This window comes from Janthinobacterium leeuwenhoeki (assembly GCF_051380795.1).
Lineage (GTDB): Bacteria > Pseudomonadota > Gammaproteobacteria > Burkholderiales > Burkholderiaceae_D > Janthinobacterium.
This window is the reverse complement of the sequence record NZ_JBNYXT010000017.1, coordinates 55,879-97,031: the sequence shown is the minus strand read 5'-3', so window position 1 is coordinate 97,031 and position 41,153 is coordinate 55,879. Positions and strand designations below refer to the sequence as shown.

The 41,153-nt window shown below is 62.3% G+C and carries 34 protein-coding genes and 1 riboswitch (1 of these 35 running past the window's edge); of the genes, 14 read left to right on the top strand and 20 right to left on the bottom strand.

Annotated features, from left to right (window positions below):
- Positions 1-283: 283 nt before the first annotated feature.
- The 5 genes from ACQ4WS_RS15175 to hppD all read right to left on the bottom strand — a co-directional run bounded on the left by ACQ4WS_RS15175 (position 284) and on the right by hppD (position 11,726).
- Positions 284-2,083, bottom strand: a complete 1,800-nt coding sequence (locus ACQ4WS_RS15175) for a M14 family metallopeptidase (protein ID WP_436477519.1) — start codon at positions 2,081-2,083, stop codon at positions 284-286.
- Positions 2,084-2,207: 124 nt separating this feature from the next.
- Entirely contained in the window at positions 2,208-4,931 is a 2,724-nt protein-coding gene (locus ACQ4WS_RS15170; protein ID WP_436477517.1) for a TonB-dependent receptor plug domain-containing protein, read from the bottom strand.
- Between the two features lie 162 nt (positions 4,932-5,093).
- Positions 5,094-6,593, bottom strand: coding sequence for a S41 family peptidase (locus ACQ4WS_RS15165; RefSeq protein WP_436477516.1), 1,500 nt, complete (start codon positions 6,591-6,593; stop codon positions 5,094-5,096).
- Between the two features lie 123 nt (positions 6,594-6,716).
- Positions 6,717-10,313, bottom strand: coding sequence for an indolepyruvate ferredoxin oxidoreductase family protein (locus ACQ4WS_RS15160; RefSeq protein ID WP_436477514.1), 3,597 nt, complete (start codon positions 10,311-10,313; stop codon positions 6,717-6,719).
- 285 nt (positions 10,314-10,598) lie between these two features.
- Positions 10,599-11,726 carry a 4-hydroxyphenylpyruvate dioxygenase gene (gene hppD / locus ACQ4WS_RS15155; protein ID WP_436477512.1) on the bottom strand — a complete coding sequence of 376 codons (1,128 nt, stop codon included), beginning with the start codon at positions 11,724-11,726 and terminating at the stop codon, positions 10,599-10,601.
- Between the two features lie 125 nt (positions 11,727-11,851).
- Between hppD and ACQ4WS_RS15150 the strand changes: the two genes are divergently transcribed.
- On the top strand, positions 11,852-12,376 hold the full coding sequence (locus ACQ4WS_RS15150; protein WP_034753092.1) for an Lrp/AsnC family transcriptional regulator: 525 nt from the start codon (positions 11,852-11,854) through the stop codon (positions 12,374-12,376).
- Here ACQ4WS_RS15150 and ACQ4WS_RS15145 read toward each other — a convergent pair whose 3' ends face one another.
- From ACQ4WS_RS15145 to ACQ4WS_RS15130, 4 genes are all read right to left on the bottom strand, one after another.
- Positions 12,377-13,078, bottom strand: a complete 702-nt coding sequence (locus ACQ4WS_RS15145; RefSeq protein WP_436477522.1) for a GNAT family N-acetyltransferase — start codon at positions 13,076-13,078, stop codon at positions 12,377-12,379.
- 102 nt (positions 13,079-13,180) lie between these two features.
- Positions 13,181-14,278: a tRNA nucleotidyltransferase/poly(A) polymerase-related protein gene (locus ACQ4WS_RS15140; protein WP_436477509.1), complete on the bottom strand. Its 1,098-nt coding sequence runs from the start codon at positions 14,276-14,278 to the stop codon at positions 13,181-13,183.
- Positions 14,279-14,290: 12 nt separating this feature from the next.
- Complete coding sequence (locus tag ACQ4WS_RS15135; protein ID WP_436477508.1) at positions 14,291-15,007, bottom strand: glutathione S-transferase family protein; 717 nt, start codon at positions 15,005-15,007, stop codon at positions 14,291-14,293.
- Between the two features lie 22 nt (positions 15,008-15,029).
- A complete protein-coding gene (locus tag ACQ4WS_RS15130) occupies positions 15,030-16,976 on the bottom strand; it encodes a lytic transglycosylase domain-containing protein (protein WP_436477506.1) in 1,947 nt (648 codons plus the stop codon).
- Positions 16,977-17,041: 65 nt separating this feature from the next.
- Here ACQ4WS_RS15130 and ACQ4WS_RS15125 point away from each other — a divergent pair, with 65 nt between their 5' ends.
- A complete protein-coding gene (locus tag ACQ4WS_RS15125) occupies positions 17,042-17,641 on the top strand; it encodes a 5-formyltetrahydrofolate cyclo-ligase (RefSeq protein ID WP_495542691.1) in 600 nt (199 codons plus the stop codon).
- Positions 17,642-17,655: 14 nt separating this feature from the next.
- On the opposite strand, the gene metF is transcribed toward ACQ4WS_RS15125, so the two are convergent.
- From metF to metK, 4 genes are all read right to left on the bottom strand, one after another.
- Complete coding sequence (metF, locus tag ACQ4WS_RS15120; protein ID WP_034783533.1) at positions 17,656-18,486, bottom strand: methylenetetrahydrofolate reductase [NAD(P)H]; 831 nt, start codon at positions 18,484-18,486, stop codon at positions 17,656-17,658.
- Positions 18,473-18,829, bottom strand: a complete 357-nt coding sequence (locus ACQ4WS_RS15115) for a phage holin family protein (protein WP_102123707.1) — start codon at positions 18,827-18,829, stop codon at positions 18,473-18,475. The genes metF and ACQ4WS_RS15115 overlap by 14 nt, the downstream gene beginning before the upstream one ends.
- A gap of 81 nt (positions 18,830-18,910) precedes the next feature.
- Entirely contained in the window at positions 18,911-20,335 is a 1,425-nt protein-coding gene (gene ahcY, locus ACQ4WS_RS15110) for an adenosylhomocysteinase (RefSeq protein ID WP_436477502.1), read from the bottom strand.
- A 24-nt stretch (positions 20,336-20,359) separates the two neighbouring features.
- Positions 20,360-20,428: riboswitch (S-adenosyl-L-homocysteine riboswitch) on the bottom strand.
- 132 nt (positions 20,429-20,560) lie between these two features.
- Complete coding sequence (metK, locus tag ACQ4WS_RS15105; protein ID WP_101483530.1) at positions 20,561-21,727, bottom strand: methionine adenosyltransferase; 1,167 nt, start codon at positions 21,725-21,727, stop codon at positions 20,561-20,563.
- 188 nt (positions 21,728-21,915) lie between these two features.
- Between metK and ACQ4WS_RS15100 the strand changes: the two genes are divergently transcribed.
- The 3 genes from ACQ4WS_RS15100 to dapF are packed head-to-tail and all read left to right on the top strand — an operon-like array spanning position 21,916 to position 24,532.
- Positions 21,916-22,785 carry a lysophospholipid acyltransferase family protein gene (locus tag ACQ4WS_RS15100; RefSeq protein WP_436477499.1) on the top strand — a complete coding sequence of 290 codons (870 nt, stop codon included), beginning with the start codon at positions 21,916-21,918 and terminating at the stop codon, positions 22,783-22,785.
- A complete protein-coding gene (locus ACQ4WS_RS15095) occupies positions 22,782-23,657 on the top strand; it encodes an LpxL/LpxP family acyltransferase (RefSeq protein WP_436477497.1) in 876 nt (291 codons plus the stop codon). Before ACQ4WS_RS15100 ends, ACQ4WS_RS15095 begins: the two co-directional genes overlap by 4 nt.
- A gap of 11 nt (positions 23,658-23,668) precedes the next feature.
- Entirely contained in the window at positions 23,669-24,532 is an 864-nt protein-coding gene (dapF, locus tag ACQ4WS_RS15090; RefSeq protein ID WP_436477495.1) for a diaminopimelate epimerase, read from the top strand.
- A 24-nt stretch (positions 24,533-24,556) separates the two neighbouring features.
- Here dapF and ACQ4WS_RS15085 read toward each other — a convergent pair whose 3' ends face one another.
- Complete coding sequence (locus ACQ4WS_RS15085; RefSeq protein ID WP_436477493.1) at positions 24,557-26,059, bottom strand: tetratricopeptide repeat protein; 1,503 nt, start codon at positions 26,057-26,059, stop codon at positions 24,557-24,559.
- A 415-nt stretch (positions 26,060-26,474) separates the two neighbouring features.
- Here ACQ4WS_RS15085 and ACQ4WS_RS15080 point away from each other — a divergent pair, with 415 nt between their 5' ends.
- The 8 genes from ACQ4WS_RS15080 (at position 26,475) to ACQ4WS_RS15045 (ending at position 33,850) form a co-directional block, all read left to right on the top strand.
- On the top strand, positions 26,475-27,500 hold the full coding sequence (locus ACQ4WS_RS15080; RefSeq protein ID WP_436477492.1) for a porin: 1,026 nt from the start codon (positions 26,475-26,477) through the stop codon (positions 27,498-27,500).
- A 178-nt stretch (positions 27,501-27,678) separates the two neighbouring features.
- Positions 27,679-28,356, top strand: a complete 678-nt coding sequence (locus tag ACQ4WS_RS15075; RefSeq protein WP_436477491.1) for a DUF484 family protein — start codon at positions 27,679-27,681, stop codon at positions 28,354-28,356.
- Positions 28,357-28,363: 7 nt separating this feature from the next.
- The gene (locus ACQ4WS_RS15070) at positions 28,364-29,311 is read left to right on the top strand and encodes a tyrosine recombinase XerC (protein ID WP_436477489.1); all 948 of its coding nucleotides are present in this window, start codon (positions 28,364-28,366) and stop codon (positions 29,309-29,311) included.
- 140 nt (positions 29,312-29,451) lie between these two features.
- Positions 29,452-30,546 carry a CobW family GTP-binding protein gene (locus tag ACQ4WS_RS15065; protein ID WP_436477487.1) on the top strand — a complete coding sequence of 365 codons (1,095 nt, stop codon included), beginning with the start codon at positions 29,452-29,454 and terminating at the stop codon, positions 30,544-30,546.
- Between the two features lie 481 nt (positions 30,547-31,027).
- The gene (dksA, locus tag ACQ4WS_RS15060) at positions 31,028-31,480 is read left to right on the top strand and encodes an RNA polymerase-binding protein DksA (RefSeq protein WP_034753066.1); all 453 of its coding nucleotides are present in this window, start codon (positions 31,028-31,030) and stop codon (positions 31,478-31,480) included.
- A gap of 223 nt (positions 31,481-31,703) precedes the next feature.
- Positions 31,704-32,240, top strand: coding sequence for an ATP-dependent protease subunit HslV (gene hslV / locus ACQ4WS_RS15055; protein WP_436477485.1), 537 nt, complete (start codon positions 31,704-31,706; stop codon positions 32,238-32,240).
- A 38-nt stretch (positions 32,241-32,278) separates the two neighbouring features.
- Positions 32,279-33,637, top strand: a complete 1,359-nt coding sequence (gene hslU / locus ACQ4WS_RS15050; RefSeq protein ID WP_436477483.1) for an ATP-dependent protease ATPase subunit HslU — start codon at positions 32,279-32,281, stop codon at positions 33,635-33,637.
- A gap of 18 nt (positions 33,638-33,655) precedes the next feature.
- Entirely contained in the window at positions 33,656-33,850 is a 195-nt protein-coding gene (locus tag ACQ4WS_RS15045; protein WP_034753063.1) for a hypothetical protein, read from the top strand.
- Between the two features lie 66 nt (positions 33,851-33,916).
- Here ACQ4WS_RS15045 and ACQ4WS_RS15040 read toward each other — a convergent pair whose 3' ends face one another.
- Positions 33,917-34,531, bottom strand: coding sequence for an outer membrane protein (locus ACQ4WS_RS15040; protein WP_436477480.1), 615 nt, complete (start codon positions 34,529-34,531; stop codon positions 33,917-33,919).
- 166 nt (positions 34,532-34,697) lie between these two features.
- On the opposite strand from ACQ4WS_RS15040, the gene ACQ4WS_RS15035 reads away from it, so the two are divergent.
- Positions 34,698-35,483 carry a helix-turn-helix domain-containing protein gene (locus ACQ4WS_RS15035; protein ID WP_223278964.1) on the top strand — a complete coding sequence of 262 codons (786 nt, stop codon included), beginning with the start codon at positions 34,698-34,700 and terminating at the stop codon, positions 35,481-35,483.
- On the opposite strand, the gene ACQ4WS_RS15030 is transcribed toward ACQ4WS_RS15035, so the two are convergent.
- The 5 genes in view from ACQ4WS_RS15030 to gspD are tightly spaced (at most 58 nt apart) and all read right to left on the bottom strand, a layout consistent with a single transcriptional unit that may run on beyond the window.
- The gene (locus tag ACQ4WS_RS15030; RefSeq protein WP_436477478.1) at positions 35,456-37,717 is read right to left on the bottom strand and encodes a patatin-like phospholipase family protein; all 2,262 of its coding nucleotides are present in this window, start codon (positions 37,715-37,717) and stop codon (positions 35,456-35,458) included. The genes ACQ4WS_RS15035 and ACQ4WS_RS15030 overlap by 28 nt on opposite strands.
- Before the next feature lie 58 nt (positions 37,718-37,775).
- Positions 37,776-38,333, bottom strand: coding sequence for a type II secretion system protein N (locus tag ACQ4WS_RS15025; RefSeq protein ID WP_436477476.1), 558 nt, complete (start codon positions 38,331-38,333; stop codon positions 37,776-37,778).
- Positions 38,334-38,352: 19 nt separating this feature from the next.
- Positions 38,353-39,573: a type II secretion system inner membrane protein GspF gene (gene gspF, locus ACQ4WS_RS15020; RefSeq protein WP_436477474.1), complete on the bottom strand. Its 1,221-nt coding sequence runs from the start codon at positions 39,571-39,573 to the stop codon at positions 38,353-38,355.
- Between the two features lie 10 nt (positions 39,574-39,583).
- Positions 39,584-41,005, bottom strand: coding sequence for a type II secretion system ATPase GspE (gene gspE, locus ACQ4WS_RS15015; protein ID WP_436477472.1), 1,422 nt, complete (start codon positions 41,003-41,005; stop codon positions 39,584-39,586).
- Between the two features lie 10 nt (positions 41,006-41,015).
- Positions 41,016-41,153, bottom strand: the final stretch of a protein-coding gene (gspD, locus tag ACQ4WS_RS15010; protein WP_436477470.1) for a type II secretion system secretin GspD. 2,091 nt of this gene lie beyond the right edge of the window; 138 of the gene's 2,229 nt are visible here — the last part of the coding sequence; its start codon lies off the right edge, out of view; the stop codon is at positions 41,016-41,018.

Genomic DNA, 41,153 nt, shown 5'->3' with positions numbered 1-41,153 from the left:
ACGGCGTCACGCTGTCGATCTCGGCCAGGAAGCGGTCGCGCCGCGTCAGTTTCTTCTTGGCGGCGTATTCAAGGTCGGAAAAGCTCTTTTGCATGATTGATGGCGAACAGTCAGGATGCCGTTATTGTCTCAGGTAGGTCCGCCGCAGGGAACGGTGTTTGATGAATAAATCAGTGGCTCCCTAGAGAATCACGGGGACGGCCAGACACTTTCCAGCTACCTTTGAGCTTGCGTTCCATCAAGGCCGGCAAAGTTCTGGCGCCGGGCGCGCTCGTATGGGGCGTCACAAATCCATGAAACTGACAGGCGCCACGTCGACGCGCATGACCGGATACAGATTCAGCCGCTCATCCCACGAGGCGTGGCGGCGGGCGAAAAACTCCAGGCGCGCGCGCGGATTCTTTGCAAACTCGGGCTCGTCGGCCAGCTTCTGCCGGAACTGCGCCGCCAGCGCCGGGTCGGCCGCCAACTGCGCGCGCGCCACATCCTCGGCCACATAGTCCTCCATGTATTCCTTGCGCTCGAACGCCGTGTTGAAGCTGCCCCAGGCCAGCAGCGAGTCAGGCGCGCGCGGCTCGAGCAGCGCCATCACCAGGCGCGCCTTCGGCTGGTTGACGGGCACGTACAGCACGCAGCTATCGACCAGGCGCACTTCCTTCTGCCATTCACCCTGTACCGCCACCGTCTGGCGTCCTTCGAACGACTGCGCGCCAAACTTCACCTGCGTGGCGCGGAAGATTTCCACATTCTGCCGGGAGAGGAAGCCGGTCATTTCATTGTAGGCGATGCCGTGCTGGCGCAACTTGGCACCCACCATCTTCGCCTGCGCGCATGGCACCAGGTAGCCGGCCTTCGGCGCGGTCACCTGCAGGTCAGGCACGATCTCGTCGCGCAGCGGCACGTTCCAGATTTGCGGCGTCTTGTCGTCATAGCGCGTCATCAGCGCGCCTGACACTTCGGACGGCGTGCGCGTATAGGCATAGCCGCGAAATGCGATCATGCGGCTTTTCTCAGTGGTTTTATACGTGAGCGGCAAGGTGCTGCCGGCCATCTGCGCGGCGCGCGCGTCCGCCTCGAGCGCCGTTTGCCGCCACTGCGCTCCATGCTGGGCCACTTGCGATAGCAGCGAGACGATGGTGTTGCGCGTGATGCGCACGCGGGTCGCGTAGTCCTTCCACGAGTGGGTTTCCACCAGTACGCCGAAACGGTTACGCAAGAGGAAATAGCCGTGCGAAAAGCGCGGGTTCGGCGTCGAATCGACAAAACCCGACTGCGGATTGTCTTCTTCGGCAAACGACATGTAGAACGGCTTCGGATCAGAACCCTGCTTTGCCAGGTCGGCCAGCACACCGTCGCGCAGCGCCGTTCCCGCCGCGCGCAAGGCCGCATCGCCCGCATGCACGGGTTCGACCTGGATCGAGATATCGGGTTCAAACTGCGCGCCGTCCGTCACGTGCAAGTCGACATACGCCAGCGGATCCCAGGCGTTCACCAGCGCCAGCATGTGCTGCATCTCGGGCGTATCGGCCTTCATGTATTCGCGGTTCAGATTGTAGTTTTGCGCCGTGCTGCGCCAGCCCATTTCCACGGGACCGCGCTGGTTCGGCCGGTTCCACTGGCCGAAGCGCTCATGGCCGTCGACATTGAAGACCGGCACGAACAGCAGCACCTGCTTGTCCAGCGCGCCAGGCGCTGCCTTGCCTTCCAAAACTTCGCGCAGGGCCAGGAAACCCGCATCCTTGCCGTCGATTTCCCCCGCATGGATGCCGCCCTGTACCAGCAGCACGGGTATCTTGCGCAGCTTGGCCACGTCCGGCGTCAGCGCGCCCGAGTTGGAAACGGCCAGCGCCAGCATGGGGCGGTTTTCCGGCGTGCGGCCAAATTCAAAGCAGCGCACCTGTTTCGGATGGTGGACCTCGAAGCGCCGGCACAAGGCTTCCACTTCCTCGTAGCGGCCCGTACTCTTGAAACCCGAGTACTCGGCCGCCGTCTTCAGGGAAAACAGCCGCATATCGCGCGCGGCATGCGCGTTGACGGCAAACAGGGAAAACACGGCAGCGGACAGCAGGGCATGGCGTAGCATCGGGCTAGCTCCATCAAGAGGGACAAGCGGGCAATTATAGAGGTGCAGTCCGGTAAAAACGCGTTGGCAAATAAAAAAGCCGGAACAGCGTCAGCTGCTCCGGCCTTGCTCTGGCAAGCGTGAACTACGAGCCAAAATGGTAGTTGAATTCGACCCATCCCTGGCGTCCCTGCGGGCTGTAGCTGCCCACCGGGTAGTACGGCCAGCCGCCGCTGTCGTCGCGCTTAATCTTGTCGAACACGTTGTTGACAATCAGCGACAAGGTGGCGCGGTCGTTGATACGGTACACGGTGCTGATGTTGGCCAGCGCCGTCGGCGTCAGGTAGCCCGTACCGGCGCCGTTCGGGATCTTGCCGTAGCGGCTGACCAGCAAGGTGTTCGACCAGTCGCCCGCGCTCCAGTTCACGCTCAGGTTCAGCTTATCGGGCCAATCCATGTTCGTCAGCGATTTCGTCTCGTCGATCTCTTCGTCGCCGACGAATTGCTGCGACTTCTTGCTCAGCACCTTGGCGTAGTTGGCCTTGAAGGCGAAACGGCCGTAGTCTGTCGTGCGCAGCAAATACTTCAGGCTCACGTCGATGCCGCTGCTGCTCTGCTTTGCCGCATTGATCGGATTGACGGTGATGGTCTTGATCTCGCCAGCGCGGTTCAGGGCATTGGCCGCGAAACGCTCGACGCGGCCCAGGGTATCGGCGCAGGTAGGCGAATTGATGTCGAGCTTGCCCAGGCGGCAATCGGCTTCGTCGCGCAGGATCTTGTCGGCACTGAGGTTCGTCACCAGGTCATCGATCTTGATGTTCCAGTAATCGACGGAGACGTCGAAATTGGAACTTGGCGACCAGACGGCGCCCACGCCGAAGGACTTGCCTTTTTCCGACTGCAGGTCGCGGCTGCCATTCTGCACGTAATCGGCGCCCGGCGACTTGCTGGCGAATTCGCACTTGTCGATGGCCTGGCCGGCCGCGTTGCAACGGTAATAATCGGTGGTACTCGAATAGTAGCCGGTACCGCGTGCCTTGTAGATGTAGTTCATGTCCGGCGCGCGGAAGCTGGTGGCATAGTTGGCGCGGAACAGCAGCTCCGGTGCCGGGCGCAGTTCCAGGCCACCGTTGTAGGTGAACTTGCCTTCATGGCGGCCGGCAAAGCTGTAGCGGTCGTAACGGCCGGCCAGGGTACCGGTCAGCTTTTCATGCAGCGGCAGATTCACTTCCGCCCCCAGCGCATAGCGGGTACGCGTGCCGGCCGTGATATCGGACCTGGTGGCGACGTTGAAGTAACCGTCGTTCAGGCGCGCATCGGGCACATTGCTGAAGCCCTGCTTGCCCACTTCGGCGATGGTGGCGATCTTCGCCGCGCCAGCGGGCAGCTGGAACAGGTCGCCATTCGTGGCCAGGCTCAGGGTATTCGTCCAGGCCTTGTCATCGCTATTGGCATTGCCCGTGATGCTGTCGAATTCGGCCGCCGTCACGCGGCGCGACAGGCGGGCCGGATCGGGTGCGTAAATCGGCACGCCGGCAGCGTCGGTGCCCAGTTTTGGTCCCAGGAAGAAGCTGTCGATATTGGCCAGCGCGCGCTGCGTGTGGCTTTCGCTCTTGTACACCGAGGCGTTGTAGTTCGCTTCATACTGCCAGGATGACGTGCCGGGAATGCGGCCCTTGGCGCCCAGCGAGATGGCCGTGGCCAGGTCGTCCCACTTGCGGTTGTAGCGCTCCACGCCGCCCATTTCCTCGGGCGATATATAACGCGTCCACGCTTCGTAGCGATTCGTATTCTGGTTGCGGAAATAGCTGCTGCCCGTCGACGACGACGTCCACGTTGGGCCGCGCGTGTTGTTCTCGGTCGAGTTCTTGCCAATCAGAAAGTCGGCGAACAGGGTCGTTTCCGCCGACAGCTCATAGTTGGCGCTACCGAACACGTTCTGGCTGCGGTTCTTGGTTTGCGTGGTCCAGTAAGTGGGGCCAACTTTCGGGCTGGCGCAATAGCTGCCGTTCTTCGCCTGGTACTTGACGACGCTGCCGCCGAACAAGTCGCCGAACTGATTGCAGGTATCGCCCAGGTCCACGTAGCTGCCGGAGGTGCCCGCTTTTACCACGCGGCGCGACGCGATATTCGTCGGCGTGCCCGAACGGGTAGCCATGAAGTCGCGCTGCAGGCTCGACAGTGGATCGCGCTGGCTCAGCTCCACGCTGAACAAGGTATGCAACTTGTCGAAATTGCCGCCGCCCGTCAGCTGCACGCGCTGGTTGCCGGCGCCGCCACGCGTGGTGCCGCCCGCCTTGACATTGATATCGAAACCTTCCGTCTGTTTTTTCAGGATGACGTTGACCACGCCGGCAATCGCGTCGGAACCATAGATAGCCGAAGCGCCGCCGTTGAGTATCTCGATGCGGTCGACAATGCTAGACGGGATATTCGCCAGGTTGGTGAAGTTGACCGTGCCTTCGTAGGCGACAGGGAAGTCGGCCAGGCGGCGGCCGTTCAGCAGGATCAAGGTGTGGTTCGGGCCCAGGCCGCGCAAGCTGATGGTATTGGCCGACGGCGTGAACGTATTGCCGAAGTCTTCGCCTTGCGTAAAGCCGCTGTTCTGTACCTGGTTGGTCAGCGCATCGAAGACGTTCTTGTACCCTTGCTTGGTGATTTCATCGCCGGTCAGGATGGTGACGGACGATGGTCCCTCCAGGCTGGCGCGGGGAATCCGCGAACCGGTGACCACGACGGCTGGCGGGGTGGCCGCCGGCTGCTGATCCGCTGCGGGCGCTTGCGTTTGCGCGTGCGCCTGCCACGCGGAACCACCCAGGATGGCCAGTACGGCGACGGTGAGCGGTGGTAACTTGAATTGTATAGGCATTTTGCGCTTCTCAAGGTTAGGGAGAAGGCGAAAGATATCAAAATGCCAGCAATTACAGAACGAATGGATTCATCTTTCTATATATCAAAATTGTTATATAGAAAGATTTATGAGCAGGAATCCGCCAGGCGTCGAGGCTGGATCATGGCAGAAACATGCGCCTTAACGACGCATGATGGCAATTTCCTTGTAAGACGGCCGCAACAGGCGCGTGGCCGTGTCGGCCGGACTCTCCATCGAACTCAACAGTCTGATGGCGCCCGTGGCTGGCGTGCAGCTGCCGCTGCTGCGGTAGCGCAGCGCCGCCGCCAGCATGCCTTCGGCCGCGTCGCCCAGCTGGTGCTGGTAATCGTCCGCCACGTCGCAAGTCGGCGCCATGCCATCGGCAAAGTCGCCAAAGCCCTTGGCGTTGACACCCTGGAACTGCACGGCGAAATACGTGGTGCCGCAATTCGGCGTGGGATAGAAACCGTAGGGCTTGCCGCACGTCGTGCCGCCGATCAGGTTGACCTGTACGTCCACGCCACGCAAGCCGTTGATGATGGCTTCGCTGGCCGAACAGGTATTGCCGGTCGTCAGCAAGGTCACCCGTTTGAGCCCCAGCGAGGGCAAGGGCGTGCCCTTGGCGAGGGGATTCGGGCCGCCGAAGCCCTGGCTTTGCGCATGGAACGGCACGGGCGCTTCCGGCCGCGTCTTGTCATTGGCCAGTACCTGCTCGAAGGTCTTGCCGGCAGTGACTTGCGGGCCGGCAATCATGTAAGCGAGTTCACTGGCGACATCCAAGTAACCGCCGCCGTTGTAGCGCACATCGAGCACCAGGTCGCTGATGCCGGCAGCCTGGAAGCGGCGCATGGTCTCGACCAGTTGGCGTTCGGCCACGTTGTTATGCGTATTGAAGGTCAGGTAGCCCACCTTGCCCGTGGGCGTGTCGATGATGCGCTCGTTTTGCACGGCGCTGGTGCTGACCTCCACCGCCGTCAGGCTCACGGAGAGGGGCGCCCCATTGCGGCTGAACGCCAGCGTGTGCGTGCCTTGCGCTGCCGGGAACAGGCCCGCGTTGATGATCTTCACGCTGGCTGTGTCCGCGGCATTGACGAAATCGACGCCATCGACGGTTTGCAGCACGTCGCCGCGCCGCAAGCCCGCCAGTGCCGCCGGCGAGCCTGGCTCGATGATCGAGATCACGGCCTTGCGCGGTGGCGCTTGCCGCGTCATGGCCAGCAGCATGCCGTAGCCCAGTTCCACGCCATTGAGGGAGGCTTCCCATTCGGCCGTCGAATACGTGAAATGGAACTGGTCCTTCGGTTTGCCGGACGCCGTCGTGGCCGTCGTTTTCAGCACATCAAAATACGCCTTGGCCGTGCTGAAGCGTTGCGGCAGGTAGGTGGTCGGCACTTCGCGGTACCACAGATACATTTCATCGATCCAGCTGCGCACCCACGTCTGTTCATCGAGCAAGGTGCCCGGTTTGTCGATGCTGCTGCCGCTGCGCGGCGCCTCGCAGCGGTTCGCCACCGTGGATGAAGCGACCAGCGCCGTGGGGCCCGTCGGCGTCACCGGTGGCACGACGGCCGTGCTGTCGCTGCTGCCTCCGCCTCCGCCGCAGGCACTCAACACAAATACGAGGGTAACAGCGAGGGAGTGAGGGCGCAGGGAAGGCATGACGAACTTTCCGAAAAGAAATTATCGAAAAATTATAATGTGTTTTGCAAACAGGCGTTGTTTTCTTTAACACAAAAAAATGGCGCCCGCAGGCGCCATTGTTACAGCGTAAATTTCACCTCATCACGCCACGGTGGCCGCCACGGGCGCAGCCACGACGGGCGGCAGCGGCATCGGCGCGTTGAAGGCGATCAGCAAACTGGCTTCCTTCTCTTTCGCCGCCTTCAAATGACGCTCCTTCACGTGGCCATAGCCGCGGATGTCTTCCGGGATGCTGGCAATGGCCACGGCTTGCGCCAGCTTGGCCGTCGTCAGTTTCGGCAGCAAACCGCCTACCGTCGCGCGGTATTCAAGAATCAGCGCACGCTCCATCTTGCGCTCGGCCGTATGGCCGAACACGTCGAAGGCCGTGCCGCGCAAGCCCTTGAATTTGGCCAGCACACCGAATGCCTTCTGCATCCACGGGCCGAATTCCTTTTTCACCAGGTGGCCCTGAGCATCTGTTTTCGCCATGATTGGCGGCGCCAGGTGGAACTTGAGCTTGATGTCGCCGTCAAACATGGCGGCGATCTTCGCCTGGAAGGCGCCGTCCGTGTACAGGCGCGCCACTTCGTACTCGTCCTTGTAAGCCATCAGCTTGTAGAAGTAACGGGCCACGGCTTCCGTCAGGCGCAAGTGCGGGCCATTCAGGGCGCTTTCGGCTGCGCGTACCTGTTTGATGAAGTCCAGGTACTGTTGTGCATACGCGCGGTCCTGGTAGGCCGTCAGCAAGGCCACGCGTTTTTCGATGATATCGTCGAGCGTGTCGATGCGCTTGAATTCCACCACCTTGGCTGGTGTCGTCATGCGCACCAGGCTGGCCGTATCGTGGGCGCCGGCGCGGCCCCAGTTGAAGGCGGCCTTGTTGAACGCCACCGAGACGTTGTTCAAGTCGATGGCCTTCATGATGGACGCTTCACTCAATGGCACTTTGCCCTTTTGCCAGGCATAGCCGAGCATGAACATATTCGTCGCGATGGAGTCGCCCATCAGCGCCGTGGCGATCTGGCCCGCGTCGATGAAGTCGACATGGTCGCTGCCGCAGGCCTTTTCAATTTCCATGCGCGCGGAAGCACCGGGGAATTGCCAGTCCGGGTTTTTCACGAAGGCGGCCGTCGACGAGCTGGTCGAGTTGATCATGGCCCAGCTGCGTCCTTCTCCCATGCGCGACAAAGCGTCGCGGCTGGCCGTGACGATCAAATCGCAGCCGATGACGAGATCGGCCGCACCGGTGCCGACGCGGGTCGAGTGGATATCTTCCTGGCGGTCCGCCAGGCGCACGTGCGACATCACGGGGCCGCCTTTTTGCGCCAGGCCGCTCATGTCCAACACGGAACAGCCCTTGCCTTCCACGTGGGCCGCCATGGCCAGGATCTGGCCGACAGTGACGACGCCCGTGCCGCCGATGCCGGTCACTAAAATGCCGAATGGTTCCGCCGTCGAGGGAATGCTTGGCGTCGGCAAGGCCGGTACGGCTGGCGCATCCTTGTCGGCGGCAGCTGCCTTCTTCGGCTTTTTCAGGCCGCCGCCTTCCACCGTCACGAAACTGGGGCAGAAACCCGTCGTGCACGAGAAATCCTTGTTGCAGGACGACTGGTTGATCTGGCGCTTGCGCCCCAGTTCCGTTTCCAGCGGTTCCACCGACAGGCAGTTCGATTGCACGGAACAGTCGCCGCAGCCTTCGCAGACGGCTTCGTTGATGACGGCGCGCTTGGCCGGGTCCGGGTATTCATTGCGTTTCCGGCGGCGGCGTTTTTCCGAGGCACAGGTCTGGTCGTAGATCATGGCCGACACGCCGGGCATGTCGCGCAGTTCGCGCTGCACGTCCATCAGTTCCGAACGGTGGCGCACGGTGACGCCTTCCGCCCAGGCGTAATCGTCCGGATACTTTTCCGGTTCGTCCGTGACGACGATGATGGGGCCGACGCCTTCGGCGGCGATCTGGCGCGAAATGATGGCCGGCGACAGGGGGCCGTCGAATTCCTGGCCGCCCGTCATGGCCACCGCATCGTTGAACAGAATCTTGTAGGTGATGTTCACCTTGGCCGAGACGGCGGCGCGGATGGCCAGGATGCCCGAGTGGAAATACGTGCCGTCACCGAGGTTGGTAAATACGTGCTTTTCATTCGTGAACGGCGCCTGCCCCACCCACGTGACGCCTTCGGCGCCCATATGGGTAAACGTCGACGTTTCGCGGTCCATCCACAGCACCATGTAGTGGCAGCCGATACCGGCCAGCGCGCGCGAGCCTTCCGGCACCTTGGTCGAGGTATTGTGCGGGCAGCCGGAGCAGAAGAACGGCGTGCGGTCCTTTTGCGGATCGGGTTTCACGCTGATCGCTTTCAGCACATTCTCTTTGGCTTCCAGGTAGGCGATGCGTTCTTTCACGCGCTGCTCGACGGGGTGGCCCGCGTAGTAGCGCGAAATGCGGCTGGCAATCGCGCGCGCGATCATGGCCGGGTTCAGCTCATACGTGGCCGGCAGCAGCCAGTCGCCATGACCGGTGCCCTTCTGGTTGCTCCATTCGCCCGTGTCGTCGAACTTGCCGACCACGCGCGGACGCTCGCCATCCTTCAGGTTGTACAGTTCTTCCTTTAGCGCGTATTCGAGAATCTGGCGCTTTTCTTCCACCACGAGGATCTCGTCGAGGCCCTTGGCGAATTCGTGCACACCGTCCGCTTCCAGCGGCCAGGTCATGCCGATCTTGTACAGGCGGATGCCGATGTCGGATGCCGTTTGCTCATCGATGCCCAGATCAGCCAGCGCCTGGCGCGTGTCCAGGTAGGATTTGCCGGCCGTGATGATGCCGATGCGCGCCTTCGGGCTGTCCCAGATGATTTTATTGAGCTTGTTGGCACGCGCATACGCCAGCGCCGCATACCATTTGTAGCTATTCATGCGAACTTCTTGTTCCAGCACCGTGTCGGGCCAGCGGATGTTCAAACCACCGGCCGGCATCTCGAAGTCGGTGGGCAGCACGATCTGCACGCGGTCCGGGTCGAAATCGACGGCGGCGCCCGACTCGATGATGTCGGTCACGCATTTCATCGACACCCACAGGCCCGTGTAGCGGCTCATGGCCCAGGCATGCAAGCCATAATCGATGTATTCCTGCACCGACGACGGGTACAGCACGGGGATGCCGCAAGCGTTCAGGATATGGTCGGACTGGTGCGCGGTGGACGAGGATTTGGCTGCATGGTCGTCGCCGGCCAGCACCAGCACGCCGCCATGCTTGGCGGAACCGGCGTTATTGGCGTGCTTGAAGACGTCGCCGCAGCGGTCGACGCCAGGGCCCTTGCCGTACCACATGCCGAACACGCCATCGTATTTCGCGTCTTCGAACAGATTCGTTTGCTGCGTGCCCCAGACGGCCGTGGCGGCCAGGTCTTCGTTCAGGCCCGGGTGGAATTTGACGTGGTGTTCATCGAGGTATTTCTTGGCCTTGATCGCCGTCATGTCGACAGACGTCACAGGCGAACCGCGGTAACCGGTAATGTAGCCGGCCGTATTCAGGCCAGCCTTCAGATCGCGCTCGCGCTGCAACATGGGCAGGCGGATCAGCGCTTGCGTGCCCGTCATGAAGGCGCGGCCACGCTCCAAGGTGTATTTGTCGTTCAGGGAAATTTCAGACGCGTGCGCGCCCGGCTCAAGACTCGAGCCCTTGATAGCTGCATTCATTACTTGTCTCCATTATTCTCTGTGCTACGCGTGCAAAGTCGGTTGAACTCACACGTACCGGTGGCGCTTTGTAAGCATGCCGGTGCGGAAAAATGACTTGTTTGTCGTAGACTACCACAGGAATGCGCACAGTTCTTTGCTGCGCTGCACTCCCGTGTTCTTACCCTTTTGTGGCTTTTTAGGCATGTCGGATTACGCTACGCTAATCCAACCTACCGGGCTGGGGCCAGTCATGTAGGTCGGCTTAGCCGGAACGGCGTAAGCCGACAAACAGCAGCCCCCAGCTTACGCAGCGCTTGTATCTTTCAGCACGCCGCGCTTGATCTGGTCCAGCTCGATCGATTCGAACAGGGCGCGGAAATTGCCTTCACCGAAGCCCTGGTCGCCCTTGCGCTGGATGATCTCGAAGAAGATCGGCCCGATCACTGTCTGCGTGAAAATTTGCAGCAACAGTTCGCGTTCCGTTTCCGTGCTGTGGCCATCGATCAGGATGCGCAGGCGGCGCAGTTCTTCCAGCTGCTCGCCATGGTTCGGCAGGCGGCGGTTGACCAGCTCATAGTAAGTTTCAATCGTATCCTGGAAATCGATACCCGTGTCGCGCATGCCTTGCACGGAAGAGTAGATATTGTCCGTGCCCAGCGCGATGTGCTGGATACCTTCGCCATGGTACTGGTCCAGGTATTCGGCGATCTGCGACTTGTCATCCGACGATTCATTGATCGGGATGCGGATCTTGCCGCAGGGCGAAGTCATGGCCTTCGATTTGAGGCCCGTCAGCTTGCCTTCGATGTCGAAATAGCGCACTTCGCGGAAGTTGAACAGGCTTTCATAGAAGCTGGCCCATTCCTTCATGCGGCCACGGTGCACATTGTGCGTCAGGTGGTCGATATACGTCAGGCCATGGCCAACCGGGTTGGCGACGGCGCCGGGAATGGCGACGAAGTCGACGTCATAGATGCTGATGTCGCCGATGCCGCCCGGTGCGGCCGCGTCCGGCTTGTCGGCGCCCTTGCCGCGCCAGCGGTCGACGAAGTACAGCAGCGAATCGCCCACGCCCTTGATGGCGGGAATATTCAGCTCCATCGGACCCGTTTTATTGTCGAAACCCCAGGCGCCCAGTTCCAGCGCGCGGCGGTAGACGAAGGCCGCGTCGTCGACGCGAATGGCGATGGCGCACACGGACGGGCCGTGATGGCGGGCAAAACGCTGCGCGAAAGAATCTTGTTCGGCATTGATGATGAAATTGATGTCGCCCTGACGGTACAGGGTCACATCCTTGTGGCGGTGGCGCGCGATGGCCGTGAAGCCCATGTTCTCGAACAGCTTGCCCAATGCTTTTGGGTCTGGTGCTGCATACTCGACGAACTCGAAACCATCGGTACCCATCGGGTTATCCCAAGGCTGAAATTGCATGATGTCTCCTCCAAGAAGTAGCGCACAGTATAGGCGTGGGTCACGGGCATTAAATGCCAAAGATCTCCCGAACAATCATGATTTGCGCAATAATATTGCGTGAAACAAGAACCACCGGAGGAAGCATGAGCAAAATTACGCTGGATAAAACGGATCGCAAGATCCTCGCCGTCCTGCAGGCCGACGGCCGCCTGTCAAATCAGGACGTGGCCGAACAGGTCAGCCTGTCGCCGTCGCCATGCTTGCGCCGCGTCAAACGGCTGGAAGAAGCGGGCGTCATCCGCCAGTACGTAGCCCTGCTGGACCCGGAAAAGATCGGCCTGGGCTTGCTCGCCTACGTGAACGTGCGGCTGGAAAAGCACAGCGACGCCACGGCCCACAGCACGGCGCGCGTGCTGGCGCCCAACCTGGTGACGAATACCTCGCCGCGCGCCGACTTCGCCGTGGCCGTGGCGCAATGGCCGGAAGTGGTGGCCTGCTATGCGATGACGGGCGAAATGGATTATTTATTGCGCGTACACGTGGAAGACATGGAGCACTTTTCACGCTTCATGATGGCGACCCTGCTGCGCCACCCGGCCGTGCTGGACGTCAAATCGAGCTTTGCCTTGCAGCGCATCAAGGATACGACGGCCCTGCCCCTACTGTAATTACTCTGCTGGCGGCGGGGGTGCAGGTGCCACTGGCTTCTTGCGCCCCGGCAAGCGATCCCACAGTTTGAATGCGGCGCGCGCGTTCGCCTTGAACGTGTAGTCGAACATGGCAAACTGCTCCTGCACGGCTTCCTGCAGCATGCTGGTCGGGTTCGGCGGCAATAGTTTCAAATAGGCATCGGCTTCGCCATAGTCGCGCTGAATTTCCATGCCCGCCTTCTTGGCGATATGCATCATCGTCTTGTTGGACGACAAACAATGCATGTACAGGGTATCGACATCGTTGTTGCGGCAGTGTATCGCCGCCCGCTCGAACAGTTTCGAGCCCACGCCCATGCCGCGCATGGATTTCGACACGGACACGCCAAACTCGGCCACCTGCTCCTTGTCTGTCACGACACTTTTCGCCGGCGACTTGTCCTTAGGCGCGAACGCCAGATGCCCCACGCCCACCAGCTTGAACAGGCTGTTATAGACGCCATAAATCATGTCGCGCGAGAAATCCATCTTCTGCACGTACTGCGCCACCAGTTCATCGGGCAAGGCGCTGCCGAAGCGCAGCAAACGGTCGCTTTTCTCCAGATTCAAGAAATGCTTCATCATGCGGCGCCGGTCGCGCTCATGCAACTGCTTGACGAGCACGCTCGGACGCCCGCCGCCGCTACGGCTGAGCCAGCGGCGAAACGGGTTTTGAAACAGCTTGGGTAAGGTCACGTCGACTCCTGGAGGCGGTGCTGCGGCACGTCAGGCCGGTATTGTGCAGTGCAACATTGTGACGCCATTGTAGCCTATTCCCACCATTCAAGCCTGGGCCAGGAATGCTTGCACGGCCGCCACCCGCGCCGCATGGATGACTTCGGGGATGCGTTTCGGCTCCGTACAACCTTGCGCCAGGGCGCCCGCATTCACGCCACGCGCCGCGTCCAGCCCGCCCTGCAGCCGTGCCGCCGGCGCAAAGTCCCCCGCGACCAGCCCGTCGCAAGCCACCGCTTGCAGCATTTGCGCGAAGCGCTGCGGCTTGCGCCAGCCGTCACAGCGTTCGCACAAGGCGACGATGGCTTCGGCTTTCAATTCCAGCGCGCCATTGATCTGCTCCAGCTCGCGCGCCGCCATGACGGCCAGCTCGCGGCACTCGTTGGGCACGCGCAGGCGCTCGCTCAGTTGCTCGATGGCATCCTTGCTCATGTGCAGCATCAAGGCAGCGAAGCGCACGGGCAAATCATGACCTTGCGCGGCGGCATGGTCGATGACCTGCAGCAAGCGCTCATTGATAGTGATTTCCCCCATGATGCGCGCCAGGGCGCCGCATTCCTGCAGCACCGTCAGCATGCGCGACGGCCGCGCTTCCATCAATCCTTTCGCCACTTCCTGCCATACGCGCTCGGCCACCAGGGCGTCGACTTCGCCGTCCTGTACCATCCGGCGCATCAGGTCCATGGTGGCCGGTGCCACCGTAAAAGCGTCGAAACGGGCGGCAAAGCGGGCCAGGCGCAAGATGCGCACGGGGTCTTCGCCAAACGCATCGGAAACGTGGCGGAAGATTTTGTTGCGAATATCCTCGAGGCCGCCGAATGGGTCGGTCAGGCTGCCGTCTTCGGCGCGGGCGATGGCGTTGATGGTGAGATCGCGCCGCACCAGGTCTTCTTCCAGCGTGACGTCGGTCGCCGTATGGAAGACAAAGCCCCGGTAGCCGGGCGCCGTCTTGCGCTCCGTGCGGGCCAGCGCGTATTCCTCCTGCGTCTTCGGGTGCAGGAACACGGGGAAATCCTTGCCGACGGGGCGAAAGCCCTGGCGCAGCATGTCTTCCGGCGTGGCGCCGACGACGACGTGGTCGTGGTCTTTCACGGGCAAGCCCAGCAGTTGGTCGCGCACCGCGCCACCGACCGTGTAAATCTTCATAACACTCTTTTCTTAATCAGGTAATTCCGCGTCGTGCTTAGGTGCGACTTCCGTCTCAGCCAGCGCTTCCGTGATCCAGCGGGCCACGGCCGGGTGTGCCTGCACGCGCTCGCAATACGCGTTCAGCGCCGGCGCCAGACTCACGCCATAGGTGCGGAAACGCATGACGACGGGGGCGAAATACGCATCGGCGATGGAAAAATCGCCAAACAAGAACTGGTGGTGGCCAAAGCGCGACAGACACTCTTCCCAGATTTCGCTGATGCGGCCAATGTCGGCCTGCGCGGCGGCCGTGCGGCCACGTCCCGGCAACTTGGCCTTGATATTCATCGACATATCCGTGCGCAAGCCGGTAAAACCGGAATGCATTTCCGCGCAGACACAACGCGCCATGGCGCGCGCGGCCACGTCTTGCGGCCACATGTGTTTGTCAGGAAACTGCTCGGCCAGGTATTCGCAGATGGCCAGGCTATCCCAGATGGTGATCTCGCCCGCCAGCAGCACGGGTACCCGGCCGCAGGCCGAATACTCGGCAATTTTGGTCGCCGTGTCGCTCTGGTCGAGCAGCACGCGCACTTCCTGGAACGGGATGCCGAAAGCCGTCATGGCCACCCACGGGCGCATCGACCACGACGAATAATTCTTGTTGCCGATGATGAGGGTCAGGCCAGGCTCGCGCGCGGCGGCCAGGGTTTGCGTCAGACTGGGATCAAGGATGGTCGTTTGCATGGTCAGGTATCAAAGGTATGGTTCAAGGCAAGTCGGCCGCGATGGCGCCGTTTTTCGGTCCCACGGTACCCAGGCGCGCTTTCAGCGACTGCGGGCGCTTCTCGAACAAGGCCGCATAATAGGTGGCATTGGCCATCACGTTTTTCACGTAGCCGCGCGTTTCCGTGTAGGGAATGATCTCGGCAAAGACGGCGCCTTCCAGCGGCCGTGTCATGGTGGCGCGCCAGATGCGCAAGCGCCCCGGCCCCGCGTTGTAGGCGGCGCTGGCCAGCACTTGCGAACCGTCGAGGCCACCAAGCACCATGTTCAGGTAATTCGTGCCCAGCAAGACGTTGGTGCGCACATCGCTCAAGGTTTCCGTGACGAAATCCGTCAAACCGATCTTCTTGGCAACGTAACGGGCAGTCGACGGCATCACCTGCATCAGGCCGGATGCGCCCACATGCGACTGCGCATCCATGATGAAGCGCGATTCCTGGCGGATCAAGCCATACACCCAGGCTTTATCCAGGCCCAGCGTTTGCGTGGCCGGGTGCATGACGTCGTCGTGCGGCGTCGGATAGCGTTGCGTGTAGTCCACTTCCAGGCGCGTGCGGTCCGAGGTGTTGACCATGCGGTCGAGCACATTGTTCTGGCGCGCAAATTCCGCAGCTGCCAGATGTTGCCTATCCGTCATCGAACGCAATTCCCAGTTCCACTCGCGCGTGCCTTCGAAGCGCAGGCGCATGTTGAAGAATTTCAAGGCCCGCTGCAAGCCCGGGTTGGCGGCCATGGCGGCGATTTCCATGGGTGAAATCGGCTGGCCCGGCGGCGGTAACACCAGATGGTTGCCCAGCTCTTCATTGGCCAGCAAGCCATAGAAATTCGACTGCTCGGAAATCGTGCGATACAGGGTGTCGGCTTGCGCATTCGGACGGCCCGGCGTTTCCGCCTGCTGCGCGCGCGCCAGCCAGTAGACCCAGGTGGGATCCGCGCGCAAGGATGCCGGCATGGCCTGGATGGACGACTTCACCACGGGCCAGTTGCCTTCACGCAAGGCGATACGCGTTTTCCACTGCATCTGCTCCTGGGTCAATGGCGCACCATTGGTCTTGTGCCAATATTCAAACGCTTCCGGCGCCAGCGCATACGACGCTTGCAAGGCCAGGCTGGCCCAGCCGATGGCTTGCTCCTGCGGCGTCAGCTGCGCACTCGCCTTTTGCAGGGCCACCACGCCCAGCTTCAAGGTGCTTTTCGCCATACGGCCCACAGCCACCAAGTACATTTCGTGGTCGGCGCGACTTGGTCCCGGGCCCTTGGCCAGCACCAGCGCCGGCAAATCGATGGCTTGCGCCATCTTCGCGTCGGAGGCGCCCAGCAGCAGCGCGATGCGGCGCGCCGGGCCCGTGGCGTTGGTCTGGCCCGCCAGGCGAATCTGCGCCCACAGGTCGTTCGTGTCGAACTGGCCATTTTGCGCCAATGCCGCGATCAGGCTGCCGCACGCTTCGCCATAGCCAGGTGGCGAGACGAGCAGGTTGCGCGCCTCGGACGCCACGTTCTGGCCCTTGGCGGAGCGCGACATCAGCGCGTAGCACTTGAGCTGGGTGTCGTCGTCGAGGGCGAATTGCGGATATTGCTCATCAAACACGACCCAGTCGCGCTTGCGGCCCAGTTCCAGCAGCCAGTCGTTGCGGAAACGGTCGGCGATGGCGCTGCCCTTGTAACGGTTCAGGTAATCGCGAAATTGCGCCTCGCTCAGCTGTTTGATGCGCGGTTTCAGCCGATAATAGTCAACATACGATGGAATCTGGTAATTCGTCAGGCGCCCCGCATAAAAGTCGGCTTTTTCGACGTCATCCTTGCGCGCGGCGTCGCGCAGCAGCAGGAAGGCATCGTCCTCGCTGCGCGTGTCGGGGGCGGCAGGCGTTGCGGTAGCCGATACCTGGGCCAGGGCGGCCAGGGGAGACAAGGCCGATGCAACACACAGCATCGTGCCGGCAATCCATTTCAGTGGGGAAATCAATGTACGACTCTCAATCTTAACTTGATGGTGATATGAATAGCGACCCTAGAATAACATGCGATCCGGCTACACGGCCACCCATTGCGCCAGCGGAAAAAGCTGGCTTGCGCAAAGCCTTGCTGGCGACCCGGCGCGCCCTGCCCGACGCCACGCGAGTAACGTGGGATGCCGCCATCGCGCAGCGCCTGCTCGACTGGTGCGCGCAGGAAAACATCGAGGAGCTGGGCGTGTACTGGCCCCTGCATGGCGAACCGGACTTGCACGGCGCGTATGCGCAGCTGGCCGCGCGCGGCGTGCAATTAAGCTTGCCGGTAGTGCTGGAAAAGCATGCGCCGCTGGCCTTTTCTGCCTGGACGCCAGGTGAGCCTATGGTGAAAGATGGCATGGGCGTGGCCGTGCCGGCCCAATTGCGCCTGCGCCCGGCGCCCGCCACCCTGCTGGTGCCCTGCCTGGGGTTTAATATGGAACGGTATCGCCTCGGCTATGGCGGCGGCTATTACGACCGCACCCTGGCGGCCACGCCGCGTCCGCGCACCCTGGGCATCGCCTATGCCTGCCTGGCGGCCAGCTTTCCCAACGGCGAATACGACATCGCCCTCGATCACATCATGACCGAGGGCGATCTGCTCTAACGCATCAGAACGGTTTATTTCACCAGGCGCTGCCACAGTGCGGTAGTGGGCGCCGCCTGGTTCATGCTATAGAAATGCAAGCCTGGTGCGCCGCCTTCCAGCAAGCGTTCGCACAAGCCCGTCACCACGTCCAGGCCAAAGGCCTTGATGGACGCGCTGTCGTCGCCGAAGCTGGCCAGTTTCAAACGCACCCAGCGTGGAATTTCCGCGCCGCACATGTCTGAAAAGCGCATCAGCTGTGTGTAATTCGTGATCGGCATGATGCCGGCCACGATAGGCACGTTGATGCCCATCTTCTGTGTCTGCTCGACAAACTGGAAATACGCATCGGCATTGTAAAAGTACTGGGTGATGGCCGCATCAGCGCCGGCCTGCACCTTGCGCGCGAACGCGTTCAAGTCGTCCTGCGGCGAACGCGCTTGCGGGTGCACTTCCGGATAGGCCGCCACTTCGATATGGAAATGGTCGCCCGTCTCGGCGCGGATGAATTCCACCAGCTCGTTGGCGTAGCGGAATTCGCCCGAAGCGCCATAGCCGCTGGGCAAGTCGCCGCGCAAGGCGACGATGCGGTTCACGCCGGCCGCCTTGAAGTCGGCCAGCACGGCGCGGATCGATTCGCGCGAGCCACCGACGCAAGACAGATGGGGTGCGGCCTGTTCGCCGGCCGCCAGGATCTCGCGCACGGTGTCCAGGGTGCCTTGCTGCGTGGTACCACCGGCGCCAAACGTCACCGAGAAATACTTCGGATGCAATTCAGACAACTTGACACGCGTGGCGCGCAGCTTTTCCGCCCCTTCCGGGGTTTTCGGCGGGAAAAACTCAATACTGAAATTATGCTTTTCCATCGTCATTACTCAAAAGTAAGGTCGACAGGGCCCAGGAAATGATGCTGTACAGAATGGCACCACCCACGGCAGACCAGAAACTGGCGACATGGAAACCACCGATCACCTGCGCTACCAGCCAGAACAGGAAGCCGTTGATGATCAGGATGAACAGGCCCAGCGACAAAAACGTCACGGGCAGGGTCAGCAAAATCAGCAAAGGACGGATCAGCGCATTGACCAGCCCCAGCACGGCAGCGGCCAGCAGCGCGGTCCAGCCGCTGCTCATCGTCACCGAGTGCATCAGATATGGGACGGCAAACAGGGCTGCCGCATTGATAAACCAAATCAGTAGCAAACGCATTTCTCTAGCCTGTCAAAAGTAGGGTCAGGCCGGCGGCGGGCGCCGGCCCTCAGAGGGTGAGTTACAGCCCCGGACTACCGATTAATAGCGGTAGTGCTCTGGCTTATAGGGGCCTTCTTGACGCACGCCGATGTAGTCGGCTTGCTCTTGCGTCAGTTCCGTCAGCTGCGCATTCAACTTTTTGAGTTGCAAACGGGCGACTTTTTCATCGAGGTGTTTTGGCAGGGTGTACACGCCGACCGGGTAGTTGGCCGTGTTCGCGTACAGCTCGATCTGGGCGATCGTCTGGTTGGCGAACGACGAGCTCATCACATACGACGGGTGGCCCGTGCCGCAACCGAGGTTGACCAGGCGGCCTTCGGCCAGCAGGATGATGCGGCGGCCCGACGGGAAGATGATGTGGTCGACTTGCGGCTTGATGTTTTCCCACTCGTATTGCTTCAACGAAGCAACGTCGATTTCATTGTCGAAGTGACCAATGTTGCAGACGATGGCCTGGTCTTTCATGCGCGTCAGGTGATCGTGCGTGAGGATGTGATAGTTGCCGGTGCAAGTCACGAAGATGTCGCCATGTTCGCAGGCGTAATCCATGGTCACCACGCGGTAGCCTTCCATCGCCGCCTGCAGTGCGCAGATCGGATCGACTTCCGTCACCCATACTTGCGCCGACAGGGCGCGCATGGCTTGGGCAGAACCCTTGCCGACATCACCGTAACCAGCGATGACGGCCACTTTACCGGCGATCATCACGTCGGTGGCGCGCTTGATGCCGTCGACCAGGGATTCGCGGCAGCCATACAGGTTGTCGAACTTCGATTTCGTGACGGAATCGTTCACGTTGATCGCAGGGAAAGCCAGCTTGCCTTCCTTGTGCATTTGATACAAACGGTGCACGCCGGTGGTGGTTTCTTCCGTCACGCCCAGGATTTCCGGCAGACGCTTCGAGTACCAGGTCGGATCGACCAGCAAATGCCGCTTGATCGAGTTGAACATGCAGATTTCTTCTTCCGAACCGGGATTCGCCAGCACCGACAGGTCGGTTTCCGCGCGCACGCCCAGGTGCAGCAGCAGGGTGGCGTCGCCGCCATCGTCGAGGATCATGTTCGAGTAGACAGCCTTGCCGTCCGCGTTCGGCCATTCGAAGATGCGGTGCGTGTATTCCCAGTAGTCGTCCAGCGACTCGCCCTTGACGGCGAACACAGCCGTGCCGGCGGCAGCGATGGCGGCGGCAGCGTGATCTTGCGTGGAGTAAATGTTGCACGATGCCCAACGCACTTGCGCGCCCAGTGCTTCCAGAGTCTGGATCAGCACGGCGGTCTGGATGGTCATGTGGATGGAACCGGTGATGCGCGCGCCTTTCAAAGGCTGCGCTGCCGCGAATTCTTCGCGGATGGCCATCAGGCCAGGCATTTCCGTTTCAGCAATCTTGATTTCTTTGTCGCCCCATGCGGCCAGAGTGATATCGGCGATGGTGTAGTCGTGTTGCGATTTGAGTACGGCGTTCATCACGCCCTCCTTTCAGTTGAAAAAGGTACGTGAGCGCAGTTGCAGGATATTCCGAGCCTGGCGAATTTCTTCGTCGCAACGCTCCTCGGACAATGGATTTTAACAGCGCCAAGGCCGCTGCGCCAGCCAAATTCGCCATACTTGCTACGTTACAACATCCAACCGCCCATAAAAAAAGCGCCCGTGGCCAGCTGGCCGGGGCGCTTTTCTTGCAAGCGGGCTAGATTACTTCAGGCCGGCGGCGTCGCGCAGCAGGGCGACCTTGTCGGTGCGCTCCCACGTGAATTCCGGCTCTTCGCGGCCGAAGTGGCCGTAGGCGGCGCTCTTCTGGTAGATCGGGCGCAGCAGGTCGAGCATTTGCACGATGCCTTTTGGACGCAGGTCGAAGTGCGCCAGCACCAGCTTGGCGATTTCCGCATCGGGAATCACGCCCGTGCCTTCCGTGTAGACGGTGATGTTGATCGGCTTGGCCACGCCGATGGCGTAGCTGACCTGCACCTGGCATTGGCGCGCCAGGCCGGCGGCGACGATGTTTTTCGCCACGTAACGGGCCGCGTAGGCTGCCGAACGGTCGACTTTCGAAGGATCCTTGCCCGAGAACGCGCCGCCGCCGTGCGGGGCTGCGCCACCGTAGGTATCGACGATGATCTTGCGCCCGGTCAAGCCGCAATCGCCTTGCGGACCGCCGATGACGAAACGACCCGTCGGGTTGACGAGGAATTTGGTCTCGGTCAGCCATTCGCGCGGCAGGATAGGCTTGATGATCTCTTCGATCACGGCTTCTTCGATCTGCTTGTGCGAAATTTCCGGCGCATGCTGGGTCGACAGCACGACCGTGTGCACGCCGACGGGACGGCCATCGACGTAGCGCAGGGTCACTTGCGATTTTGCATCCGGACGCAGCCACGGCAGACGGCCATCCTTGCGCAGCTGCGACTGGCGCTCTACCAGGCGGTGCGCGTAGTGAATGGCGGCAGGCATCAGCTCGGCCGTTTCATCGCAGGCGTAACCGAACATCAAGCCCTGGTCGCCAGCGCCTTGATCCAGGTCAATGCCTGCACCTTCATCGACGCCTTGCGCGATGTCCGGCGACTGCTTGTCGTAGGCCACCAGCACGGCGCAACCCTTGTAGTCGATGCCGTATTCCGTGTTGTCGTAGCCGATGCGTTTGATGGTTTCGCGCGCAACTTGAATATAATCCACATTGGCGTGCGTGGTAATCTCGCCAGCCAGCACCACCAGACCGGTGTTGCACAGGGTTTCGGCAGCCACGCGGGCGGTCGGATCCTGGGTCAGGATGGCGTCAAGGATGGCGTCGGAAATTTGATCGGCAACCTTGTCGGGATGGCCTTCCGAAACGGATTCGGAAGTGAAGAGATAGTCGTTTGACATTGCAAGCTCCTGATTACTATGTGAATGTTCTGTCGCAGTAAAGAGGATTTTGCCTGCGACGCTTTAGCGATATTTATATTCCGCTTCGCAAGTTGTCTATTAACTCAGCGGTTACTACATACGTGGTATTTTACGCTTCTTAAAAAATTTTGGCACGGCAACACGCCATTCTTGGAAACAGCTTATACATGTTAGTCCCAATTTTCCGCTTCTTGTCCCTCTTTCCCCTGCCCGTCCTGCATGCCCTGGGCGCTGCGCTCGGCTGGGTGATTTACGCCATTTCTCCGTCCTACCGCCGCCGCATGCGCGAGAACATGCAAGGTGCGGGGTTTTCGCAACACTTGCACGCGGCCGTGGCCGAAGCAGGCAAGAGCGTGCTGGAACTGCCCTTCATCTGGTGCGCGCCGGCCGGGCGCGTGGCGCGCCATGCGACTGTGGAAAACTGGGAACTGGTGGAAAAAGCCCTGCAGCACGGCCGTGGCATCGTCTTCCTGACGCCGCACCTGGGCTGCTTTGAAATCGTCGCCCAGCAAATCGCGCTGCGCACGCCGCTCACCGTGATGTACCGCCCGCCCAAGCGCGCCGCCTTGAAACCCTTGATCGAAGGGGCCCGCGCGCGCGAAAACCTGATGCTGGCGCCGGCCAATATGTCGGGCGTGCGCATCTTCGCCAAATGCCTGAAAAAAGGCCAGCCCATCGGCCTGCTGCCGGACCAGGTGCCGCAGGAAGGCGAAGGCGTGTGGGCCGATTTCTTCGGCCGTCCCGCCTACACCATGACCCTGCCGGCCAAACTGGCACAGATGGGCGGCGCCGAAGTCATCATCACCTACGCCGAACGCCTGCCGGGCGGGCGCGGCTATATCGTGCATTTCGTGCCTTTCACCGAGTCGCTGGCCAGCACCTCGGCCGAACAGGCGCGCACCATCAATGCAGCCATGGAACAATTGATCGCGCGCAGCCCGGCGCAATACCTGTGGAGCTACAACCGCTATAAAGTGCCGCGCGGCGCGCCGCCGCCCACGCCCGCCACGCCGGATGCCGCCGGGGAGCAGGCATGAGACTGCTGATCGCCTTCATGTGGTTGCTGCACTGGCTGCCCTTGCCCATCCTCGGCCGTTTCGGCGTGGCCGTCGGCAGCCTGCTGTTCATCGCCATGCCCAAGCGGCGCGACATCGCCCTGACGAATCTGCGTCTGTGCATGCCGGAGTTGACGGAAAAGCAGCGCGTGACCCTGGCGCGCCAGCATTTCCAGGCGTATTCGCGCAGCGTGTGGGAACGCAGCATCCTGTGGTGGTCGTCGGAAGCGCGCCTGAACCGCCTGATTAAAAAGGTGCCCGCCTTCCCGGGCCAGCAGATCGCGGCCAAGCCGACCATCTTGCTGTGTCCGCACTTCGTCTGCCTCGACGTGGCCGGCGCCGCCACGGCCATGGAAATTTCCGCTTCCTCGATGTATGTGCAGCAAAAGAACGCCGCCTTCGACCAGGCCTTGCGCAACGGCCGTTCGCGCTTCAAGCCGCCCAAGCTGTTTACGCGCCAGGACGGCATCAAGACGATTTTGCGCGCGCTGCGCGACGGCTTACCGTATTTCATGCTGCCGGACATGGATTTCGGCGAGAAGGATGCGGAATTCGTGCCCTTCTTCGGCGTGCCCGCCGCCACCCTGACGGCCACGGCGCGCCTGGCGCTGGCCGCCAAGGCGCAGGTGATTCCCGTCATCGCCACTTTTTTGCCCAACTACCAGGGCTGGCAAGTGACCTATTACCCGGCCTGGGACGATTATCCGGGCGACGACATCACGGCCGCCACGCGCCGCATGAACGCATTCATCGAAGAGCGCGTGCGCGAAGCACCGGCCGAGTATTTCTGGACGCACAAGCGCTTCAAGACGCGTCCGGAAGGTGAAGCGTCGTTCTATAACCAGCACAAGTGATACGGCAGAACATGAAACTTCAATTTACCAAGATGCACGGCGCCGGCAATGACTTCATCGTCATCGACGCCATCCATCAAGATATCGACTTCACGCCGGCCCAGTGGCAGCGCCTGGCCGACCGCCGTTTCGGCATCGGCGCCGACCAGATCCTGGTGGTGGAAAAACCGCGCCTGCCCGGCTGCGACTTCCGCTACCGCATCTATAACAATGATGGCGGCGAAGTCGAGCAATGCGGCAACGGCGCGCGCGCCTTCGTCAAGTTCGTCAGCGAGAAAGGCTTGTCTAGCAAGGACAGCATCCGCGTGGAAACCATGGCCGGCATCATCGCGCCCCGCCTGGAAGCGGACGGCAGCATCACGGTCGACATGGGCGCGCCCGTGCTGGAACCCGCGCTGGTGCCGTTCGATGCGGCTGGCCTCGACGGTGTAGCGCAAGGCAATGACACCTTGTGGCCGCTGGACCTGGCGCTACCGGGCCAAACGTCTCCCGTGCTGGTGTCCGTCGTCTCGATGGGCAATCCGCATGCCGTGCAAGTGGTCGACAATGTCGATGCGCAAGACCTGGAACAATCGGGCCCGTTGATCGAGCACCACCCGCGCTTTCCCCGCAGGGTCAACGCCGGCTACATGCAGATCGTCGACCGCCATCACGTGAAACTGCGCGTGTTTGAACGGGGTGCGGGCGAAACCCTGGCGTGCGGCACAGGCGCCTGCGCCGCCGCCGTGGCGGGCATCTTGCGCGGCTTGCTGGATACTCCCGTGCGCATCAGCGCGCGCGGCGGCGAACTGTCGATCGCCTGGCAAGGCCCCGGCCATCCCGTGTTGATGACGGGCCCGGCCGTGACAGTGTTCGAAGGCACGATCGAGCTGTAGACGGGGAAAAGTGAGAAGTAAAAGTCAGGCCGCCAGGAACTGCTGTTCCTGCGCGACACCGAGTTCGGCCAGGTAGCACTTCAGGCGATACAGGCGCTGCCGGTAATTGCCTTCCGGCCCCGCCACGCCGCAATCGACGCGCTCGAACAGGCGCATCACCTGGTCGAGCAGCTGGCGCTCCTGCGCCGTGCGGATCAGCACCAGGCGCCGCTTGCCGCGCCCATGCGTGGCGCTGATATCGATCAACAGACAATGTCCCTGGTCGGCCGCGTGGATATCGAGCAGCAGCGCCTCGGCACGCGACAGATGAAAGCAGCGCGCCAGCGCCAGCCGCGCCACCAGCAAGGGGTGGCTCTGGCCCAATTGCCGCACATGCCCATCGGCCTGCATGGCGGCGCACTGGCCCCAGTCGCCGGATTCGCCTTGCGGCGCGATTTTCGCCAGCGCCGCCTCCGCTTCACTGCTGCCTTGCGCCTGCGCCTGCAGCAACCAATACGCGGCCCGCACATCATTGTTGACGCCGTCGCGGCGATTGCGCCAGGCATGCATGCCGCACTCGAGCTGGGCCGGGCCATGCCCCAGGTCGGCGGCACGCTCCAGGCAGGAATGGGCTTCGACCACATTGCGCTGGGAAAATTCCGGTTTCGTGTAGATGCGCGACAGCACGAACCAGGCTTCGGCCAGTCCCTGCTCGCCAGCCTGCGTCAGCCAGCGCACGGCACGCTTGAAATTGGCCGCGCCGTTGCGCGTGGCCAGCCGCTGGCCATGCGCATCCATGCGCGCATAGCCGAGCCCCAGCTCCAGCTGCGCCGTGCGGTCGCCGCCATGCGCGGCCAGCTCGCAACACTGCCAGCCTTCGGCATCGCCGCCAGGTGCCAATGCCTGGGCGCAACGCGACAGCAATAGCACTTGCTGCGCGTCAAGAACGATCGTGCGCGCCCCGGCCGCCGCCTGGCGCTGCAGCAACTCGCGCGCCAGCGGCAAGCCTTGCGACAGGAAGCCCGCATGGTTGCCCTGACTCCACGCCTGCTCCAGCCAGGCGTACAGGGGCATGTCGCCATCGAGGGCGTGCTCGCCAGCAAGACCAGTCTCCGGCCCGCTAGCTGCCACCGATCCTTCTTGCATGGATAGCAACCATTGTGCATCGGGCAAGCCGGCACGCACGGCGGCGTCCAGCGCCACGCGGGCCTTGGCGCGCAGGGCTTCACAGTGGCTGGCGGCATTGCCCAGCACCAGTTGCGCCAGCACCAGGCCCGCCTGGACCAAGCCCGCATCGAACGCCTGCGCGTAATACGGAATCAGCGCCTTGGCTGCCGGTTGCGCCACTGCGAACGGCACGTGCGTGCCAATCAGCAAGCATGCTTCCTCGCTATCCTCCTGGGCCGCCCGCGCCAGCCAGTGCAAGGCCGTGGGCAAGCTTTGCGGCACACCTTGTCCAAACAGATACACCCGTCCCAACGCCAGTTGGCAAGCCACATCGCCAGCCCGTGCACCCTTGATCAATCCTAATGTTTCGCGATTTGCCATCGATTCTCGATATTGAGTCAATGATTCTAATAATAGTGAGCCGTCTCCTGGCCCATCCATGCAGGCCGTCCCTTAGTGTAACGTCCTTGTGTCATAAATCCGACTAAGCCGCCTCAAGAACTTGATTCAACGCAACAATGTCCCGGCCCGGACACGCCAATATGGCAAGGCGCCACTATCGTGGCGGTAGGAGAACGCGTGCCATCGGTGCAGGATCGGCAGAAACCGCGCGTTACAAAAATACAACAGCGGTATGCAGTTATGCCGCTTTTCACCAATCTTTTCACGCACATTTGACCAATCCCACACGTCTTGCGTGCCAACGAATTAAGGTTCATCCATCGAAACGCGACAGTTAGCGCATTTCAATCTGCTCGGATCTCGGACGGAACTCACTTTTAATAGGGAATAAGACATGAAAAAATCACTCGTTGCCCTCGCACTCTTCGGCGCCTTTGCCGCAACAGCACAAGCGCAGTCGTCCGTCCAAATCTACGGCACGATCGATGCTGGCCTGGGCAAATTGACTGGTGAAACCACCAAAGTCACCAAGCGCGACAACAACAAGCTGGGTTTCAAGGGTACGGAAGATCTGGGCAATGGCTTGAAAGCTATTTTCCAACTGGAAATTCGCTATGAAACCGATACGGGTACGCTGGAAAGCAACTCCCGTCCCCTGTTCCAGGGTCAAAGCCGCGTCGGCCTGCAAGGCAACTTCGGTACCGTACGCCTGGGCCGTGGCTTGACCGCCTTCCAGGAATCGAGCACCGCGTTCGAACCATGGTCGGGCATGCCGACGACCGCCGGTTTCCAGACTGACATCACGGTCGCCGCCTACAGCAGCGATCCACTGAGCGCGCCAGGCAACTCGCGTAACCGCTTCTCGAACGCCGTGTTCTATAACTCGCCAGTCTTCAGCGGCTTCCAGTTCAACGCCACTGTCGCCGCCAAGGAAGCCAATAACAACGCTGTTGTCAACAACCCGCCAGGCTCCAACAACTACTTCGTGCCAGCCAATGCCGTGCCAGCGTCGAATCCATACTCGATGTCGGCCACGTACAACTACGGCCAGTTCGCCGGTATGGCCGCGTATGAGCGCAATGGCCTGCAAGCCAAGCTGTGGTCGGTTGCCGCATCGTTCAATCCGGTAGCGGAACTGAAACTGATGGCATCGTACCAGCATCAGGATGACAGCAACTTCAAGATCACCAATACCGATACCAAGGCATGGCTGGTTGGTGCCAACTACGACGTCGGCCCAGGCAAGATCCGCGCTGGCTACGGTCAAAAAACGCCGGACGGCGTGACCAAAACCAAGCAGGCATCGCTGGGCTACGACTACAACCTGTCGAAGCGCACCTACCTGTACGCGGACATCTCGAACCGCAAGGCAGACGTCTCGAAGACCTACATCGGTCTGGGCGTACACCACAATTTCTAATGCCCCGCACGTCACCCGCCACGGGTGATTGCTGAGCAAGGAATGCAAGGCGGCATGGGCAACCATGCCGCTTTTTTCATGCGCGCGCGGAAAATGCACGGGCGCCACGCCCTTTGCGCCTATGCCGGCGCACTCTCGGTTAGAATGAAGCGTTCATCCTTCTCTCTTCTGACTATCAATGACCGCCACACTCGATTCCAGCACCGTCGCCCAGTACCTGAGCGAGCACCCGAATTTCTTCGAAGAGCATACCGCTCTGCTCGGCGAGGTCAAACTGAGCAGCCCGCTGACGGGACGCACCATCTCGCTGCAGGAGCGGCAGATGGAAGTGATGCGCGATAAGTACAAGGCGCTGGAACTGCGCATGTCCAAGCTGAGCCGCGTGGCCGAGGAAAATGGCGACATCGCCAGCAAGTTCCACGGCTGGAACCAGGCCATGCTGCAAGTGCGCAACGATGCGGACATGCCGCGCGTGCTGGTCGACGCCCTGCAAAGCAATTTCGACGTGCCCTACGTCAGCCTGCGCCTGTGGCAAGTGCTGCCGGAACACGCCAATGGCTGGTTCACGGAAGATGTCACGGCCGACGTGCGCATGTTCGCCAACAGCTTGCAAGCGCCGTACTGCGGCAGCAACCGCGATTTCGAAGCCGTGCACTGGTTGCAGGCGGATAAAATCGAATCGACCGTCATGATCGCCCTGCGCGCACCCGGCACCACCGGCACCTTCGGCTTGCTGGTGCTCGGTTCGCCCGACAGCGAACGTTTTACCTCCAGCATGGGCACGGACTTCCTCGTGCATATCGGCGCCACGGCCAGCGCCGCCCTGGCCGCGCTGCGCGCCGGCTCGCCTGCCTGAGTCAGCCATGGGCGAGGCGCGCGGCAAGGCCGACTGGCTCGACGCCTATCTGGCGCAGCTGGCCACGCAGCGCAAGCTGTCGCCGCACACGCTGGACGCCTACGGGCGCGACCTGCGCGCCTTGCTGGAACTGAGCGGCAATACGCCCTGGACCGCGCTGGCACACAACGAAGTGCGCCGCTACACGGCCAAGCTGCACGCTGGCGGCCTCCACCCGCGTTCAATCGCCCGCAAGTTGTCGTCGTGGCGGGGCTTTTTCAACTGGCTCAGTGGCGAGACCCAGCTCGACGCCAATCCCGTCGACGGCATCCGCGCCCCCAAGCGGGCCAAAACCTTACCCAAAGCCCTGTCGGTGGATGACGCCGTGCGCCTCGTGGCGCCCGCGCAACACCAGCAGGGTAGCGCCGAGCCGGAGCAATTGTGCAACCGCGCCATGTTCGAACTGCTGTATTCGAGCGGCTTGCGCGTCTCCGAACTGACCAGCCTGGATACCCATTACTGCAAGGCCGAGGACGGCCGGGACGCCTCGCTGGGCTGGCTCGACATGGCCAGCTTCGAAGTCATCGTCACGGGCAAGGGCAGCAAGATGCGCAAGGTGCCCGTCGGCAAGGCGGCCCTCGTCGCCTTGACGGCCTGGCTGGGCGTGCGCCCGCCAGCAGCCGATGGCAGCGCTGCCCTATTTTTAAGCACGCGCGGCACGCGCATCTCGCCCCGCGTGCTGCAGCTGCGCCTGAAGGCGCATGCGCTGGCTACCGAAATTCCCGCCAACGTGCACCCGCACGTGCTGCGCCACTCGTTTGCCTCGCACGTGCTGCAATCATCGGGCGACTTGCGCGCCGTGCAGGAAATGCTGGGCCACTCCAGCATCACCTCGACCCAGGTCTACACGGCCCTCGACTTCCAGCACCTGGCGCACGTGTATGACCAGGCGCACCCGCGCGCCAAGCTCAAATAGGCAGCCGCGCCCCGCTGACCAGCCTGATCCATATCAAGCGGATGGGCGTGTATTTGCAAGCTTTTGCAAAATTCCGGCATAATCGTCCGCATTCTTCCGCTTGCGCGGCGGCACCATCGATTACAGCATAGGCATCTCTCATGGCACTGATTCCAACCACCATCCTCACCGGTTTCCTGGGCGCCGGCAAAACCACCTTGCTCAACCGCATACTGCAGGAAGACCATGGCATGCGCATCGCCGTGATCGAGAACGAGTTTGGCCAGGAAAACATCGACAATGAAATCCTGGTGCAGGATAGCAACGAGCACATCATCGAGATGAATAACGGCTGCATCTGCTGCACCGTGCGTGGCGACCTGATCGTGGGCCTGACGGAACTGGCGCGCAAGCGCGACGCCGGCCTGCTGGCGTTTGACCGCGTCGTCATCGAAACGACGGGCCTGGCCAATCCAGGCCCCGTGGCACAGACCTTCTTTGTCGACGAAGAAGTGGGCAGCCACTACATGCTCGACGCCATTCTCACGGTGGTCGATGCCCGCCATGCCATGAAGCAACTCGATGAATACGAGGAAGCCCAGCGGCAAGTAGGTTTTGCCGACAAGTTGCTGCTGTCGAAAACTGACCTCGTCAGTGAAGAGGACGTGGCCACCCTGACGCGCCGCCTGAAACGCATCAATCCCCGCGCGCCCATCGCCAAGGTCGATTTCGGCCGCGCCCCGCTGGCCGAAGTGCTCGACATCCGCGGTTTCAACCTGAATGAAAAGCTGGAACTGGACCCGGATTTCCTGGCCACCGAAACGGCGCACGTCCACGATCATGACCACGCGCACGAGCACGCGCATGAGCATACTGGCGAGAAAGCACAGCATCACGAGCACAGCGACGCCTGCGCCACCGATTGCGGCCATACCGACCACCACCATGCGCAGCACAGCGACGATATCGCCGCCTTTGTTTTCAAGAGCACGCAACCGTTCGACAGCGCCAAGCTAGACGAGTTCCTCGGCGGTCTGGTGCAAGTGTATGGCCCGCGCATGCTGCGCTACAAGGGCGTGCTGTTGATGCAGGGCGCCGAACGCAAGGTGGTCTTCCAGGGCGTGCACCAGTTGATGGGCAGCGACCTGGGCGCCAAATGGGGCGAAAACGAAGTGCGCGGCAGCAAAATGGTGTTTATTGGCAAAAATCTACCAAAAGACATTTTTATTCGCGGACTCGAACAATGTTTGGTATAAACTAGCCGGGTTTTGCAAAGTATTCTTTGCAAAGCGGAAACAAAAGGGAAAGTTAAGCACGCTTTCCCGCTACCTGACACCCATCTTGCTGGTATAAACCAACAAGTAGCCGTCTCTGATCGGCCAGGCAACAAATCGGGATGGCAATATAAGGCAAAGCGTGCCAAAATCAGCGACGAAAACGGCCCATGTCGTTCGCCTGTCATGAAATGCTGGCAAACTGCCAGTGGCCACATGCCAGGCATGCAAGCGATCCACCCAACACGCCCATTGTCGCGCGCATAGCGCGACTGGCATAGAGCGGTAAAAAGTTATCAACATGGCACTATAGCCTGCCGGTAATCCTGGCTTTCGCCGGCAAGCCAAGGTCGCACGCAGTACAGCGGGACAGCAATGCCAAGCGGAACCTGTACAGTTGCTCGGTATCGCCGCATCAACTGATCAATTTGAAAACTCTGTCGTATCGAAGGTAAGCGAAGTTATGACCAAAACTAATAAATCGACCCCGGCCGCCAACCAAGACATCCCTCTCATCAGCGAAGACCAAATTCGCGCCATGAGCGAAGATGACTACATGAATCCGGCACAACTGGCATTCTTCAAGGCGCGCCTGCAGCAGCTCGAAAAAGACTTGCTGAAAAACGCCGGCGAAACCACGGAACACTTGCGTGAAACCGTGCTGGTCCCGGACCCTGCCGACCGCGCCACCATCGAGGAAGAGCATGCGCTGGAACTGCGCACGCGCGACCGCGAGCGCAAATTGCTGAAGAAAGTGCAGCAATCGATCGCCAGCATCGACGCCGGCGACTATGGCTGGTGCGAAGAAACGGGCGAGCCTATCGGCATCCCGCGCCTGATCGCCCGTCCGACCGCCACCCTCTCGCTGGAAGCCCAGCAACGGCGCGAACTGAAGCAAAAACTCTACGGCGACTGATCGCCCCGCCCCTTGCGCGGTCGCCCCGGCGGCCCCGCGATGGCGATAAAAAAGCACGCAAGCTACGGCTGCGTGCTTTTTTTTCGTCCCGCGCCGACTACACTGAAGCAGACGCGGCAGCGGCAAGTGCCGCTTGCAATTGCCTTTTCCATCCCCACTTTTGAAGCATGGGCGCGCAATCGCATGGCCTTGCACGCATCGGCACGAATCTTTTGAGGTCACTATGGAACAATTTCACGGCACCACCATCCTCTGCGTCCGGCGCGGCAAGCAAGTCGCCTTGGGCGGCGACGGCCAGGTAACGCTGGGCAACATCGTCATGAAGGGCACGGCCCGCAAAGTGCGTAAGTTGTATCAGGGCAAGGTCCTGGTCGGCTTTGCCGGCGGCACCGCCGACGCTTTTACCCTGCTCGACCGTTTTGAAGGCAAGCTGGAAAAGCACCAGGGCAACCTGCTGCGCGCCTCCGTCGAACTGGCCAAGGACTGGCGCACCGACCGCGTGCTGCGCCGCCTGGAAGCGATGCTGCTGGTGGCCGACAGCGAGTCGACCCTGGTCATCACGGGCAATGGCGACGTGCTGGAACCGGAAGACGGCATCGGCGCCATCGGCTCGGGCGGCACCTTCGCCCAGTCCGCCGCCAAGGCGCTGCAGGAAAACACGGACTTGTCGCCGGCCGACGTGGTCAAGAAATCGCTGACCATCGCCGCAGAACTCTGCATTTACACGAATATGTCGCACATCATCGAGACGCTGGACTAAGTGTCCCCGAGTACAGAATACAGAAAGCCATTATGATCATGAACATGACCCCGTCGGAAATCGTTACCGAACTCGACAAGCACGTGGTGGGCCAGGCCAAGGCCAAGCGCGCCGTCGCCATCGCCCTGCGCAACCGCTGGCGCCGCCAGCAGGTGGCCGAGCCCCTGCGCCATGAAATCACGCCCAAGAACATCCTCATGATCGGCCCCACGGGCGTCGGCAAGACGGAAATCGCGCGCCGCCTGGCCAAGCTGGCCGAGGCGCCCTTCATCAAGATCGAAGCGACCAAGTTCACGGAAGTGGGCTATGTGGGACGCGACGTCGACACCATCATCCGCGACCTGATCGACATCGGTATCAAGCAGACGCGCGCGCTGGAAATGAAGAAGGTGCGCGCACGCGCCGAAGATGCGGCAGAAGACCGCGTGATCGACATCCTCGTGCCGCCGGCGCGCGACTTCGGTTTCACGCCGAATACGCCAGCGGCCGTGGACGGCGGCAGCGGCAGCGGCGACAGCACGCGCCAGACCTTCCGCAAGCGATTGCGCCAGGGCGAGCTCGATGACAAGGAAATCGAGATCGAGCTGGCCGAGGCGGGTCCGCAGATGGAAATCATGGCGCCGCCCGGCATGGAAGAAATGACGGAGCAGATCAAATCCATGTTCTCGGGCGTGGGCGGGCAGCGCAAAAAGGCGCGCAAGGTCAAGATCAAGGAAGCCTTAAAACTGCTGGTCGAGGAAGAAGCGGCCAAGCTGGTCAACGAAGATGAGTTGAAACAGAAGGCCATCCAGAACGTCGAGCAGAACGGCATCGTCTTCCTGGATGAAATCGACAAGATCGCCTCGCGCTCGGAATCGGGCGGCGCCGACGTCTCGCGCGCGGGCGTACAGCGCGACCTGCTGCCGCTGGTCGAGGGCACGACCGTCAACACCAAGTACGGCATGATACGCACGGACCACATCCTGTTCATCGCCTCGGGCGCGTTTCACCTGTCGAAACCGTCGGACCTGATCCCGGAACTGCAGGGGCGCTTCCCCATCCGCGTGGAACTGGAATCGCTGTCGATCTCCGATTTCGAACGCATTTTGACCAGCACCGACGCTTGCCTGACGATGCAGTACGAAGCCTTGCTGGCGACGGAAAACCTGACCTTGAAATTTGCGCCGGAAGGCATCACGCGCCTGGCGGAAATCGCCTATTCGGTCAACGAGCGCACGGAAAACATCGGCGCGCGCCGGCTGCATACGGTGATGGAAAAACTGCTGGAAGAAGTGTCGTTTACGGCCAGCGAAAACAGCAGCAGCACGGAAAACCTGCTGGTGATCGATGCCGCATATGTCAACGAACGCCTGGAAGCGCTGTCGGTCAACGAGGACCTGTCGCGCTACGTGCTGTAAGAAGGAAGGGGGAAACCGATGGCAAACAAGGCCTTGGCGACACGGCAGAAAATGCAGTTCCGCGTCGAACCCTCGCAAAAACCGCGCAACCCGGTCGCTACTGCCGCCCTGCAGCGCGCCGCCGGGGCGCACGTGAAAACCGTGTCAGGCCAGCGCCAGCAGGAAAAACGCCTGCTGGCAAAACTGCTGCTGAAGGTGGAAACGGACAAATAGGCCGCCCGCGGACACCCCTAGTCAGGGGCGTCCGCCATCAGGCCATCATCTGCTGAACGTCCCCCCTTAGAAGCGGTAGGACGCGCCCAGCGAAAACATGTCGACCTTGGTCGTTTGCTTGCTGTTGTACTTGACGGGCACGCGGTCCCAATCGAGGTGCAGCGACCAGTTCTTGTTCAGCGCATACGCCGTGCCGATGCCGTAGGTCAGGCCGATCTTGCTCTTCTTGTCCGAACCGCCGCCCAGATAATCGACCTTGCCCTGCGTGTATGCCGCGCCGGCGCGGCCACTCAGTGTAAACGCGTCAAACTGGTAACCGAGCACGCCCTGCATGCCGAGGCCGGTGAACTTGCCGCGGCCGGCAACCTTGCCGGCGCCCGTGTCGAAGCCGGACTTGACCTGTCCGCCCAGATACCCCACCAGCTCAACCGAAGGCAGGGCCACGCCGCCCTGAAACGGCAGCGCGTCGAAACTGTAACCCAGGTAGGCCTTGCCATTGCGCTTGCTGCTTTTGTCGCAATCGCTTTGCCCGGCGATGCAATCGAGGCCCGTACTGGCGCGAAAGCCATAGCTGGCACCCGCATAGAATCGACCCGGTGCAGGCTCGGCAGCACCGGCATGCAGGGGAGCGATGGCGGCCAGCGCCAGCAGCGCTGCTGGAAAATGAAATTTGGAGAACATGGATAACCTCTACAAGTAAGTGAGTGCCTGGTTGTAGCGCGCTGCGCGAGCCACAAGCGGGAGTGTCATCGCTTTTGCCGAAAAGTACTATCATCTTGTGCAAAGTGCCATTCACGGCTACATTCGGTACCGTCATCCGCCACCAAACTTGTATAAAGGAACTATCGTGAGTTCACCTGAACTGGTTTTGCGCGTACTGCGCACCCAACTGCGCGCCGCCGGTATCACGTACAAGGTATTGGCCGAACGCATCGGCATGAGCGAATCGAGCGTCAAGCGCATGTTTGGCCAGCACGACATGTCGCTGTCGCGCCTGGCGCTGATCTGCAAGGCCTCGGGTATCGCCATGGAAGACGTGCTGCGCGGCGCGGCCGACATCACGCCGCATGCCGACACGCTCACCCTGGTGCAGGAAAAGTCGCTGGTGGCGCATCCGCGATTGCTGCTGGTGGCGATCTGCTGCCTCGGCCACTGGAGCCTGGAGCAGGTGGTGGAAACGTATGCGCTGACGCAGGCCGAATGCATCGGCTGCCTGGCCGAGCTGGACCGGTTGGGCTTGATCGAACTCAAGCCGCTGAACCGCTACAGCCTGCGCGTCTCGAACGCCTTCCACTGGCTGGCCGACGGACCGGTGCAGCAGTACTTCCGCGAACATGTGGTGGCCGATTATTTCAGCGGGCATTTTGACGGCGCCGGCGAAACCCTGATGTGCATCCCGGCGCGCCTGTCGCTGTCGAGCGCGCAGGAGCTGGTGCAAAAGATCCGCCAGCTGGCCGAGGAACTGGCGCGGCTGCACCAGAACGACCGGCGCCTTGCGCCCGCCGAGCGCGACGGTTTTACCCTGCTGCTGGGCTTTCGCTCATGGGAATTTGCCGCCTTCACAGCCCTGCGCCGCAGCACGGCATCCACTGCCCCGGCAGCTCCTTACCAGACCGGCCCCAGGAACAGATAGAAGGTGCTCTCGCCGCCCTTCGATGCGCCCGACGCCACGTACACGGGGCCGAAGCGCGTATCGACGGAGATGAAGGCGCTGCTGGCCTGCGTGAACTTGCTGGACTTCCAGCGCTCGTTCTGGTCAAAGCCGCCCCCCATTTCCAGCGAAAAGCCGGCCCGCACGGCGCCGCCCAGAGTGCTGGGCAGGGAACCGATGCGGCGCGCCATCACGAAGCGCGCCAGGGCGATGCTGCGCCCGCTCACAGATTCAAATTCCGTGCCGGACAGGCGCAGGAAACCACCGAGGTTGAGCGGCGCCTCGCCACGCTGCGAGCGCGCCCATTCGCCATACACGTGGCCGGCCCAGTTGCCGCGGCTAAAAGCCTTCAACCCCGTGATGGATGACTGACCCAGGGCCGTTTCGCCCGATCCCGTGGTCGTATCGCGCGTCCAGGTGGCGTCAAACAGTACGCCGCGCGTGGGGAAGCCGGGCGAATCGAGCGTATCGACGCGGAACTGCACGAACTGCGTGGTGCCCAGCGCGCGCAACTCGGGCTGCGTGGGGTCGGCCGGAATCGCCAGCCTGCCCTTGACTTCCCTGCGCGTGACGCCAAACTGCAAATCGCCCCAGTTGCCGAACTGGCGCCCCAGTACCAGCGCAGCCGTCTGGCCGTTATACGCCAGGCGCGCGCTGCGCCGGCCCTGGTCGAACAAATCCATCGCCGACGAGGTGTATTGCAGCTGCGGCGCGATGTACCACGGGTTGCCGGCACCCAGCGGCTGCCAGAACTGCACGCCATAGCCGCGCGCATTGCCGATCTGCGCCGTGCTGCGCAACTCGCCGCCCCAGCTGTTCAGATTCGAGCGCGCGTGCAGCAGCTTCAGGGCGAAGCTGTTGCTGTCCCTGAAATCGCTGGACAGCTCCAGGCCCACGCGCAGGCGGTTACTGGCCCACGGCGCTTCGACCGCCTTGATATTGACCGTGCGCTGGTCACCCGAATCGACCACTTCCGTCTCCACGCGCGCCACGTCGCCGCGGCCATACAGCTTGGCCGCCGCCTTGAGCACATCTTCCTGGCTGACGGCCTGCCCTTCCACCAAGCCAGATTGCGCCTGCAGGATGCGCGGATTGATATCGCCTTCGCTCTCCACGGCCAGGCGCGTCAGCGGCAGGGCCACGTCCAGCAGGGCCGGCGCCGCCAGGCGCAGCTGCTCGCGCGCCGCATACTGTTCCGGCGGCAGGGCCAGCGGCGCCAGGCGGGCGGCCAAGGCCTGCGCCGCCTGTTCGCCGGCGCGCATGGCGCGCGCATAGTTTTCAAAGTCGAGGAAACTGACGCCCGTCAGATCCGGCGCCACCAGGATATCCTGCGCCTGCAGCTCCTTGAGCGAGCGCTGCACGTTCTGCTCCGTGAGGATTTGCAGCATCTGCTGCGCCACGCCGATGGCGCTACCCAGGTCTTTTTCCGCCGCCAGCGGCGTGCCCACGTTGACGGCGATGATGATGTCGGCGCCCATGGCGCGCGCCATGTCGATGGGCAGGTTGCGCACCAGGCCCCCATCGACCACCAGCCGGTGATTCACGCGCACGGGCGCAAACACGCCCGGCACGGCCAGCGAGGCGCGCATCGACAGGAACAGGGGCGTGTCGACCAGCTCCACCAGCTCGCCATTGACCAGGTCAGAGGCTACCGAGCGGAAAGGCAGCGGCAGCTGGCTGGCGGGGCGGTCGCGCATACCGGCCGGCAGCAGCCGGTTCAAGGCCATCTCCAGCGCCGCATTGCTGGCCGCCGCCGGCGGCGTGGAAATGCCGTTGCGACTGATGCCAAATTCGATGCGCGACGGCAGCAATAAATCTTCCTCGCGGCGGCGGAACGCCAGTTCGTCGCGCGGCGGCCGGTCGGCCACCACGCGCGCCCAATTGGTCTCGCGCGCCATCTTTTCCAGGTCCGCCACGGAAGCGCCGGCCGCATAGGCGCCGCCCACCACGCCGCCCATGCTGGTGCCGACCACCATGTCGATCGGCACATGCAGCTCCTGCAGCACTTTCAATACGCCGATATGCGCCAGGCCGCGCGCGCCGCCGCCCGACAGCACCAGGGCGATGCGCGGGCGCGCCGATACGGACGCAGGGACGGCAAGGGTGGCAACGGAGCTAGTGCTGACGGCGGCGGCGGGGATGTCGGCTGCGGCAGCCGGCGGCAAGGCGCACAGCGCCGCCACGCAGCCCGCCAGGACGGCACGGATCGAGAACATGAAGACTCCTGTGGCGATGGCGGCACGGCGCCATCGACAAAATACGATAAAAACAGCGTTAGTTTGACGGCGGCGGCACGCTGCTGCTCACTTGCGGCGCTGGCATCATGGTCGCCGGCCGCTGCTGCTCCATGGGCAGCGGCGGCGGCACCAGGTTCGTTGTCGGCGCAGGGGCAGGCGCCGGGGTGGCAGTCACTTGCCCTGGCAAAGCCAGCGCCTTGTCGTCGGCCACCAGGTCGATGCGCTTGCTCACGCCGCCATCGCGCAGCAGCACATGGCGTTCATGCACTTCCAGCACCGTCACGCCGGGCACCACCTCGGCGCCTGCTGGCAGGGCCACGGAAGGCTTGCCGTCGGTCGAAATGATGGCCACGCTGCCGCGGCCATTGCCCGCCGCCACCACACCCTTGAGCTGGTAATTGCTGGCCGTCGCCACGCTGACCTGGCCACCGAACAGCGCGGCGCCCGCCTCCACGCTGGCATCCTGCACCACTGGTATGGCGGGCGGATTGATGGGGCGCTGCGGCGCCTTGAACAGCTGCATGGACCAATAGGCCAGCGACACGGACAGCGCCACGACGGCGAGCAAACTTACAAGTTGTGGCAAACGCTTCATGGTTTCCTTGATATTTCTCTTAACGCACCAACTGATTAATCTCGATAATCGGCATCAGCACGGCCAGCACGATCAGCAGCACCACCACGCCCATCGCCAGGATCAGGGCCGGCTCCAGCAGGCCGGCAATGGTCAGGGTGCGGCGTTCCAGGTCCTGCTCCTGCGCGCTGGCGGCGCGTTCCAGCATGGCCGGCAGCTCGCCGGTGATTTCGCCGGCGCGTATCATGTGAATCAGCATGGGTGGAAAATGCTTTTGCGCCGACAGCGCGCGCGCCAGGCTGACGCCCTCGCGCACTGCGCCGCTGGCTTCTTCCACCAGTTCCTGCATCGCCACATTGGTGAGCGTGTCGCGGCTGGTGTCGAGCGCGCGCAGGATCGGCACGCCGGAGCCCGTGGTGATGGCCAGGGTGCTGGCGAAACGCGCCGTGTTCAGGCTGCGCTCGAACTTGCCGTACAGGGGCGCCGTCAGCAGCCAGGTATGCCAGCGCCGTTTCAGGGCCGGCTGCTGCAGCGCGCGGCGCCAGGCGAACCAGGCGCCGACCAGAATCAGCGCCACGACGATGCCGTAATTGCGCACGAAGTCCGACAGCGCCAGCATGATCACCGTCAGCATGGGCAGCTTCTGCTTGGTATTGGCGAAGACGGAGACGATCTGCGGCACCACGTAGGTGAGCAGGAAAATGACGATGGAAAACGCCACCACCGTGACGATGGCCGGATACGTAAAGGCCAGCTTGACCTTCTGCACCAGCGCGTTGCGCCGCTCGATGTAGTCGGCCAGGCGCGAGAGCACGCGCGACAAATGGCCGATCTGCTCGCCCGACGCCACCAGGGCGCGGTAGATTTCCGCAAAATCGCGCGGATGGCGCGCCAGCACGTCGGAAAACGCGGCGCCGCCGATCACTTCCGAACGGATCGAGGCGATCAGGTCGCGCAAATACGGCCGCTCGGCCTGTTCCAGCAAGGCGGAAAACGCCTGCTCCAGCGGCAGGCCCGCTTCCAGCAGGCTGGCCAGCTGGCGCGTAAACAGGGCCAGCTCGGTGCTGGACAGGCGCTCGCCGAAGCCGCGCCGCTTGGTGACGCCGGCGGCGTCGACCTGCGCGGTGATCGGCTCGACGGCCAGCGGCACCAGGCCTTGCACGCGCAGCTCGGCGCGCGCGGAACGGGGACTGTCGGCATTGAGCACGCCCTTGCGGGTGGCACCTTGGGCGTCGACGGCTTCATAGCGGAATGCGGGCATGGTGGCGGGCCTAGTCTTTGGTCACGCGCAGCAATTCAGCCTGCGTGGTGGTGCCGTCGCGCAGCCAGCGTTCGCCGTCGTCGCGCATGCTCGTCATGCCGTCCTGCAGGGCCACCGTGCGCACTTCCGCTTCCGAAGCGCGGTTGTGGATCTGCGCGCGGATCTGCTCCGTCGTGCGCAACAGCTCATACACGCCGACACGGCCCTGGTAGCCCGTCTGGCCACAATGCTCGCAGCCGACCGCCTGCCAGTATTGCCCGTCGAAGGTTTTACAGGAGCCGCACAATTTGCGCACCAGGCGCTGCGCCAGCACGCCCAGGAGCGACGACGACAGCAGGAACGGTTCGATGCCCATGTCGAGCAAGCGCGTGACAGCCGCCGAGGCGTCGTTCGTGTGCAGGGTCGCCAGCACCAGGTGGCCCGTCAAGGATGCCTGCACGGCGATCTGCGCCGTTTCCAGGTCGCGGATCTCGCCGATCATGATCACATCAGGATCTTGCCGCAAAATCGCCCGCAGCGCCTTGGCAAATGTCATGTCGATGCGCGGATTGACCTGCGTCTGTCCCACACCGGCCAGGTCGTACTCGATCGGGTCTTCCACCGTCAGGATGTTCGTGGTGGTGGCGTTGAGCATCGACAGCGCCGCGTACAAGGTCGTCGTCTTGCCCGAGCCGGTGGGGCCCGTGACCAGCACGATGCCGTGCGGCTGCGTGATCAGGCCATCGAACTGTTTCAACATGGGCGCGCTCATGCCCAGGTGCTGCAGGTCGAGGCGGCCCGCTTCCTTGTCCAGCAAACGCAGCACGGCCCGTTCGCCATGCCCGGTCGGCAGGGTCGAGACGCGCACGTCGACGGGTTTGCCGCCCACGCGCAGGGTGATGCGGCCATCCTGCGGCAAGCGTTTTTCGGCGATGTCGAGCTGCGCCATGATCTTGATACGCGAAATCAGCGAGCCGTGAATGGCTTTGCGCGGGCGCACCACGTCGCGCAGGCTGCCATCGATGCGAAAGCGCACGACGGAGGTCTGCTCGAACGGCTCGATGTGGATGTCGGACGCGCCTTCGCGCAGCGCCTGCGTGAGCAGCGCGTTGATCATGCGGATGACGGGCGCGTCGTCGGACGATTCGAGCAAATCCTCGATGGCCGGCACGTCCTGCAGCAGTTTTGTCAAATCCAGGTCGGCGTCGAATTCATCGGCCATCTGCGATGCGTCGCCGCCGCCGCCCGCATAGGCGCCGGCAATCGCCGCATCGAGTTCGCCGCGCGGCAGCACGGTCAATTGGATCTGGCCGAAACGGCGCGACACTTCGGCAATTGCCGCCGGCGCCGTCGATGCGGCCACCAGCACGTCGACGGGGGCGCCATCGACGGCGCCGGGCCGGGCCAGCAGGCCGAAATCGCGCGCGTAGGCGTAGGGAAGCAGATTACTCATGGCTGTCCCATCACTTCTGCGGCTGCTGATATTGCTGCAGCAGCGATTGCGGCGGCGTGGCCGCGTTGGCCGGCGCGCCTGGCGGCGGCGTCGGTGCCGGCGGCACGGGACGCGTCACCATGTTGCCACCCACGGGCTGGCCATCCTG

What these genes read in the sequence shown, in the direction of transcription:
- ACQ4WS_RS15175 (WP_436477519.1), bottom strand. Translation starts at nt 2,083, where the DNA reads ATGCTACGCCATGCCCTGCTGTCCGCTGCCGTGTTTTCCCTGTTTGCC.
- ACQ4WS_RS15170 (WP_436477517.1), bottom strand. Translation starts at nt 4,931, where the DNA reads ATGCCTATACAATTCAAGTTACCACCGCTCACCGTCGCCGTACTGGCC.
- ACQ4WS_RS15165 (WP_436477516.1), bottom strand. Translation starts at nt 6,593, where the DNA reads ATGCCTTCCCTGCGCCCTCACTCCCTCGCTGTTACCCTCGTATTTGTG.
- ACQ4WS_RS15160 (WP_436477514.1), bottom strand. Translation starts at nt 10,313, where the DNA reads ATGAATGCAGCTATCAAGGGCTCGAGTCTTGAGCCGGGCGCGCACGCG.
- hppD (WP_436477512.1), bottom strand. Translation starts at nt 11,726, where the DNA reads ATGCAATTTCAGCCTTGGGATAACCCGATGGGTACCGATGGTTTCGAG.
- ACQ4WS_RS15150 (WP_034753092.1), top strand. Translation starts at nt 11,852, where the DNA reads ATGAGCAAAATTACGCTGGATAAAACGGATCGCAAGATCCTCGCCGTC.
- ACQ4WS_RS15140 (WP_436477509.1), bottom strand. Translation starts at nt 14,278, where the DNA reads ATGAAGATTTACACGGTCGGTGGCGCGGTGCGCGACCAACTGCTGGGC.
- ACQ4WS_RS15135 (WP_436477508.1), bottom strand. Translation starts at nt 15,007, where the DNA reads ATGCAAACGACCATCCTTGATCCCAGTCTGACGCAAACCCTGGCCGCC.
- ACQ4WS_RS15130 (WP_436477506.1), bottom strand. Translation starts at nt 16,976, where the DNA reads ATGCTGTGTGTTGCATCGGCCTTGTCTCCCCTGGCCGCCCTGGCCCAG.
- ACQ4WS_RS15125 (WP_495542691.1), top strand. Translation starts at nt 17,042, where the DNA reads ATGAATAGCGACCCTAGAATAACATGCGATCCGGCTACACGGCCACCC.
- metF (WP_034783533.1), bottom strand. Translation starts at nt 18,486, where the DNA reads ATGGAAAAGCATAATTTCAGTATTGAGTTTTTCCCGCCGAAAACCCCG.
- ACQ4WS_RS15115 (WP_102123707.1), bottom strand. Translation starts at nt 18,829, where the DNA reads ATGCGTTTGCTACTGATTTGGTTTATCAATGCGGCAGCCCTGTTTGCC.
- ahcY (WP_436477502.1), bottom strand. Translation starts at nt 20,335, where the DNA reads ATGAACGCCGTACTCAAATCGCAACACGACTACACCATCGCCGATATC.
- metK (WP_101483530.1), bottom strand. Translation starts at nt 21,727, where the DNA reads ATGTCAAACGACTATCTCTTCACTTCCGAATCCGTTTCGGAAGGCCAT.
- ACQ4WS_RS15100 (WP_436477499.1), top strand. Translation starts at nt 21,916, where the DNA reads ATGTTAGTCCCAATTTTCCGCTTCTTGTCCCTCTTTCCCCTGCCCGTC.
- ACQ4WS_RS15095 (WP_436477497.1), top strand. Translation starts at nt 22,782, where the DNA reads ATGAGACTGCTGATCGCCTTCATGTGGTTGCTGCACTGGCTGCCCTTG.
- dapF (WP_436477495.1), top strand. Translation starts at nt 23,669, where the DNA reads ATGAAACTTCAATTTACCAAGATGCACGGCGCCGGCAATGACTTCATC.
- ACQ4WS_RS15085 (WP_436477493.1), bottom strand. Translation starts at nt 26,059, where the DNA reads ATGGCAAATCGCGAAACATTAGGATTGATCAAGGGTGCACGGGCTGGC.
- ACQ4WS_RS15080 (WP_436477492.1), top strand. Translation starts at nt 26,475, where the DNA reads ATGAAAAAATCACTCGTTGCCCTCGCACTCTTCGGCGCCTTTGCCGCA.
- ACQ4WS_RS15075 (WP_436477491.1), top strand. Translation starts at nt 27,679, where the DNA reads ATGACCGCCACACTCGATTCCAGCACCGTCGCCCAGTACCTGAGCGAG.
- ACQ4WS_RS15070 (WP_436477489.1), top strand. Translation starts at nt 28,364, where the DNA reads ATGGGCGAGGCGCGCGGCAAGGCCGACTGGCTCGACGCCTATCTGGCG.
- ACQ4WS_RS15065 (WP_436477487.1), top strand. Translation starts at nt 29,452, where the DNA reads ATGGCACTGATTCCAACCACCATCCTCACCGGTTTCCTGGGCGCCGGC.
- dksA (WP_034753066.1), top strand. Translation starts at nt 31,028, where the DNA reads ATGACCAAAACTAATAAATCGACCCCGGCCGCCAACCAAGACATCCCT.
- hslV (WP_436477485.1), top strand. Translation starts at nt 31,704, where the DNA reads ATGGAACAATTTCACGGCACCACCATCCTCTGCGTCCGGCGCGGCAAG.
- hslU (WP_436477483.1), top strand. Translation starts at nt 32,279, where the DNA reads ATGAACATGACCCCGTCGGAAATCGTTACCGAACTCGACAAGCACGTG.
- ACQ4WS_RS15045 (WP_034753063.1), top strand. Translation starts at nt 33,656, where the DNA reads ATGGCAAACAAGGCCTTGGCGACACGGCAGAAAATGCAGTTCCGCGTC.
- ACQ4WS_RS15040 (WP_436477480.1), bottom strand. Translation starts at nt 34,531, where the DNA reads ATGTTCTCCAAATTTCATTTTCCAGCAGCGCTGCTGGCGCTGGCCGCC.
- ACQ4WS_RS15030 (WP_436477478.1), bottom strand. Translation starts at nt 37,717, where the DNA reads ATGTTCTCGATCCGTGCCGTCCTGGCGGGCTGCGTGGCGGCGCTGTGC.
- ACQ4WS_RS15025 (WP_436477476.1), bottom strand. Translation starts at nt 38,333, where the DNA reads ATGAAGCGTTTGCCACAACTTGTAAGTTTGCTCGCCGTCGTGGCGCTG.
- gspF (WP_436477474.1), bottom strand. Translation starts at nt 39,573, where the DNA reads ATGCCCGCATTCCGCTATGAAGCCGTCGACGCCCAAGGTGCCACCCGC.
- gspE (WP_436477472.1), bottom strand. Translation starts at nt 41,005, where the DNA reads ATGAGTAATCTGCTTCCCTACGCCTACGCGCGCGATTTCGGCCTGCTG.